The sequence below is a fragment of the Taibaiella soli genome, from assembly GCF_003236175.1.
Taxonomy (GTDB): domain Bacteria; phylum Bacteroidota; class Bacteroidia; order Chitinophagales; family Chitinophagaceae; genus QKTW01.
On record NZ_QKTW01000022.1, the window covers coordinates 247,393 to 305,063 of the forward strand.

A 57,671-nucleotide genomic window follows, 5' to 3' on the forward strand; every position below is an offset into this window, starting at 1 on the left:
TCAGCAGGTCTGAGAACAAAGTTTTGGCTTCGCTCGCATATGGCGACTGCGGATAATCGGTGAGTAACTGGCGCAGACGCATTGTCGCTTCATCCGGGTAACCTTGTTCATAAGCCAGCTTGCCTGCCAGCAGTAACGATGCTTCTCTTTGACCTGCGTTAAAATTCAGGTCCGCACAGGTTGAAAATGCGCTGCGGGCACTTTTCTTATCGCCCGTTTTCAGATAGCAGTCCCCAAGCAGATACATGGCTGTTTGTCCCAGCGAATCTTGTGTGCCCGACAAATCCTTCAGCGAAGTGATGGCGTTTTTATAATTATTCGTCTGGTAGTAACAGTAGGCAATTTCATACAGTTCTTCCTTACGGATTTTCGTGCTGTTGTTATAATAATGCTCGAAATAAGGAAGGGCTTCGGCAAATTTTTCCTGTTCAAACAAACATTGCCCGGCGAGCAAATGAAGCTCGTTGTCGTAATACAGTTTCTCCGGGCGTTTGATCAGGCGGCGTGCTTCATCGAGTGCTTTTTGTTTGTTGCCCATGAAATAATAAATCTCAGCAACATAATAGGGCACTATGTTTTTATAATCGGGCAATTCTGCGATGCGCTGAAAGCTTTTCAATGCGCCTGCATAATCACCTTTATTGTACGCCAGCAAACCGTAATAATAGTTACCTGCATTGGTGTATTTCCCGTCTATTTCCTTAATGGTAGCAAATAATGGTTCCGCTTTATCAAACTGACGACTGTTGAAGTAGCAGTACGCCAGTTCAAATTTTGAGTCCGCGATTTCACGGTTGCTCAGGTTAGCGATCGAGGCAGATTCGTAATAAGGAATGGCCTCAGTCAGTTGCTCGTGGCGGAAATAATATTGCGCCAGCGCAAAAGATACACGTTCCTTATAAGCGGGATTGGCCGTTTGATCAACAAAGCTTTTCGCAGAATCCACACCGTGCGGCGCATTTATTTTCAGCAAAGACAAAGCCAGGTAATACTGTGCTTTATCCTTTTCAGTCATAGAACGCGTACTAACCGGATTGAATTTCGCACCGAGAAACTTCGCTGCCGATTGTGCTGCTACTGCATAGTTGCCTTGCTGATATTGCTCTTCTGCGAGTGTAAGCCACCGCGGATTCACCAGTTCGGGATGGTGTATTTGAGCCGAAGCCTGGCTGCACAACAGTGTCACCACTGTAATACATGCCAGGCTCCGTTTTATGGATAGTCTTTGTCTTAAGTTCATTCTTTAGTTTCCAATATTAAAAATTCCATGTCACGTTGATACTTGGGAATATAGGCAATTGGTAGATACGTGTGTTGTCGAGACGGTTTACATAGAAAATGTTGTTACGGTCGTACACGTTTGTAATAGCGAAAGTAGTTTCCAGATTAGAACGTTTGTTCAGATAGAATCTTCTTTTTGCAGAAATGTCCATACGATGGTACCAGCTCAGACGTCCGCCGTTAATATCATTAGCATAAAGTATGCCAATTGGTCCGTTTTGTGTATTTGTGTTTGTACCAATACCGCCGATAGTAGGGTTGCCGTTCTCGAAGAAGCCCTGTGTCTGCGTGAATGGGAACGGAGAGCCTATGTTGTAACGAATAGACAAATCCCAGTTTTTCTTTTTACCAGCAGTGTAAGCACCAAGTAAGTTGATGTTGATACGGCGGTCGAACGGAGGAGGGTAGTTTTGAATCTGACCATGATCGTCTACAGATTGGTATTGGATGTGCTGATAAGAAACAACGCCCCAAAGGTAAATGCGTTTGTAACTGTATTTAGCAGAGAGATCCACACCATAAGCTTTACCATTTGCACCTGCGAAATCAGGATCTTCAGGAGTGTTTTTATTTCTGTTCAGTTCAATTAAAGTCGTGAAGTCTTTCATCCACGGTTCCAGATTCAGTTCCACTCTGTTGATGTCTACTTCAACACCGCCGAGTACGTGGTAAGCTCTTTCAAGGTTAGATTTCAGTACATCGCCGTCAGGAGTTTTGATTTCCTGATCCGGGCTCAGCAGGAAGCCTGTAAAGAAGTTTACGATATCGCGGTCGTTTTTGGTGCTGATAATATTCTGCGTATAGATACCACCTGCTGCTTTCAGACGAACATTTTTAGAAACGTTGTATTTCAGACCGAGGCGTGGCTCCGGAGAAATTTTAGAAATAGAAGAATAGTACATCAGGCGCAAGCTCGGTTCAATGATGAGTTTATCATTGAAGTTTTTGCGGAATACAGCGTAAAGTGCACCTTGGGTACTACGACGATCGAGGGTGGTGTTGACGTTTGAAGAATTGATATAATCAAGCGAAGTGTGATAACCGCTTACTTCTACACCATATTTGATAAGACTGTAACCTGGCAGGAAGTAAGAGAAGTCGATTGCACCTTCGAAGCCATCGATACCGCTGTTGCGTGTACGGAAGTTAGCTTCGTCGTAGTCTACGTAGTATTTTGAATAAGCAAATTTACCGCTGATCAATGCGTCTGAGTTACCCGGGGATACCACAAAATTCGTACCACCACCAACTGCATTCCAGTGGAAAGCAGCGATTGAAGAGTCGGTATTAGGGTAGAACATTTTTGATTTATCATCAAAGTCAAAACCGAAAAGGTTTAGTTTACTACCGTTTGAACCGCTGAACGTCAGTTTACCGTAAAGATCTGTAAAGCTGTAAGGGAGACCGCTTTTGAAAGGTTCGCCCAATCCGCTGTATAATGCAGTAGAAGTCTGATCGAGGTACGAGTGTTTTACAGAAAGGAGGAATGTAGTAGCACCGCCATCTTGTGATTTTGGTTTCACCAGCGGACCTTCAAGCATAGCGCGCGCCATGATCGGAGATACCGATACTTTACCGGAAAGATTATTTCTGTTACCGTCTTTGGTGCGGATATCGAGGATCGCAGAAGTACGGTTACCATATTCAGCGTTGAAGCCTGCAGTCATTACGTCCACACTGCGGATCGCATCTGTTTCGAAAACAGAATACAGGCCGATAGAGTGGAATGGGTTGTAGATGGTAACACCATCCAGCAGGATACCTGTCTGAGAAGGTGAACCACCACGGATATAAAGCTGACCACCCTGGTCGCCGGTAAACACAACACCCGGAGTTACCTGCAGGAACTGTGCGATATCCGGTTCACCACCGGCGCTCGGCAATAATTTCATTTCGCGCGGCGTGATGGTCATAGAACCTGCCTTGATCTGTGTGATCTGTTCTGTTTTGTGAGCAGAAATCGTTACGTCTTTCAGTTGACGATCCGTATGGCTCACGTACAGTTTTTTGGTTTCAATTTTATCACGAGTGATCGTAATCGTAGCGCGTGCTGTATCGTAGCCAATTACTGTAGTGAAGATGGTATAAGTACCTTCAGGCACCTGACGGATGGAAAAGTAACCGTTCAGATCCGTTTGCACACCGATTTTGGTACCTTCTAAAAATACGTTGGTGTAGATCATGGGTTCACCGGTACTCTTGTCGTAAACGAAACCTTTAATAGTTCCTGTTTGCGCAAAAGCCGCTACAGTAAAAGCAAAGAACAGTATGGCCATTAAGCCAAAACGTTTCAGCATACAGATACGAGTTTTAATGAATTGAGTATAAAACAGTCTTGATCAGGTCGTTTCAACTTTTTCAAGGACGAACAAAGATAGGAATTACAACATAGCAGCAAAACCCCTGCATATAGTTTTTAGTAACGTTGGTTTATTTTACCGTAATATGATATTTGCTACCTTCATGCATGGTTGTGAAACGGTTGGCGCATTTGCTGGTTGAATGCAGCCGTTTTCTATTTCCGGATGTGGATATCTTTTAAGTAAAATGGGTCTTTCCCAAAAATAAATTCTGCGACCAACCGATGAAAATATTTTCTGCAGAACAGATACGCGCCTGCGATGCTTACACCATACATGCGTCAGGCATACGTTCCATCGATCTTATGGAAAGAGCGGCGGTAAAAGCCGTTGAGTGGCTGACTGCACGTTTTGATACCAATACTTTATTTGTCGTATTATGTGGTGCGGGCAACAATGGTGGCGACGGACTGGCCATTACACGTTTGTTGCACCGGCAGGGTTATGGCGCCAAAGCGTTTCTGCTAAAACATGCCGAGCATTTTTCTGCTGACTGCTTTGCCAATCTGCAACGGCTACAGCAAACAGGTACGGATCTGGTAGAATTGCTAAGTCAGGGCATGTTTATTACGGACATTCCGCCACACATAATTATTATAGATGCGATACTCGGTACTGGGTTGAATCGTCCGGTCGAAGGCTGGCTTGCTGATTTTATACGTCATGTAAACCAACTGCCGAATCGTAAAGTCGCAATTGATACACCGAGTGGTTTGCCTGCAGATACTGTTCCCGTAAAAGAAGCGGCTGTGGTACAGGTGAAAGAAACGCTGAGCTTTCAGTTTTATAAAAGGAGTTTTCTGCACCCCGAAGGTGGTCGTTTTGCAGGAGACGTGCATATTCTGGACATCAATTTAGATTCATCTTTTATTTCCTCCACGCATACTAGTTATGAAACTATCGATGATGTCAGGCAATGGTATGAGCCGAGAAATCCATTTGCGCATAAAGGAACATTCGGTAGCGCGCTGATGATTGGCGGCAGTTATGGAATGATTGGAGCAATCGCGTTAGCAACGCATGCCGTGCTGAGGAGTGGTGCGGGGAAAGTGCGCGCACTGATTCCACAATGTGGGTATGAAATTATGCAGACTGCAATCCCTGAAGCAATGTGTGCAACTTCAGGGGAAGGTTGTCTTACAGAAATTGGCGGCTGGGAAGGTATGCAGGCCATTGGTATTGGTCCGGGTATTGGTACCGATCCCACCACAGTGGAAGCATTTACTTCTTTTCTCGAAGCCTGTAAGCAGCCATTGGTCATTGATGCCGATGCTTTAAACATTCTGGCAAAACATGCTGATCTTTTAGGTAAAATTCCCGCAGGTAGTGTACTCACGCCACATCCCAAAGAATTTGAAAGGATGTTTGGCGCTGTACCAGATTCGATGGCGCAGGTGGAACATGCGCGTGCGCAGGCAATGCGTTACAATATTTCTATCGTATTAAAAGGACATCATACCGCTGTAATTACGCCGGAAGGTGCATGTTGGTATAATCTGACAGGAAATGCAGGAATGGCCACCGGTGGTAGTGGAGATGTGCTTTGTGGTCTTATTGCAGGATTAATGGCGCAAGGTTATGAGCCAGATGTCGCTGCAATCATGGGCGTATATGTACATGGTAAAGCAGGTGATCTGGCAGCAGCGGCTTTAAGCCAGGAAGCGATGATTGCAGGAGATATTATTAATTATCTCGGGAATGTTTTTTTGGAAATCGCCGATGGTCGATTTTTATGATGAATGGTCAACCGCCGAAGCCAAAATTTGAGTGATCAGTCTTGAGTGCGCCGCATCTTGGCCTCTTATGCGCCTTCGTGGGAAATGTTCGCAACCTGCGCTACTGTTGAGTGAGAACGCGGTTGCGGGGTTGCTTTCAGTCCTTTCAGTCCAATCATTTTATTTTGCTGACGATCCCAGACTTTCAGTTTCAGACAAGCAACAATATCCGAAGGAGAGAGCGAAGTTGTTTTTGCAGTTTGCAATTCTACGATATTGCGCATTGCTTCAGGCAAGCGGTAAAACGGAATGCGAGCATTCAGGTGATGAATATGGTGGTAGCCGATATTACCGGTAAACCAATTCATCGCAGATCCCATTACCATATAGCTGGAAGATTCCAGTGCAGCCTTTTCGTAAGCCCAGTCTTTATTGGAATAGAATGTGACGCCAGGGAAATTATGTTGCGCATAAAACAGGTATGCACCGATCGCGCATGCAATCGTAAACGGAAGCGCAATGCAAAAGAACCAGGCCTGCCAGCCGAAAAAATAAAATAATGCAACAGACGCTGCGGCATGTAATACCAGTGCAATTAATGAATCAAAATGACGGCGAGGACTACTGATAAAGGAAGCCACACACATGCCCACTACAAACATAGACAAATAGCCAAATGCAATAGTAAGTGGATGACGCACAGCCAGGTAAGCTCGACGTTCTCCTTTCGACATTGACATAAATTTCTCCTTCGTAGCAACCGGATAGGAACCGATGCTGGCGCTGAAGAGTTTTGAATTATGCTTGTGGTGATGATCGTGAGAGCGTTTCCAGATGTTTTTAGGCGCAAGAATGTAGATGCCGAAAATGGTCATCAGTATATTTGCTAACACTGATTTGTTTAGAATAGTATGATGCAGATAATCATGGTAGATGATAAATGCACGTACCATCACAAGTCCGGCTAGTATACTGCCGGCCAGTTTCGCGAAGATATTGGGCACAAAAAAAGTAAATACAAGCAGTCCAGTCAGCAGAACGAACGTTGTGATCAGTTCCCCCCAGCTTCTTTTTCTGTCTTCTTTCGCGAAGGCTTTTGTTGATAAAATGAGTTGTTTGCCTGCTAACATTATTGTGCTACTTGTGCTTGAGTCTGGTTAGTAATTCGTTTGTGTTTCCATCTGCGATGCGACCAAAGCCAGGTTTCAGGCTGGGCGATGATGTCTTTTTCCAAACGTCGGGTATAGCGTTCCGAGATTTCTCCTTCAGCAGTATTTTTTGGTTCCGCTACCAGCATCTCAGCAAAAATTTCATAGTAACCTCTTTTTATTTTCTTCACCTGTGCATACACAACAGGGTAGTTTAGCTTTTTGGCAATTTTCTCTGTACCCAGAAACACTGGTGTATCTTGATTGAGAAAAGTAGTCCAGTAAGCATTATTAGGTTGTGGTGTTTGGTCGGCGATAAATGCGGTAGCATTCAGTTCATTTTTATTCGCCACCATATCTTTATAAGTATCGCGCATTGCAATCAGTTTTGTGCTGAAGCGGGTGCGCATTTTATAAATCAGACCGTTGAATTTTTTATTGGTCAGCGGATGGTAAATAACATAAAGTTGTTGTTTACACTCCAGACTGAATGTATTGCCTGCCCATTCCCAGTTACCCTGATGACCCATCGCCAGAATGATATTCTGCTTGTCCGCTGCCAGCTGATCAAAAAGCGCTTTTGCCTCCGGATTGAATTTACAGTGGCGCAGCATTGCTTTCTTCGAAATCGTCAGCGTTTTGAAAGTTTCCAGGAAAAGATCACAAAGATGTCTGTAGAATTTTTTGCAGATCAATTGTAGCTCTGCTTCCGATTTTTCGGGGAAAGCATTCCGCAAATTGCCGATCACCACTTTTTTACGGTAGCCGAAAACGCGATAAATAAGAAAATAGAAGAAATCAGATTTAATGTACAATAGCCCAAACGGAACTGCCGAAAGCAAGTATATAAAAGGTAGCAGCAAATAATAAAAGAACGCGGACAAACTTTCGTGTTATATGTGAAGGCTAAAGATAATTGACAGCGGTTACTTTTTTTGTCAAAAGATTGTTATATCGATTTCATTCTCAATATATTTTTATTAATAATCTATATAAGCCTGGCCATTTATTTATTTATCCACGTTATTTCAAGCCCGGAATTTAGAGCAAATAAGGCAAATCAGATGTCTGGAATTGAAAACCCGGACATAAAAAAGACCACCTTTTGAGTGGTCTTTTCAATCATATTGCCGGTTACTTAACCGAGATATACTTTCAGTGCATTGCTGTAACGTGCTTTCTGCAAACGCTTGATAGCACGTTCTTTGATCTGGCGGATACGTTCTTTGGTAAGATCATATTTTTCGCCAATTTCTTCGATTGTCGGGCCGTCGTCACCTTCCAGACCGAAATAAGCTGCAAGAATTTCAGCTTCACGGACACTCAGTGATTTCAGTATACGGCGGATTTCAGCGCGAAGTGAATCTTTCATTACGTCTTCGTCTGTATCTGCGCTACCTTCCAACAGATCGCCCATTGCTACGTCTTCCGCTTCGTGTACCGGAGCGTCAAGCGAAGTGTGACGGGTATTGCTGGTAAAGATATTTGTGATTTCAGTTTCACTCATATCCAGGATGTCTGCCAGTTCTTCAGTTGAAGGCTCGCGTTCGTGTTCCTGCTCAAAAGCGATAAATGCTTTATTGGCTTTATTATAAGTACCAATTTTATTCTGTGGCAGACGAACAAGACGACCTTGCTCTGCAAGCGCCTGGAGGATGGATTGGCGGATCCACCACACGGCGTATGAGATAAATTTAAAACCTTTTGTTTCGTCGAAACGTTGTGCCGCTTTAATTAAACCTAAGTTACCCTCATTAATCAAGTCACTCAAAGACAACCCCTGGTGTTGGTACTGTTTTGCTACAGAAACCACAAAACGAAGGTTTGCTTTTACCAGTTTTTCCAAAGCACGCTGGTCATTCATACGAATACGCTGAGCCAGAGTGGTTTCTTCTTCGGGAGTAATCATAGAAATCTTGCTGATTTCCTGAAGGTACTTTTCAACCGCCTGAGAGTCCCTGTTGGTAATCTGGGTGGCAATTTTTAACTGCCTCATAGAATATTAATTTAATTTAAATATAGTTTCTTTCTTTAATAAGACAAAGAACATCGTTAATAAGTTTGATTAATTCTTCATCTTTTGCACTTAATTAACATACTGCAAAAATTATTCCAAAGATTTTGGTAGTATGTGAATTTTTTCTGAAATTTCCGCTCTTTAACGTGAAATCCGCCTCCAGTAGTATTCCCCGGTTCATGCGATTTCTCTATATGGCTATAGAATGGCGTAGTTTTTTGATTTTTTGTCAGTTACTACACAAAGCTATACCGTATATGCCAAAAATGCTACCTTTGCGCACATCTTTTGTCAACCTTTAACATTTTTATGCAGAAAGATCTGTATCAACACCCGGATTATTATTTGCTCGATGAACTTTTGACAGACGAGCACAAATTGATTCGTGACGCTGTTCGTGCTTACGTTAAAAAGGAAATTTCCCCGATTATCGAAGACTACGCTCAAAGAGCAGAATTCCCAAAACAAATTATTAAAGGCTTAGGCGAACTCGGCTGTTTCGGTCCGTTCGTGCCACAGGAATATGGCGGTCCTGGCCTGGATTATATCTCTTACGGTATTATGATGCAGGAACTGGAACGCGGTGACTCCGGTATCCGTTCTACTGCTTCTGTACAAGGTTCTTTGGTTATGTATCCGATCTACACGTACGGTAGTGAAGAGCAGAAAAAGAAATACCTGCCAAAACTGGCTACTGGTGAACTGATGGGCTGTTTCGGCCTGACTGAACCAAACTTTGGTTCTAATCCGGCTGGTATGCTCACTAATTTTAAAGACGCTGGCGACCACGTAATTCTGAACGGTTCTAAAATGTGGATTTCCAACGCGCCTTTCGCTGATATTGCGGTAGTTTGGGCAAAAAACCCAGAAGGCAGAATCCAAGGTCTGATCGTTGAACGTGGTATGGAAGGCTTCACTACGCCTGAAACGCATGGTAAATGGTCACTTCGTGCGTCTGCTACAGGTGAACTGGTATTTGACAACGTAAAAGTTCCGAAAGAAAATATCCTGCCAAACGTAATCGGTCTGAAAGGTCCTTTGGGCTGTCTGTCCAGCGCACGTTTCGGCATTGCTTGGGGTGCTCTTGGTTGTGCGATGGATTGCTACGATACGGCTCTGCGTTATTCTCAGCAACGTATTCAGTTCGATAAACCAATTGGTGCTTTCCAGCTGACACAGAAAAAACTGGCGGAAATGATCACTGAGATCACGAAAGGTCAGTTGCTGGTTTGGCGTTTAGGTGTGCTGCGCAACGAACACCGCGCTACACCTGAACAAATTTCTATGGCAAAACGTAACAGCTGTGAAACGGCGATCACCATTGCACGTGAGGCTCGTCAGATCCTCGGTGGTATGGGTATTACCGGCGAATACAGCATTATGCGCCATATGATGAATCTGGAGTCGGTGATTACTTACGAAGGTACACACGATATTCACCTGCTGATCACTGGTCAGAGCGTGACAGGTTTCAATGCTTTTAAATAGGCTCAAAGCCTAACGCTTAACGGCTAGCCTGCTTGTGTTATCGTTCTGATTTCCTTCTGGCGAAAAAATGCTAACGTTTCTGGGTTCTTGCAAAAGCATAAGAAGCGAAGGCTGTAAGGAGCGGTCTCACTTAATAGAAATAATGAAAAATGGTCCCGACAAGAACGTCGGGACCATTTTTGTTTTTTCAATGGTTTAAAGTAAAACGGTCAGACGACTCAAAGTCGTCCGACCGTTTTGTGGTATATTTTACTCGCGCTGAGATTCCATCCTTTAGGATGGGTTAGGGAGGTGACTATTTTCTTTTCGGAGGAATATTCACGCCGAGACTTAAAATCATTTCATACGTGCCAAAAGCTTGTCTTGCCTTGCCTTCGTAAATTTTCAGGCCGGAGTAGCGGGCGTAGTCCAGCTTGTTAGAATATTCGAGATAAGCATAGCGCCAGAACGTTGCACGGATACAGCCTTCGATGCCGGTATTCCAACCACCTAATTGGAAATGCGGGTCGTTTGGTTTACCGAAGAAACTATTTTCTACGTGCGGTACTACCGGGCCAACACCTACTTTACCCAATGCATCGATTTGAATGCGCTGTTTTTTGTCGGCGTAAAAATGCCAGCGTTTTACCAGGTTGATCAGGAAGAAATTCGCACCATTATTTAAATAATAGTAGAAGCCGTTTTCATTACTGAAACGAACAGTGGTGTCCACTTGTTTATCGCCCAGTTTGCCCTTTACACGTACATCCTGGTCTTCCGCAATGATGTATTTAGTGTGGTCAAAGTTCAGCTCGATGCCCCAGCCTTTTTCATCATCGATCATGTAGCCGATACGATAGTTGTATTGCGGAATAGTGAGCTGTTGGTTGAATACGCCCTGGTCCCAGCCTTTATGGTCATGCGCATTCACTTTTACCATCTGATAGTCATTGTTCAGATCAGGTTGTTTCACCTTCACCGTGCTTTTCGTATACCATTCCGTATTATAACCCCATGAAAAATAAAAGCTGTGTTTTTTCTTTTTAGCGGGGGTAGAAAGGCCTGGAGTAGAAGCCGCTGTAGAAGCCGTTGTTTGCGCTTCAGACTGCAGGGAAAAAGCAGCACAAAGCAAAAGAAGTAAATATTTTTTCATAAAAATGGTTGCTGAAATTGCGGCGCAAAGGTAATGTTTAATGCGATAATGCGACAATTTCAAAATGCTATATGAATGTGGGAATGCGTTTAATGTGGCAAATGCGTTTTTCACATGTTTGATGCTTGGTCATGATGAATCATTTTATAGATTCATCACATTCCCTGTATTTTAAAGGCAGTTTATTTAATCGCACCTTTGCATAAACACATTCATCACATTGCCCACATTAAAAAAGAGCCTTTCGGCTCTTTTTTATATGATTTCTTCAGTAAAGACAATTCCGTGATGTTTCAGTTCATTGAGCACCGGACGGTATACAGCCGGCATGCTTGGAATTAAAACACCTTTCGGCGGATCGATGGTTTTGGCGAGGATCATGCGTGCGAGAATACCCATTGGCAGCCCTACTGTTTTGGCCATCGCCGAGAATTCACGGTCGTCACCTTTAATTACCATGGTGCTCAACAGTGTGGTTTTTTGATTACGGTGTAAATATTCTACCTCGTGCTGCATTACAACCATGTCTTTTTCTGTCGGTCCCATTGCCCATTTGCTTTGCAGCAGATCAAGCATGATATCGGCAGATGAAAACTGTCCCTGCTTTAGTAATGTACCGTCGAAAAGACCCAGCCATTGCAGCATTGAGATGATTTTGTCGGTTGGCTGAATGTTCAATTTTTCAGCGATATATTCAACCAGTGATTGCGCCGAAGTTTTATAACCGGTTTTGTTGCCCAGCCATTGTGCATAGGTTACATCTGTTGTGTCAAATGTATCCGTTTCGCTTGTCAGTCCCAGGTTAATGATCGCCTGCCAACCCTTGCAGAAATCAGGGTAGCGCAGGGTAGCGCGGATAAAAGTTTTGATATCCGGAACATCGTAGAGATCGAGATAGCGCAGCGAATCGCGGTTAGGATAATACGCCAGTGAGCCAAGTCCGTTTACCTTGATTTTTTTATTGTTTTCGAAGATGTGCTCGTATGGCACTTCAACGATTTTATTATTCTGAAGGAACTTCGCTCCGCCGAGGCCGGCGGTAATGATATTGCGGGGATTCCAGCTGAATTTATAATGCCACGGATTATCGTCGTTTTCAGGGGCAACCAGCCCGCCACAGTATGATTTGAACGAGGTGATGGTTGCTGTAACGCGCTGAATGCTGTGGATGATCTGATTAGCCGTCATGTGATCAATACCTGGATCAAGGCCCATTTCACACATAAACATCAGTCCGGCGTCTTTTACCGCCTGGTGCATTTCTTTCATTTCCGGAGAAATATAAGAGGATGTGATCAGGTTCTTTTTAAATTGCAGACAGTCCTTTGCAAGATGAATGTGCAAATGCGGCGGCATCAGAGATACCACAATATCTGCTTCCTCCACCAGTTTCTGGCGTTGCGAGGCATCGGTGATATCAATCACGGCCATTTTCGCGTGTGGGTGCTTCTGTATTTTTTCTGCGATAGCATCCGCATTACCGTCCGCTACTGTAATTTGCCATTTGTTTCGGGAAGCATGAGAAAGCAAGTAATGGATCAGGTAAGTAGACGATTTTCCAGCGCCTGCTACTAAAATTTTAGACATACATTATTTGATCTATGACAATAAGGGGTTATGAATTAATTCATTCATAAGCAACCCAAAAATAGAATAATTATGCAGGATACCAAAAGCGGCTCAAATACAGAAATTATATTATAATATTAATTATGGCTTATATCTGGCACAAACAAAATCTCGAAACGGATTCGCTCAACCTGCTGCGTAAAGGTACGATGGCAGAATGGATGGAGATTTCTTTTTCTGAAGTTGGTGATGATTATTTAAAGGCCACCATGCCTGTTGACGATCGAACACGACAACCATACGGCCTGCTGCACGGCGGCGCGTCTGCCGCCCTGGCCGAAACTATCGGAAGTGTTGCGTCTGCGGCGTGCATAGATCCCGAAAAGCAAATATGTGTTGGTATAGAAATAAACTGCAACCATATTAAAGGGAAAAAAGACGGCGTGGTTACTGCTACCGCAAAAGTGCTTCATCTCGGCGCTACCACGCATGTTTGGGATATTCGTATTACTGATGAGCAGGACCGGCTGGTGTGCATTAGCAGACTGACGGTTGCGGTGCTTGCTCGGAAAGGGAAGGCTTAATGCGATAATGGTAATGTGGCGGATGTGTTTAATGTGGAAAATGTGCCGGTCCGCGTTTGTTATGCATGTTAATGCGATAATGTTAATGTGGTGGATGTGTTTAATGTGAAAAATGTGCCTGTCCGCGTTTGTTATGCATGTTAATGCGATAATGGTAATGTGGTGGATGTGTTTAATGTGAAAAACGTGCTTGTTCGCGTTTGTAATGCAGGCACTGGAAAAATCTTGCTGACACGCGAGTGTTTGATATGGTTTTCTAGATTAATTTGAAAATATAACAATTTGAAGATTTGGAAATGAGTTTAAAAGTCAGATTTGGAAGAGCTGTGCGCCTTGCGCCTTAAGCTTTCAGCTATCCGTTTGGATTTTTGATCTTTTACTTTTGACTTATCCGCATTAACTAATTGTAATCAGCCCGTAAAACGTTATATTTGCAAGTCTTTTTAATGCCCGTTTATGGATCAAAACAACCAGGATTTAACACCTCAGGAATCGTCAAGTGAATCGAACAAGATTATCCAGGTAAATATTGAAGAACAAATGAAAACGGCCTACATCGACTATTCCATGTCGGTGATTGTAGGTCGTGCGTTGCCTGATGTACGGGATGGTCTGAAACCGGTACACCGTCGCGTACTTTTCGCGATGCATGAATTGGGTATCAATTTCAACAAGCCGCATAAAAAATCTGCCCGTATCGTGGGTGAAGTATTGGGTAAATACCACCCGCACGGTGACAGCTCCGTATATGATGCACTCGTACGTATGGCGCAGCCCTGGAGCCTCCGTTATACGATGATCGATGGTCAGGGTAACTTCGGTTCTCAGGATGGTGATGGTCCGGCAGCGATGCGTTATACCGAAGCACGCCTGCAACGTCTGGCAGAGAATATGCTGGAAGACATCGACAAAGAAACAGTTAACTTCTCGCTCAATTTCGATGACTCGCTCGAGGAGCCAACTGTGTTGCCTACCCGTATTCCGCAGTTGCTGGTAAACGGTTCTTCTGGCATCGCAGTAGGTATGGCTACGAACATGATGCCGCACAACCTTACCGAAGTAGTGGATGGTTGTATCGCATATATCGACAACAACGAGATTACGATCGATGAGTTGATGAAGTATGTAAAAGCGCCGGATTTTCCGACAGGTGGCATTATATATGGTATCGAAGGTATCAAAGCCGGTATGCATACCGGTCGTGGCAGGGTAGTAGTTCGTGGTAAAACCACGGTTGAGACCCTCAAAAACGGCAAAGAACAAATCGTTATTACAGAAGTGCCATATCAGGTAAGCCGCGATGCGCTGGCTGAAAAGATTGGTATGTTGGTGAATAATAAAATCATTGATGGTATCACACACGTTGCCAACGAATCCAATAAAGACGGTACCCGCCTCGTTGTGGAGCTTCGTCGCGATACGGTGGCGCAGGTAGTGATCAACCAGCTTTTCAAATACAGTGAACTGCAGACTTCTTTTGGTATCAACAACGTGGCGCTGGTAAATGGTCGTCCACGTACGCTGAATCTGAAAGACATGATCTCCGAATTCGTTGCTTTCCGTCATGAGATCGTTGTTCGCCGTACGCAATTCGAACTGCGTGAAGCGGAAAAACGTGCACATATCCTGGAAGGTTATCTTATTGCACTGGATCATCTGGATGAAGTAATCTCCCTTATTCGCAGCTCCGTAAATCCGGAAGAAGCGAAAACAGGTTTGATGACCAAATTCGGTATGACTGAAATTCAGGCAAAAGCGGTGCTGGAATTGCGTTTGCAACGTCTTACAGGTATGGAGCGTGATAAGATCCGCGAAGAACATGCTGAATTGATGAAGCTGGTAGCACATCTGAAAGAAATTCTCGCTAACGAGGGCATCCGTTTCCAGATCATTAAAGATGAACTGGAAGAAGTGAAGAAGAAATTCGGCGACGAGCGTAAATCAGAAATTCAATATCTCGCGAATGAAATGCGTATCGAAGATCTGATCGAAGAAGAGGACGTAGTTATTACGGTTTCTCACCTCGGTTATATCAAACGTACTTCAGTAGCTGAGTACCGCGCACAACGCCGTGGTGGCCGTGGCGCAATGGGTGGTCGTACCCGTGAGGAAGATTATATCGAACATCTGTTCGTGGCTTCTACACACCATACCTTATTATTCTTTACAGAAAAAGGCCGTTGTTACTGGCTGAAAGTGTATGAAATTCCGGAAACGGATAAAAACGCAAAAGGCCGCGCTATTCAAAATCTTATTCAACTGCCGCCGGATGATAAAATCCGTACGGTGATGGATATATCTAAACTTGATGACAAAGAATACGTGACCAATCACTGGATCATGCTTTGTACGAAGAAAGGTATCATCAAGAAAACATTGCTGGAAGACTTCAGTCGTCCGCGCTCTACAGGCGTCAACGCAATTACTATCCAGGAAGGCGACCAACTGCTGGATGCCTCACTGGTAGGCAAAGACAGCTTTATCATGATGGCTGTGAAATCCGGTCGCGCTATTTGTTTCGAAGAAGGCAAAGTGCGTGAAACAGGTCGTGGTGCAATCGGTGTTTACGGTATTGAGCTAGATGACGACAATGATGAAGTAATCGGTATGATCCGCATTCTGCACGAAGAGAAGAGCAGCAAGCAAATCCTCGTAGTTTCCGAAAAAGGTTTGGGTAAACGCACACCATTCCTTGAGGAGCTCGATGAAACAGCTTCTGACGAAGATAAAGCCAAAGCGATTGTGTTGGCGGACGAAGAAGGTAACGAAAAACGTTACGGACTTTCTTACCGTATTACCAACCGTGGTGGTAAAGGTGTAAAAACAATCAACATTACTGAGAAAACCGGTAGCCTGGTAGGTTTGCTGGCTGCAACAGAAAATGATGATCTGATGATCACTTGTAAGTCAGGTATCACCATCCGTATGAAAGTGGCTGATATCCGTGAGGCTGGTCGTGCGACGCAAGGTGTGAAGCTGATTAACCTCGACGAAGGTGATGAAATTGCTGCAATCGCACGTATCGATGAGCAGGAAGAAGAAACCAGCGAGAACGAAGAAGGCGGTGAAGGAACTGCTGAAAACGGGACAGAAACAACAGAAACAGAATAGTAATCTGGCTGTTAAATTTCAATGACAAGCGTTAAAAACAATGCATAACCAAAAAAAACTCCCATTTTTACAGTGGGAGTTTTTTTGAAAAAGCGAACCTGATAATTAAAATCCGAACTAAAAGATGAAAAAAGTACTTCTTGTTGCTGCCGGTTTAAGCATGAGCTTTATGGGTCTGGCACAAAAGAAAAACGTTACCACAGCTATTCAGGCTATGGGCCAGGGTGATCTCGATGAAGCACAAAAAGCAATCGATGCTGCCGTGCTGGATGAATCAACAAAGAATGACGAAAAAGCATGGATGACCCGCGGTGATGTATACCTGAAACTGATGGAAGCTGGTAAAGTTCCGCAGGACAAAGCGATTCAGGAAGCTGCCAATTCTTACATGAAAGTGGTGCAGATAAAACCTGATTACAAAACAGCGGATATGGATACACGTCTGCTTAATATCGCATCTAGCTATTATAATACTGGTATCACTGCTTATAACAACAAACAATATCCGGAAGCATATAATGCGCTGGAATTACCGGTAAAAATCCACGATCTGGATGGCGGCAAACGTTTCGCAGCTAATAAATCTTTCGATACAGTAGCTACGGAAGCTAACCGAGTAAGAGCTTACAGCGCTTTTTACGATAATAAATATGATGATGCAGCTATTATCCTGAACAAGCTGAAGGATAATCCAATCACTGAAGAACCGAACAATTACCTGATGCTGGCTGAAATCTATTCTAAACAGAATAATAATGCAGCGCTGATCAAAGCAATTGAAGAAGGCCGTAAAAAATATCCAAACGATGCAAATCTGCGTAACCAGGAATTGAACATCTATATTAAATCCGGTAAAACAGATGAGCTGATCAAAAAACTGGAAGATGCAGTTGCTGCTGAAAAAGACGATAAAGTAAAAGCAGAACTGTACTTCAACCTGGGTAATACCTATAATAATATGGCATTCCCTAAAGATGCAGCTGGTAAAGACATGGCAAAACCTGCCAACTATACTGATATGGTAGCAAAAGCAATTGCTGCGTACCAAAATGCGATCAAACTGGAGCCAACTAAAGCTGAATACCAGTATAATGCCGGCGCTGTTTACTTCAACCAGGCTACAGAAGTAAATAATAAAATGAATGCAATCACTGGTAACACAGCTGCAGACAACAAGAAATTTGATGATCTGAAAAAACAGCGTGATGGCTATTTCACGCAAGCACTGCCTTACCTCGAGCAAACATATAACTTGTTGGATGCTAAAGCTTCCAGCCTGAGCCAGGACGATAAATACACTTATCAGGCGTCTATGATGGCACTTCGTGAAATCTATTCACGTACAAGCCAATTAGATAAGGCAAAAGCGATGAAAGCAAAGATGGATGCTGCTAAATAATTAGTTGTGTTTAAATATGTTATAGATAGCCGCAGCGATGCGGCTATTTTTTTGCAGATATACATTGTTGCCAGTTTTTAGACGTACCTTTGCAAAAAATTTATCATTGGCAACGGCTCAAAAAATTAATATCGTAAAGTTTGCTCCTAAAAAGGGAGAAGGCTTTTATGACGTGTTGAAAGACAGGATTAACGCCTACTTTGAAGAGAATAAAGTTCAGACTTATGGAGATAGTTCCATGGTCTGGAAAACAATCATAATGGTTTCTCTATATGTAGCGCCTTATCTCGCGATGATTGCCGGCGTTGGCGCCAACAATCTGCTGGTGTTTTATGGCCTTTGGTTCCTCATGGGTGTTGGCATGGTAGGTATCGGTTGTGGCGTTATGCACGATTCTAACCACGATACTTATTCTGGTAATAAAGGGGTCAACAAATACATGGGTAAAATTATTGCCCTGGTAGGCGGTTATGAGCCAAACTGGCGCATCCAGCACAATATCCTGCACCATACTTACACAAATATCGAAGGTTTGGATCACGATCTGGACGCTGGTGTTTTCCTGCGTTTTTCTCCGCATTCCAAACATTACAAAATGCACCGTTTCCAGCATATTTATGCCTGGGTTCTTTACGGCTTGCTTACTTTGCAATGGGCAACGATTAAAGATTTCCGTCAGGTAATTCAATATGATAAGCTGGATCTCCTGAAAAAGGAAAAGTTGACATTGAGAAAAGCGTTACTTCAAGTAACTCTTTATAAAGTGATTTATTACGGTTACCTGTTCGTTATCCCGATTTTTGTTCTGGGTATGGCATGGCAGCATGTGTTGCTTGGTTTCGTGATCATGCACTTTGTCGGTGGTTTTTCACTGTCTGTGATTTTCCAGCTGGCACACGTAATGGAAGAATGCGAATTTCCGGTGGTAGCAGACGACCGTAAAATGGAAAATACCTGGGCTGTTCACCAGCTTTTAAATACTGCTGACTTCTCTCCGCGCAGTCCGTTTATGAACTGGTTTGTGGGCGGATTGAATCATCAGGTGGAGCACCATTTGTTCCCGCATATCAGCCATATCCATTACCGTAAAATTGCTCCGATTGTAAGACAAACGGCACAAGAATTTGGTTTGCCTTACCTTGTACAGCCAACTTTTTTACATGCGTTGTACTATCATGGCAAGATGTTGAAGAAAATGGGTAAGAAAGAGAATTAGTAAAATATTATTTTTTTATTCAGATGAATTCTTATCTTCGGTTATACGTTTAAAATTTCAATCAAGTGCAAAACGAAAAATTAACCGGAACGATAAAGTTCTTTAACGAAGGTAAAGGCTTTGGTTTCATTAAGCACGACGGCTCTAACACCGAAACATTTGTTCACGTAAGTGGATTGAAGGATCAAGTAAAAGAGAACGACCGTGTAGAATTTGAAATGCAGCAAGGAAGAAAAGGTATGAACGCGGTAAACGTTCGCATCATAAATTAACCTTTATTAAGCATGCCTCATTTTAAGACCGAACATTGTTCGGTCTTTTTTATTTTCAAATTATCCGAATCACAGCATGCCTTGTTGGCATGGATCTAACCTAATTGCCTGAAACGGAAATAAGCGACAATTACTGCCAGCGCCAGAATAGTGCCTAACAACGGAATCATTTTATATTCCTTCTTCATTATGTGATTGACCAGACCTGCAGCCATAATAAGGGCGAAGCCAGTGGCGGCGATGGGTGTTAACACAGGCGCAATGCCTGTAAACCACGGGACGATAATCCCAATACAGCCGAGCCATTCCAGCACACCAAGAATACGGATGGGTAGCAGTGACGCGTCTGGTTTGATATGCCCGTCGGCAATATGCTGTGCTCTGGTGCTAAAGAGCTTTCCGTAGCCTGGCATCACAAATGCTAACGCAAGCAGACTTTGGATGATCCAAAGGGCGGTGTTCATTTTTTGAATAAGTGGAATTTAAACTGGGACAAAAATAATCAGATCATTTCTTTTCGAACGCTACGAATCCTTTACTCACGGCCAATTTCGCTTTCTGTGTTTTTCTGGCGAAAGCGGCAGGAGTGGTGCCGCTGTATCGCTTGAATTCACGACTCAGGTGGGATTGATCAGTATAGCCGAGCTCTTGTGCCAGGCCTGCAATATTGGTTTCCGGATGGTTCCATAATTGATTCCGGACTTGTTCGAAACGTATGAGTCCGGTCACATCTTTTACGGTATGGCCGGAGGATTGCTTGAAATTTCGTTCTAGTGTACGAACAGTTGTATGAGCCGCCGCAGCAATCTCGCTTACGGGTATTGTACCATTTGCAGTCCGCATTGCAACGCCTGCTTTATAGAGCATACTATCGACACCAGCTTGTGCATGCGTTTTCTCGAAATATTGTTTCACTTCTGCAATCGCCTGATTGATGTCTTCCGTTTTTATCGATTGGTTCAGTTTATCGTTCAACTGTGCAATCGGATGCTCAAACACATGCACATTACGTTTGCCGGGTGTTAGTCCGAGCAAATCAAAGACCGTCCAGGGGAAGCATCTGATGGCGATGATTTCAAAACGGTTTTTGGTATAAAACGTGACAGGTTCATTGAGTAGTCCCATCATAAAGGGAGAAGGCAATGGTTGAAGTTCGCCGTTGTAAGAAACACTGCAGCCGCTACCGAAATGAAAAATAATTTCAGCGTAGCCGTCAGGCATTACTTCAAAGCTTGTTTCTTTTTCGCCGAAATCAGTTCTGTCGTACCAAAAACATTTGATGGCATCGCGCAGTTCTTCAGGTGGCTCAAATTCCAGATGCATAAGGCAAGTTAAGTAAGTTGGGAGAAGAATAGCTGGTATGTTTTTCGAGGTTTTCTTATTTTGAACGAAGAGGTGTAGCTAATTTTGGGAGCATTACACGTTACTTCTTTAGAAAAAACAAAGTGATTATTATGAGGGCTGGAGTTATTATTTTTTGTGCGGTGCTTTGCCTGGGTTGTGGGCATAAAACTTATAACAGGATCGTGAAAGGAGAATACGAATTAAAGTGCTTACCGGCTTTGAAAAACGATTCTAGCGATTTAATTATTTCCGGTGTTGTAAAAGGCAAACTAGAAGTAAGACCGATCGAATTCGCATCGGTTTCATTGGCCGGAAAGAGTTCGGAGTTATTTTTTTGGAAATAATGTTTCATTATTTCGTCTACCCAATCTAGCTGCCCCAAATCACCAATGGGAGAAAATTGTCACATATATGGTGTTTAATATCGAGAATTGGAGAACCGTTGATGGCGTTGAGACCTCTTACTGCAACCGAGTCATTTGTCACAGTTAGGATACTACAACGAGAAAGTCCCACTAAGTTTGGTCTGTTTTTATATCCAAGGTGGGAAAATGAATTTAGGCAATCCTCGCCATATTTTTTAGTATTGATTTTCAATATCGATACCACATTGTCCCAGTAATCTTCCTGAATTCTTTTTCTGTCATTTGAGACGAATCCGATTGGCCTAGTTCCATAAATTCCCTTGTGAAAACAAATCACCCCGCCGTACTCTGACAAACGAAATGAAAATTTCGTTTTCTGAGCATTTAAAAACTCCCTTCAGTTCGTAAGTCAATTTTTCAACGACATTTTGAATTTGTTGCTTGTTGTAGCTTTCTCTGCACTGGATAAAAAGTGCAGGGGCAGGTTTATTATTATTATTCCAATCTTGCTTAAAGAACTCATTTTTCTTCGGTTTGTTCCAAAAAATCCAAACATTAGTTTGGGGAATCTCAAGACTATATGACACAATCGCAGCGATTGTCTCCAAAAGTCTTTTATGTTTATTTCTTTCCGGATGAAATATATTGATTATTGGCATCAATTTTTTTTAAGATGGTAATTGAAATTTTAATATGATTAATGAAACCAAGCTGACCCTTTGAATATCCTAATTCGGATAATTGAGCAAGCGAAAGAGTCGAAAGTAGGTCATCAATATATTGAGCATTTTTTTCTCGATTAGTAATTTTACACCAATCGCTAATTGAAATTCCATCTTGCCATTCGAAATAATTAACACTCTTTATATAAGAAAAGCCATGATCTTTTGCAAGTTCAGATATTTCTAAAGCTGTATAACTTTTGATATGTGTTTCGTCATGCAATAACTCGATAGCATGGTTCATTTCGTTAGTTAGATCATTGTCTGATCCTACTAAATCAATAATGAAGAAAATTCCACTTGGAGTTAAGATTCTTTGGACTTCCTTAAACACCCGATTCGGATTCTCAAAATGGTGAAAAGCGAATCTACAGCCAGCAATATTTACGAAACCACTATCTACTGGTAGCGAATGACAATCGCTCAGAATAAAATTAGCGCCACGATCGCTTGTTGTTTTTTTGCATGTGTTAAGCATTTTTTCAGAAGAATCAATGAAAAGTACATCGGCAACTTTGCCCTGAAATAAACGTCCAAGGTTTCCGGTACCACATGCGAGGTCAGCAAATACCCAAGTCTTACGACATGGAATTGTGTCAAAAATTATATCAAGAGACCGACCACTTGAGTGTATTTTGCTGTGCTGAAAGTTTCTTACTGTTTTATCAAAATTATTATTCATCTAATATTATTTTTTTTAATAACAATTCTGGTTGCATTTTCATTTCAGTTAATAACGTGTGTGAACAGGTCTTTATAATTCTAAATTTTTTTGTCCCTCTTGGATTGCAAATGTTTTCTAAGCATATTGGAGCATAGGTTTTGGGTTCTAAAATTGTTGTCACTCCATGACTAATGATTCCGATAATGTCGGCTTCCCCATAGAGGAGAATAACTTCATTGCATTCAACTTTTATTTTCTTGGCCTGGGAAATAAATAGACCAACGCAAATTGCTTTTGAAATTTTTGCGGAATATTTACTCGTGAGAAATTGCATGATTATTTCGGCCCCAACAGATATTCCTAATAAAACAATTCTATCTTGTTCCCTATCTAAATTGGATAATGCATTCTTTAGGTTAGCGACCGCCATTCTCTTAGAATAAACCGATGAGTATGAAGCTGTTCTTCTTCTGGAATAGTTAATAAAAGCTGTTTCATATTTGGAAGGCAATAATTTGGTTAGCCTCTGAAGATATTCTCTTTCGATAGCGCCTTCGGTGTTATCCTCAATAACATTCCCTGACACGAGTATGAACAATTTCGTTCTGTGCACATTATATTTTTTTACATAGATCAAAGTTGAATTTTCCCATTTTGTCATGAATATAAATACTGATTATTTCTTCATGCATTGCTTCCCCTTTATATGTCGGTTTAATCGTTCCTTCAAAAAAATTATATTCTAAAAAATCCTTGTCGATCATTTCTAGTATCGCCCCTTTGTACGGTTCATCAGTTATTAGATCTACACCATAAATGGTTTTGAATCTACTTAGTTTTATTTTTTGATTCGCTTTAAATGCAAAGCCCAATGCTGTTGCAACTGCTTGGGTTCCGCTCAGAACTCTGCCGGACGCTAATGGCGGTGCATCCTCAATATTTTCCATTTTAATTTGATAAACGTTGATGTCTTTTTCATTATGTGTTTGTACTACATCCGCAGACAACCCCGAAAGCCAACCATATGCTCCAGGCCCGTAAGCAATCATAGTGTCATAGTTTTCCCATTTGTTTTTTGAGACTTGGGGGATATTCCCTTCTGCATAGGTGTGTGGTGCATTCCACCAACCGCAAGGTGATGGGACATATCCGTTTGTTATTAACACGTTTACTGCAGCGTCTCTCATTCGATAAGTTTCCCTGAGGCTTGGAAATAAACCTTCATTTATCATTTTTTCTTTTACTTTCGATACATTCCACGCCGCTTTGTTTCCAATTTCCATTTTTTCCCGGTCGGCATTTCGAAGCCGGTATATCGTAATGGTCGGTACTTCTAAATCCGTCAGGAGCTTTATGTCGTTTTCTACTGTTTGGCAGGTTTGATAAGGAAGTCCAAACATCATGTCTACATTAAAAACGGATTTGGCCTCTTTAATTTTTTTAATAGCTGCAAGTGACATCTCTTTATCATGCCCCCTTCCAGCAAAACTATTTACTTCGGATTGAAATGACTGTACTCCAAGACTGAACCTATTAAATCCCGCCAATTTGGCTTCAACCACTTCGTTGCCCAAAAAGTTATCTGGGTTTCCTTCAAGTGTAATTTCACAGTGTTTATCAATTTTGTAATTTTCTTTTACATGGTCTAGAATTGCTTTAAGACGCTTCACCCCGAGGATTGAGGCCGTACCGCCTCCAAAATATAAAGATTGAATCAACGCATTTTTTATCCAACTAAAATTATTTAGATAATAGCTTGATTCTCGCAATAGTAAATTCATCCAATTGTCTAATTCCTCTTCCTTATTCGAAGCTTTCTTTTTTACATAATTACAGAAATGGCATACATATGTGCACAATGGAATGTGGAAGTACAAGTGTGCAGGTAGTCCGTCACCTTTAAATTGTTTATATCGTGTTATAGTTGCTTCGGATCCAATAATTTCGCCGTAATTCGCGGTAACATTAATATTGTACTGATTCACGTCTAAATTCAAATGTGGATTTTCATCGAGGAGAGATTCGATGTTGTATTGGATGTTCATGGTAAGATATTTGATTAATTTATTAAAAGTTTAAGCTTATATCCCTTGTCGTCTTTTTCCTTCCAATACTCAGCGCACCTAAGGATCATTAGTTTTATATAATCACTCGCGCCACAGTAAAAAGGATCACCGTGCAGATTTTGTGAAAGGCCGTAATCTCTAAAATTACAGTGGATACCAGAAACGTTTATCGGACATTTATCACAGCCTTTAAAGTCAGTAAAGCTGTTTTTTCTTAGTTCTTTGAAGGCGTTTGTCCATATGTCAAAGAAGCTTAAATCATATAAAGACCCTCCTATAAAATCTTCATAATCTAGACAAGAACTATCTGGATAAACATCTCCAGAACTGTTGACATATACCATAGTGTTTGCAAGCTTGGGCTTACCGGTAGCAATTTCTAAACGTTCCACCATTTGAATAGTTTTTATTGCATGAATACTTTCGATAGCCGTTCCTTGCAATTCGTCCGCGTTGTCCATGGTGCAGAATTTATCCATGCAAGTTTTGTATACTTCGAAAATTTCTTTAAAATTTTCTTCGGTAGGAAGGATATGTTTGTTTTTTAAAGCCCTGCCCGTCGCAAAGGTTTCCAACCATTGTGGGCGAGGATAATTATTTTTAATTGACCACTCATAGGTTTCGATTATATCTTGAATGTTATACTTGTGAACTGAAATCGCCGTTCGAAACGGGATTTTGAATTTGTTTAAGAGTTCAAATGTTTGTTTAAGTTTTGGATAGTCCATTTTCCCACGCACGGTTTTCACCGGATCTGCGGTATCGAAACTAATTGCTAACCCGATATTGCCAGGAAGACTTGCTACAATCTGTTCCGTAAGCAGAATGCCATTCGTAAAGACTTGGGTAGTAAAGTTCTTCGTAGCTGCGTAATTGATAATTTCAACTGCATCTTTATGGGTGAATATTTCTCCTCCTGTTAGAAAAACCTGCAATACTCCCATCTCGCCAAACTCGTCTAACAATTGAAAAATCATTGAAGTCGACATTTCATTTTTACGTCGATATTGAGAATTTGCATAGCAATGCTTACATTTTAAATTGCATAAATTCGTTATCTCAATAAATGCTATAAGTGGAGCAGGAGTAAAAAGCCTGTCATTTGTAAAAATTATATCTGTAAGAATATATGGCTTATAGTTGATTTCTGATAATAAATGGTCGTTATAACTAATGATATCATCTAATAATTTGATGTCAACGAATTCCACTTCTCCATCGGGAAACAATGCTAGTATTTGGCTGTTTAATATTTGGAATGGAATTTTTTGATCCATAATTCGTAGATAATTAAAAGTGGCCCTCAGGTTCTTCTGAGGGCACCGGTGATAGCACTATTTTTTGCTTTTGGCAATAAGAGATTTCACATGCTGCTCTAACTTAACGGCGGTAGCAAAACCCTTGGAGTTCATGACACTTGCGCCAGTTTTTGATTGCGTCAAGTGGACAATGATAAATTTTTCTTCACTCATTGGGGCGACTGATTTTGTTGCCCTTTTTGTTGTACTGGTTGATTTTTTTGTGATTGCCATAAATAGAAAATTTAGATTGTGCCTACTCTTTCTGAATGGTTTTCGGCATACCCATTTTGATTTTTATTATGTGTAAAATTGTTTATTTATATTGATTTTAAAATAGCAAAAATTTGTATAAATAGAGGGGTAGTTTACACGGTGCGTTTCAGTTTTTTGCTGGCAATTGAAGTGATTTTCAGTAACAATATATTTATTGATGTAAGCATGAAAGAAAAGATGGCCTACTGACAGGTAGTGCTGTCAGGTGGAAGTAGAGGAAACTTCTGTTATTATGACGCCAGTTGAACTTTGTTACAAAATCTCAAGACATGAAGATGACAACAAATGAAAAACTCCGCCGATTTGTTTACCATATCCACACAGTAAAACAGGCGCGTAAATTTCAATGGGAAAAACCGTCCTACTTTTACTATTGGTCGTAATCTCTTTTAGTTCGTATGGCCAAACAAAAAAGTCGCACTCAAATGTACCACGTCAAAGATGGGTTGCATTTTCTGCTAATCCGGTACCGGTTGCACCAGCGCCAATTCCACAAAAGATAGATCACGGAATCGCAATGGTTAATCGTGATTTCGGCATGTACATATTCGCCGACTGTACGCCGGTAGCGCCCTATGATGTGTTGGGGGCGATTAAAGGTCCAGCATTAAGTATGGGATCGGGTCAATATGACGAACTGAAAAAGAAACTGGTTGCTCGTCCAAAGAAGCATTCTCCGGAAGCTGACGGCATTATTTTCGACCGAGGATGGACGTGGTCAGAAATAAAAAGGCCGGACTGAATCCGGCCTTTAATCTGTAGCGAGAACTGGGATCGAACCAGTGACCTTCGGGTTATGAGCCCGACGAGCTACCGCTGCTCTATCTCGCGATGTGGCTGCAAATGTAGATCAATTTTTTGAAACTCAGCTATTTTATTTGTTTTCAGGCAAATATTTTTTTGAAGGTTAGGTAGCCGAAGGCTATAACGCGCCAGTCGCTTCGATTTGACGGAACATTTCGTACCAATATTATTTGTTTTTGCATGGCGGACAGCAAGGCTGCTGAACCCTTTATTTTTTCAGGGATGTTTTTTTGTTTTGTTGTTTTCGCTGCGGATTCTAAGAGCAGAGTGTAAGGGCTTGTAACAGAAGGGTGAATACTGATCTTGAAAGATTCAGAGTTAAAGGTCCTAATATGCGAAATTATTCAGCAGTAGAGACATTCTGGCTAGCAACAATTCACGCCATTTCAAATAAGCAGGATTGGTATCAATTGCATATTTCTCTCAATGATAAAATGCAGTCAGACCGAGCCTCGGGGATGTTTTAATGTCCTTTTGTTGCAATGCATCGAGATAATTTTGTAATCGTCAGTGACAATGGAAATAGAAACAACAAACCAGATTTCCATTCAACATTACCGGCATTGTTCAATCAAAAGTTTAAACCAAATGAGTATCAAAATGTTTAATCTGTTATGGTCAGTTTCGGGCAGTAGTATTTGCGCTAAAGGCACAGATGAAGTGTATACGGAAACCAATCAGGAAGGTTTCGATTTTGTATTAATTATCCGTTAGAAGGTGTTTCAATGGAGAAATAAATTCTTTTTGTCTTAAGTGACACATTGTCAATATAAAATTTAGTATAAAAAAACGTAATAGTTATGTTTTAACCTATTTAAATTTGTGTAATGTTCGTCTGGTGTCGGCAGATGAATTTTTAAGTAAGAATAATAAGTTAGAGATCAGATCCGATGGTAAAGTATACTCCTTTGAAACGTTAGCATCTTAAAGTGAAAACAAAGCAAAAAACAAGCAATGAATCACAGCATTTTTCGAAGTTTCCGGGACTGGAAATTTATAAGTCGTTTTAACGGATAACTTATCTGCTTTATGTTAGAGATCGAATATTCGATGACAACGAGTCTGGATTTTTTGAACACCATCGTTGAAAGTTATACGAACGCCAGCGGAGAAAGAGTGTATGTTCAGGAAAATTCATTGGTTTTTCCACCGGGAATAGCGGAGGGTAAGTTCTCCTTTTACGAAATTGAGCCGGGCTTAAGTATTTGCTGTCTGGACTGCACTTTCATAAAAGGGGTTAGATTTAAACGGTCCGATACCAAGGCCAACGATATTAAAGTACTGCATGTAAATCTTAGTACGATGCCGTTTTGGCTCAATCAACAAGGAAAGAACAGTATTGACGTCGGTACAGGTTGGAAAAATGCGGTATTCTACGGACAGTCACATTTTGCCAGCGAATTTGTTGCGGAAGCAGGAACTGTTGCAAAGGTGATTAATATATACTTTACCAAAGACTGGTGGGTTACAAGTAACGAAGTGGCTGCACGGCAGTATCCATCTTTGATAAGTACGTTGCTGGATGAAAATGTTCAGCGGACAATAGACTTGGATCTTGGAATGTTGCTGGCAGCGCAGGAGATTATTGGTGCTGCGCCGCCGATACACGCGCTGAATCTTTATTACGAAGGTTGTGCCAGGAAAATAATTGCTTTATTTATCAATCGGCTTACTACTTCTTTAACCAGCGAAGAAGAGCTTGATTTTAGTGAAGTTTCCAGAGTTATTGCTGCGAAAGACAAAATATTAAATGAGCTGGATCAGCCTGTACCTACATTGGAACAGGTAGCGGAACAGTGCAATGTGAGTAAGTCCAAGTTTTCCTATTTGTTCCGTGCTGTTTTTAATAAAGCCTATTCAGATTTTTTTTTAGAAGCGAAAATGCAGAAAGCCGCAGATTTATTGCTGGAAGGCTATTCTATAGCGGAAGTGGGAAATGCGCTCAACTATAAGAATCTGGGACATTTCGCAGGATCGTTTTATAGCTACTATCACACGACACCTAAATTTTACAAGAGGTCCATCTTTAATAAAGGAAAATGAAAAACGTAATTGAAGTCGAATATTATCATACAACCAGTAAAAAATGGTTTTTTGATTTTGCGCAGTCTTTAAGTGCGGCCTGTGGAGAGTTAGTTACTGTAGGTAATAATAGTCTGAAATTGCCGCCATCTGTTGGTGAAGGAAGGTTTGAGTTTTATGAACTGACCGACGGATTTTCCCTTCAGATTGTCGATTGTACTTTCTTTAAAAATCTGCATCTTTCGAGAAAGTCGAACACAGGAAATGAGATTTATAAAGTCGTATACAATTTGAGTATTACGCCCGTGATCGTCAGTAAAAAAAGCGGCAGGGTTAAAAATATCAGCGATGGGCTAGCCGATGCAGTTTTGTTGAGTTCAGAATCGACGCAACTGGCCAGCACTTTCGAGGCAAATCAGCCAACGAGGATGGTGATTCTGTTTTTTAGCAGGCAATGGTTTATCCGGCATATAGGCAGGCATAGCTATCCGATAAGGGTAAGCAGAATGCAGGATTTTATTGCATCCAATCCTATTCAGTTTACGACCAATATGGATCTTCGCAGCCGGCAACTTGTGGAAGAGATTTTTCAACTAAACCTTCCAGATCTGGTGCTGCAACAATACCTGGCCGGATGTGGCAAACAGCTTTGCGCTTATTTCTTTAATCAGCTGATTGAAGAAGAAGTTACAGAGGAACGGATTCAATCTGGAGAAGCCATGCGGATTATCCGGGCGAAAGAGGATATCGAAAAACGTATGGATCAGCCGATACCCAAAATTGAAGATGTTGCCGAATTGTGTTTTATGAGCCGGACTAAATTTATGACGATGTTCCGATCGATTTTTAACGAGGGGTACAGCACTTATTTTATGAAGCTGAAGCGGGACAAAGCGAAAGACTTGCTATTGCAGGGCTTTACCGTAGAAGACGTTGCAAAAAGTATCGGCTATAAAGACACTGCTTATTTCACAAAAATGTTTTTGAAGAAAACCGGCGTTACGCCCACCGATTATCAGCACAGAGGTCAGTAAATCAAATAATAAAAACGTGCAAAATTTGAAATGGACAGCGGTGAATCAATATTGATCAGCCTCTGTAGGGGAATTTTTTGCCGTCATCATTGAAAAAGGTTAGCGCAAACTAATGTATAATCCCCCCTTATTAATCCCCAATCATGTACATGGAATGCCTCCTTTTTCTTTATCAAATGCTTTTGTAATAATACAACAATCGAAATAATGGTCGTTCATAAACAGGGTTAAATGCTTTGGTATTATTAAGTGCCCGTCGGCCGAAGTGGCTGGCGGTTTTACCCTGATCTGAACGGCGTTTTTTGAGTTGATTGAGATTCGATCTTCATCTGCCCCCTTTTGTTTTCATGGTGTGCCGACCTTTCAAGGTCGGCTTTTTTCTTTTTTAATGCAGCTTTTTCTGTAACGAAATCTACTTTTTTAATACGCGGGAAAATCCGAGTCAATGGTCGTCATTTTTTTAAGGGATATTTTTTTGTTCGCTTGTTTTCTGCTCCATCAGTATACCTGTTTCTGTAAGGGCGAGTCATGTGCTAATTAGCTGACGGACATATTGAAAATATAGTGTGGAAGCGGTTTTTGAGGGATGTTTTCCTGTCCTTTTGTTGGGATACTGCTTAATAATTTTGTATTCGTTAGTTAGAAAACAGAAATAAAAAACGAAGCTTAAAAGTGTCTTCAGGATATAAGGTCATTCGTAGCATTTTTTCCATCATTACGGCTACTTACTTCTTTAAATCGCATTACCACCCAACAACGGGTAGTTAGTATAAATTGAAATTGAAAATGAAAAAGATTTTTTTGTTGCTTCTTTCTTTAGCAGCAGTAATTGGTAAAACAAACGGACAATGTCCTGCGACTATTCAGTTGAATGTGCGCAGCAACACACCAGCAAATTGCCCTTCGAGCGGCAGCGTTATAATCGGTTCTAATGCCAGCGTAGGGTCTTTACAGTACACAATTACAGCCGGGCCTGCAGGCGCTCCGCTTAATACACCACAGGGGGACAGCACATTTAGTGCGCTTCCTGCAGGATCGTATACGGTAAAAGCAAATTGTGCTTCTAATCCTTCCAAGTCAAATACGATCAATTTTACAATAACAGATGGCTATACGCCGATGACGAATATTGCAACGACGATTACTTCACATTGTGGTAGTGGCGGCGCTGGCGGTACCGTTGTTGCCAACAGTGTTACCGGTGGCAGCAAGCCACTGCAGTATTCTCTGGTGCAGAATAATGATCCGAATTATCCTGATAACCTCAGCGTATATGGTGCAACAACAACATTTAACCCTACTGCATATGGCGTCTATCAATTGCGTGTAAAAGATGCTTGCGGTCAATTATATACCAAAACGGTGCAGATCGCTCAGAACCTGCCACCAGTTGCGATTGGCATTAATATGTACAATGACAATCCCTGCAATAGCACTACCTGGGATGCATGGTTCTGGCTGGAAGATCCAACAAGCGGAATGTCGATAGATGCCACTCCTTATTTTAACGCAGGTGGTGTAACGATTAAAATCTACCAGGCTACGGGGACAGGTTCTGCCTGCGCGAAGGGAACACTCCTCGGAACATTGACCAATGTGACAAATCAGGCCATTCAATTACCGAAGTCATCAAACGGTTTATACTATTACGAAGTAACAACTCCTTGTGGAGTTACAACTTCATTGTGCCAGGATGCGACAGGACAGACGGCGGAAACTGTAACGCTCGCTACAAACACAACAGGTTGCGGTACAACATCGCCAGCTGCAACGATGAACATTTTTTCGACGGACATGAATTTTATTCACTATCCGCTGACTGTGACGGTAACGCCTAAACCGAGCGGTACACCGACTACTTACACTATTAACGATGGCGATATTTCTATTACCGGGCTGGCGCTGAAAAACTATAGCGTAGTGATTAAAGATGCCTGTGGTCAAACGGTACTTTCGCAAACGATCAATAATCCGGTAAATGCCGGTGTTCCGAGCACCTGGTTTGTGATTCCGGGTGAAGGTGATCTGGACTGTCTCAACGGCCGGCTTACCAGTCAGGAGGGTACAGTTCGCGTAGGTATCGGCATTCAGGGTTTTCTGGCAGATCTCGCTGATGCGGTTGCAACCATAACGGCAGGACCAAGTAACGTTGGTGTAAGTGCAACACAACAACCTGCGGGTTCGGGCGTGTTCTTCTGGCAGAACATGCTGCCGGGCAGTTATACGGTAAGCGTAGTAACAGCTTGTGGTACCACAAACTTCAACTTTACAGTAGCGTTGCCATCATGGAATGAAACGCTGGCGCAGCATATCCAGGTTGTTGCTACTTCATTTTGCGGCGGAAGCGGCACGGTGCAGATAGATCCGAACAACACCGAATATAATGGATACGGTACTGTTGCTTATGTATTGAAAAATGCTGCTACTCACGCTGGCATCGATAGTAACGCAACGGGCGTGTTCACCAATCTGTCTGCCGGCAATTACTACATTGACATGAGTATTGATGATTATTGTGACGACCCAAATCCAACGTACAATGTTTCGAGTAACACTGTTACGATCAATTCTGCAGGTACTCCGGCGAGTGTTGCTAAAAAACTGGGTGTTATTTGTGAAGATGGTAGTGGCAATCTGCTTAATACCGGTAGTGCTTATCTGCAGCTGGCCGGAGCTCCGCCAATGATACTCGAATACAAATTATCGACAAGCAGTACCTGGAATACATACAGCACCAATGCACCTTCATCCGTGACCATCGGCAACCTTGTGCCATATGCGGTATACGATGTGCGTGTTACGTCTTGCGGTATCAGCAGCGTAACACAGGTATCAATCGGTAAGCTGGATTTAGTGAAAGTTTCCAACACGCAAAATCCATGCATCAATGTACCTTATACATTGGCAGTGCCTGAAATGCCCGGCGCTACTTACTCCTGGAGCAATCCGGCGAATGTTATTGTTTCCAGCAGCTATAACTACAGTATCCCGAATTACAACGCATCATACGATGGCATATACACTTGTACCGTTTCATTTGGCGGTTGTGTGACACGCACAATGCATGTGACGCTAAATTCTCAACTCTGTGCGCAGCCGTTACCGATCAGGCTTACATCTTTTACTGCTGTAAATCACAACTGTGAGCCAGAGCTGGTATGGAGCGCGATTTATCACAATACCGACAAAAGCTTCATTGTGCAACGCAGCAGCGACGGACATAATTATGCAGATGTTGCTGAAATTTCAGCAAAGCAGGGTAGTGGTGATTATACTTACATGGATGGTGCAGCTGATCTTAATGCAGGGAATCTGTACTACCGATTGAAAATGGTTGACCTTGATAATACCGTTACCTATTCAAGTACGGAAGTGATTAAAGGCTGCCATAACAATCTGTATAGCGAAAATAGTTTTTATATCGTGCCTAATCCGGTAACCGGCGGACAGAACGTAACGCTGACTTATAACGGAGCTGCTGTAAATGCAAGCGTAAACATCGTAAGCGCTTCCGGACAATTGGTTCAGCACAATGAAAAAATCTCCTTGGGCGGACAGGCAGGCAACACCATAAACATATCGCTGCACGATCTTACTGCGGGTATTTACATAGTGACACTGACAACTGATGATGGCAATGTGGTCGGCCATGAAAAGCTGATCGTTTATTAGATGAAAATTAGAATTAAATGAAGTGGTAATAATACGTGGCCGTCAGCCGAAAGTGCTGACGGTTTTACTCCTGATCTGAATGGTGTTTTATGAGTTAAGATTGAGATTCGCTCTTCAAATGCAGAGGGATTCTTTGGATGCCTTTTGTAGCGTTAAGTTCTGTTGGATGGAACGTTATGTTGGGCGGTTTTTACCCCCTTTTCATTTTCAAAGTGCCGGCCTTTCCAGGTCGGCTTTTTTCTTTTTAAAACTGTTTCTGAATGTAGTTTTTCCTGTAGCAGAATTCATTTTTTTATACGTGGGAAATGAACGTTAACGGTCAATACTTTTTTAGGGATATTTTTTTGTTCGCTTGTTTTCCGTTCCTGTTGTGTGGACGTTTTATTTAGGATAAATCACACTGTAACAAGCTGATTGGTACGTCTGAAACCTAATGTGGAGCAGTTTTTTGAGGGATGTTTTCTAGTCCTTTTGTTGGAATACTGCTTAATAATTTTGTATTCGTTACTTAGAAAACAGAATAAGCGGAATTGAAAAACGAAGTTTAGGAAGTGCCTCAGGATATAAGGTCATTAATAGTCTTCCTCCCATCACTATGACTACTTCCTTCTTTAAATCACATAATCCCCGATAAAGGGTAGTTAGTATAAATTGAAATTGAAAATGAAAAAGACTTTTTTATTGCTCCTTTCTTTAGTAGCAGTATTTAGTAAAACAAACGGACAATGCCTTGCGCCAACAAATGCAACTGTTTCACTCACCAATATTACCTGTGCAGGCTCCGGTGCAGTCTCCGTGAATTCCGTAACCGGCAGTTCAGGAAGTATTGATTTGGCGAATTGCCTTTTTTCTCTTTATGATGCTGCCAATACAACGGTAGTAAAACCAATTCAAAGCAGTTCGGTACTTTCCGGCCTTAGCGGAGGTACTTATGTATTGCATATTCAGCAGGTATGCCAGCCTTCTGGTGTAAGCCCCGATTATATTCAAACGGTTGCCATCACAGGTACTTACAATCAGCCTGTATTAAGTACGCCGAGTATTACACAGCCTATTTGTGGTAATGATGGTTCATTTACAACAAGCGCTACACAAGGTTATGGTACGTATCAATACTGTCTGGTAGATTCGCTCAATGCGCCGGCAGCGCCTACACATTATGTGTCCGGATTGCAGTCTTCCGGCACTTTTTCTGGATTAGCCAGTGGTAATTATTATGTACGGGTGTACGATGGGTGCAATGGTTTTGTGACACGGCAGGTAACTGTACCTGCAGCGGTAGTTACGCCGGGTAATCCTATGGGCAACATCTACTATAATTTTGGTTGTCCTGATTTCAACCTTCGTATTCCGATGGCTTACATGCCGTCTTCTTTACCAGTTAACAATAATTTCTGGGTGATTTATCCGGATGGTAGTGTAGATAGTTTTAAGGCATACGGTGGTAGTCCGATTTTGTCGCTGAACGGTGGAAAGTTCACATCGTACCCCGCTACCATTACCGCTTATTTTAAAAACCAGTGTGGTACTGTCTGGAGTAAGCCGTTCACTTTCAATAAGCCAAAATACACGCTCAAACAAAGTTATAATGCCAGTCAGTATAACTGCAGTTTTGGTTCTTTTACCAATAGCAGCGTTAGTATTAATGATCTGAACAACTCAATGATGAATAACGGATATGCTGTCAACAACATCTGGGATCAATACAGTGTAGATGGTGGCTTTACCTGGATTGCGTATAATCCAAGCGATACTTTGTTGGTTCCGAAAGGTGGTTCCAGAACTGTGCTGTATCGCAATAATTGTGCAAATATCATTGATACTGTTACACTCAATATGGCGGGTCAGCAACCGCTCGTCTTCACCTTGAGTTCTGGCCCGCTTCACTGTACAGACAGAGGGACGATTGTTTACAACGTAAGTTCTTACAATGGCTCCATCACCTCTATTTTGGTGCACGTAGTTTCAAAACCTGCCGCACAGTCTGCAATTCCAGATTTTTATTATACCGGAGGAAGTCTTACGACCAATATAAATCTGGTTAATCTGATTCCGGGTACTTATACGATTCAGATGACCGATATGTGTGGTGCTACCGCTACGCAATCGATCAATCTCACTGCAAGCAATCCTGTAAATTATTCTGCACAGCCGATATTTACCTGCGGATCAAATACGATTGCAATCAGAATAGATGGATTTCCGACTATCAGCACCTGGGGATGGGCAATCGGTGCAAAGGTCTATAACAGCGCCGGTACCCTTGTCGCAAATACCAACTGGATGTATTACATCGGAAATTCGTGGAATACAACCTACCAAAACCTCGCGCCGGGTATCTACACCGTTAAACTGTTTCAAACAAATCAGGGTCAGGACAATTTTATATCGATGGATACAGTTTGCGCAACTACGCTCACGGTTGACGCGCGTCTGCCGCAGGCACTAGCATTAAACCAATCGACCTTTGCAAAATGTACAAACGATCTTACAACGGGTGCTGTGGTAGCATTACCGCAAGGTGGACTTACACCGTACACTTATACTTTGTACAAGGGTAGCGTTGCAACGGGTAATATTGTAGGGACTCCGCAAAGCACCAACGTATTTAGCGGCCTCGACGTAAACGCAACTTATATTATCACCGCTACAGATCAATGTGGCGCAGGCGCTTCTTATACCAATGTGTTTGCCAACGTACAGCCAACTGTATCTTCCTCTACTCCTTATGTGCCATGTGTTGGTGATTCTATTAAGTTGTCGGTGACGAAAAATCCAGGACTGTTTTATCAATGGACTAAAAATGGTGTAAACATCACAGGAGCCACAGATACTTCATACCAGATCAAACCGATGACCATGGCAGACTCTGGCGCTTATATGGTTGCAATCAATGCTAATAGCTGTATCCTGCTTTCTATGCCATCTCAGTTAAACCCGAAAAATTGTGGTGTACCAATTCCTTTGGCTATTAACCTGGTAAGCTTCTCTGGTCGTCTTAATGCACAGAATAATGCAGTGCTCAGCTGGGAAGTGGCACAGCCGGAAACAGGTGCGGAATTTGAAGTGTTGTACAGTACAGACGGCGCACATTTTAGCAATGCAGGTAAAATATATCAGGATGGACATAGTGTTGCATTCACGTTTACACATAATCTGCAGATCACGGGCAATGCATACTACAAGCTGTTGATGACCGAGAACAATAATAAAGAATCCTACAGTACGGTATTAGTACTTCACGGTGGAAATGAGGTTGCCACTGCAACAGCTACTGTTTCACCAGTTCCGTTCACCGAATCCTTTAATGTGCTGTACACCGCTGCACAAAATGGTTTCCTGACGGTACAGCTCACCGATGTAAACGGACGTACACTGAAAACACAGCAATCTGCTTTCATACAAGGGGCAAATAGCATTGCCGTATCAGGACTTACAACTTTGGCCAATGGCATCTATTTTCTGAATCTCGTTACCGACAGGGGAGAGAAGCAAATAATAAAAGTTCAGAAATAGTTGTGTGGTTTAATAAATAGCCGTCGGCCTGAAAAGGCCGGCGGTTTTCATCAGCGGACTGCTTTCTCCGCGTTTAAATAGGATGGTTTTGGACCCTATATTGGGCTGTATAATGCAGCTTTTTTTCGTTTTCAATGTGCCGGCCTTTCCAGGCTGGCTTTTTTGTGTCCGGGTCTGTCGCCGGTTGATGTCTATAGATGTAGCTATTTGCGTCTGTTTTTGTAGCTGACTGTTGCAAAATGCCTTGTATCAGCACACTTGGTATAAAAAGCAGATTTCAAGCTGTACATTTCTCTCCAAAAGAGCAATCAGCGAGAATTCGCTATTAGACTACGTTCTGTGGCGTTTGCTCTATGTGTTTTTGAGGCTGTAAAACCTACCGCCTTTTTATACCCTATAAATTGCTGGTAACGGGAATGGGAAATCCTGAGGACTAGCGCAAATGTTTTTGAGTTTGGAGCGTAAGCCATTTATATACGGAGCCGTTGTGTTTGTTCTCTTGCTGGGTTTGATACAAGTGCCTACCTGGCAGGAGTACCGGATGCAGCAGGAAAAAGAGCACCAGGTATTATTACGTGAATTAAGCAGCACTAAGACACGCTTTCTTGATTTGCTTTATAACGATGTGGCTGCGGCAAACACACTGGCTATTCTCTCAAAAGAATATGATGTAAGCCACGATTTCGACAGCATCGCACGGCAAATACTTTGCCAGAGCAAATACGCGTCCGCTATTCAGATAAACTGGAACGGAATAATCAAAAACGTGTATCCGCTGGCCGGGTATGAGCATACGATCGGTTTAAATACACACCGGGATTCGTTACGACTTTCTGAAGAAAACAGAGCGCTTGAAAAAGGAGATGTGTTTTTTGCAGGTCCGAGAGCTTTGCGAAGCGGTGGTGAGGGCATTCTAGGTAAAGTGCCAATAATTGTAGATGGTAAGCTGAAAGGTATTGTGGTTATTCTTACAGAAATGAATATGGTTCGCAAGGCCCTTGATGTGGACGGCGCGGACAGCGAGTTTACTTACCTTCTATCAAAAAATATAGGCGCTGACACTACTGTTTACTCTTTGTCGGAAGCCAAACCCGGAGCTCGTTTTGAAACAATTTCCGTGCAAATACCGCAGGGCGACTGGACATTGTCAGTGTCTTACAGCAGCCTTCATCATGCTGCCGGATTTCCGTTTGTGTTGTCTTTGTTGGGCGGAATGCTTGCATTTTTGGGCGGATACCTGACGTTCCGAAAAATCAGAGAACCTTATTTGCTTAATAAGATCATTGAGCTAAAAACCAAAACGCTTTCAGAAAGTGAACAGAAATTTCGCAATCTGGTAGAGCGGTCATTGGTTGGCGTGTACATCGCGCAGGGCGAAAAATTTGTTTACGTAAACCCAAGGTTCGCAGAGATTCAGGATACAATACCAGAGGCACTGATTGGCCAAAGCATATATAGCATTCTTCATCCTGAGGATGTAGCGATTGTCGGAAATAGTGTTCGCCAGCGAGCAGAAAACGAATTAGATACCGTTCACTACGAAACAAGGAGCATTACACAGAAGAACCGTGCCATATGGATGGAAATCTATGGTACGACAACGATCTACGATGGAGCGCCGGCAATCATCGGCACTGCTTTAGATATCACCGAACGTAAAGAATTCGTTGAAGCGCTTGAAAGAAGAGAATCTGAATTACAGGCATTCTTCAATAACATCGAAGGGGCTGCCTGCATGCTTGATGACCAGAAAAAGTATGTAATCTTTAATGAACGTTTTATTGCTGATCATAGTCTGTTGACGAATGAGCCGCCTGAAAAGGGCATGGAAGTGTATGATCTTTTTCCCGCGGAAATTATGGAAACGCGTCGCAGCCTGATTGACAGGGTGATCCGTGATGGGAGAAAAGAAACGGTGGAGGCAATGTATCTGAAAGGCGAACGAAAGATTTATTACCGGACTTCGTTTAACCCGATAATCGCCAACGGAAAAGTAACCGGCGTTGCCACTTATTCTTTCGATTTAACGCCGGTAAAAGAAGCGGAGTCAGAAATACTGCGGGTTAATCGGCTCTATCAGTTTATCAGCAGCATCAATGAATCTGTTTTAAAACTTCAAACCCAGGAGGAAATTTTTACCAAAGCTTGTGAGATTGCCGTTGAAGTTGGCAAATTTCAAATGGCGTGGATCGGAACCTATGAAAAATCCAATGATCTGATCGTTCCGGTTGCATGGGCCGGAGCTGAAGACGGTTTTCTAACCGCCATCGGGGCTGAAGCGTATAAGGCGTCCACTTCTTCTATCCCGTCCGCCAGAGCCATTCGCAATAGCAATCATTTTTACTATAATGATATTGCCAATTCACCAGACATTCCGGAAAGGATAAAAAAGGAAATGCTCAGGCGTAATTATCGCTCCGGACTTTCTTTCCCGATTTTCGTGAATTCGGAAATCGTTGGCGCCTTTATTTTGTTGATGTCTGAACCATTCTTTTTTAACGAAGAGGAAGTAAAGCTGCTTCGGGAAGTAACAGATAATATCACCTTCGGGCTAGACCGGCTCAGGATTGTGGAACTCCAGCAAAAAGAAATTGCAGACCGTAAAATGGCTGAAGCTGAGCTGTTGAAATCGCAGGCAAATATGAGATCTATTCTGGGGAATACAGAGGTAGGTTTCTTGCTGTTGGATATAAACTATCATTTAATCGCTACCAATAAGAAGTTTGATGAAGGATTTGCGAAAGCGATGGGAGTGCAATTTAAAGTGAACATCAGCTACCTGGATCAAATTCATGAACAGCGACGGAGTGTTGTTTCACGTTTTTTTGAAACAGTAAAAAATAACCGTAAACCTGCGGAATGGGAAACCGGGGTTGAAGGTCCTGCAGGTGTGTTTTATTTCAGTATTAGTTTAATGCCGGTTATAAGTGAAGATGAAGTGATTGGATTTAACATGTCTGCGACCGACATTACAGCACGAAAAGCGCTGGAAATAGAGCGGGAGCGAATGACCGCTGATCTTGTGCAACGTAATAAAGATCTGGAGCAGTTCGCCTATATAGTCTCTCATAATCTGCGCGCGCCTGTGGCCAATATTTTGGGCATTTCTGCTTTACTGCAGGATGATTCGCTCAGCGCAGAAGAGCAGTCTGAACTGAACGCCGGTTTATATACTTCGGTCAGCAAGCTGGATACCGTAGTCGGCGACCTTAACGCCATTTTGCAGATTCGTCGTGAAATAAGCGAGGTAAAAGAAGACATTGGTTTGGCTGCATTGGTTGCCAGCATAAAGGAAAATCTCAGGCAACTGATTGCACAAAACGTAGCAACAATTGAATGCGATTTTACCGCCGTGGAGTGTTTTTACAGCGTGAAAAGTTATATCCATAGCATTTTTTATCACCTGATTATTAACGGCATTAAATACCGGAAGCAAAATGCACCTTGTGTGATTTTTATTGAAAGCAGAAAAGAAGACAACAAACTGGTTTTATTGTTCAGAGACAATGGGACCGGTATTGATCTTGAAAAACATGGTGACAAGATATTTGGTCTGTACAAGCGATTCCATAACCATATTGAAGGTAAAGGGATGGGACTTTACATCGTGAAAACTCAGGTAGAAACGCTGGGCGGCACTATTTCAATAGATAGCAAAACCGGTTTAGGAACTGAATTTAAAATAAAATTTGAGCTATGAACACCCCTGATAACTTTATAATTGTCGATGACGATCCAATCAGTAATATGATTTGTAAGACCGTTATTAAGAAGGCGATTCCGAAAGCAATGATTACAAGTTTTACTGAGCCGGAGAAAGCGCTCGATTATTTAATGAATGAATTGTCTGGAAATCGTGTGACGTTGTTGCTGGACATCAATATGCCCACAATGACCGGTTGGGATTTCCTGGATTCATTTGTTCATTTGAATGATGCTATAAAAAAGAACATCTCTGTCTGCATACTTTCGTCTTCCGTTGATTCACGTGATAAGGAACGGGCGGCGTCCAATAAACTCATCAAGGGGTTTTTATCTAAACCATTGACTGCAGAAATGATTGTGTCTTTAATGGCGCGGCAGTTATCAGCGTAAGGAAATATTAATGGAGGCTAATCGTCCTTCTGTCGGGGATTTTTACTAGGTTGCCGACCGAATTGAAGCATCATGAAAGCGTTTGTCGAGTCTAAAATCAAAATAAACCTTGCCCGAGATTGCGATTTCGAGCGTATATTTTCAATCTGGCTCGATGGCATTGGCAATTCATTTGATGATCGGGAGCTAAGCATTGAAACGTTAAAGGAACGTTTTTGGACTAATTTCAGTCAACGGAAGGGGATTTTCAATTTTTGGGTGGCTATAGATGAACAGGAGCAGATTCTTGGCTGGCAATCTTTAATCCGGGTATCAAATAATCCATTCCTGTACGATAAACACGCGGAGAGCAGTACTTATATTTCCAGAAGTAACCGTCAGGACGGAATTGGGGAGCGGTTGCTGGATTTTGTGATCAAAGAGGCTGAAAAAAGCGAGCTTGAATATGTAGTTGGTTACATTTCCGTAAAAAACGACTCTGCTCTGAAAATTATAGAAAGAACAGGATGGCAGGTTGTGGGGCAAATGCCGGCTTCTCTGAAAGGCAAGAGCAAAATTGAAAAATATTTCATTGTACGCCCTGTATAACGGTGTTTAGCCATCGCCGATTAGATTACACATTTATTTTAAATTTGGCAGGTATTTTCGTATCTTTGCATCCTCGGCGCCTGCCATTGCTCTCTGATTTGTCTCAGTTTATTCTTATTCTTCTCAGTCTTCGCGTTTCAGTCGCCAGTTGTTTTGGGTGTATTTCTGCTGAACTTTCTTTTGAAGTGTTCTAAATCGTTCAGTAACATCTCATAACAGAGGATATAATAACATTTGCTGCTCATTATGTCCTTGGAAGACAGTTGAAAAACTGTTCCATACCTATTCAGTAACAAGCAACACTTAAAAAGCAAGAAAGCTTTCTAAACAAAACAGTAGTTTAATAATTGCGTGGAGCAGCTGCAATCGTTTGACTACATCTTTTAAACAAAAAATATGGCAGGAACGTTCGCAAAAAAAGAACTAGAACAGAAAAAAGCAAAAGCCCGTAAAGAAAAGGCTGAAAGAAAAGAACAGCGCAAGCTGAACAACAACAAGGGGAAGAGCCTTGATGACATGATGGTTTATCTCGATGAAAATGGCAATTTTACATCGACACCACCAGATCCACGCAGAAAAGTGGAAATTAACCTCGAAGATATCGTGCTGGGTGCCGCGCCGCAAGGCAAGGAATTTGATATCGAAAGAATTGGATTCGTGACTTTCTTTGATGAAACAAAAGGGTACGGATTCATTAGTGACAATCTGAGTAAGGACAATGTATTCGTCCACAGTAGTGCCGCTTCACAACCTTTGAAAAAAGGTAACAAAGTGAGCTACGAAAGAGAACGAGGCCCGAAAGGTTTTGTCGCAGTTAATGTAAAAGTCCTTCGCTAAAAGAATAATTCGCAGATTTTTCGGCGCGCATAAAAACTGCCGGTTGATATGATGATCAACCGGCAGCGAAAAATGCGGCAATCCATTACAAGGCGTCTGCCTCAGGCATTCCTTGTATAGATATGCATCCCGGCGGTGGGTTCCGCTGCTGGATCAGGCATCGTGATGATGGTAACTGCAATTGTAATTGCTATACAAGCGCACCGTAATGCTGTAAAAACCACAGCATCAGTCCCTTCTTCTTTTAATCTATAGTAACAAACATTTCCATTTTATTGGTCGTTCAGGTATAAGCAAAATTTTTGCAGTTGTGCCTGTGACGTATCGTGCATTCAACATTCAGCACGGAAATGTATTTTCTATTATAACGGATGTGCAAATAAAAACTGCGTCCGGCCAAATCAGGCCGGACGCAGTTTTTATTATGAAAGTAAATATGGTTATTTCTTTACAATGTTTCTGGCGATGTTGATACCTGGTGATTGTATCTGCAGGATATACATTCCGGTTGGGAGGTTATCCAGGTTATCGATAGAAACGTTGTTCGCACCAATTTCGAAAGTTTGGCTGGCATTATAAACTGGCTTCCCTTGTACATCGAACAGTCTGATATAACCAGTTTCTCTTTGTGCAGCGTTAACCTGAACGTTGAGCGTAGCATTGAATGGATTTGGACTTGCAACGACAGACTGATAAACATCTGATGTCTGCATGCTCACTTTTACTACAGGGCTATATTGCGTTTTCTGATCATAGTCAACAGTTTTAAGACGGTAGAAGTTTGCGCCATTATTTGGGTTCGCGTCGGTAAAAGAATACTGATATTGTTGATCTGTGTTGTGCTGGCTGGTAACTGTGCCGATAGATTCGAAGTTTTGTCCGTCGTTGCTTCTTTCAATAGAGAAATAGCTAGTGTTTTCCTCTCTGTAAGTAAGCCAGTCGAGTTGCACATCGGTATTTTTTGCAGTTCCGGTAAATGATACGAGTGTCAGCGGTAATGGATTGATGACAGACACCGTAAAGTGTGCCGGTACCTCGCTGTAGAATCCTGCATCAGATACAGTAACGTCAAAAACACGATTGCCTACTGCGGGTGATGTAGCTGTATTGTTGTATTGTATTGCATCGAGCAGTGCTTCTGCCTGTACCATTGGAATAGTAGTGCTGCTGTTTTTGGTGAAAACCAGTGAGCGTTCGCCGCCAGTTACTTTTGCAGCTACTTTGTAGGTAACGCCACCCAGAACTATATTCGGAATGCTTGCTCCGTCTGTAAAATTCAAAGCAATCGGACTTCCGCTGGTTGCGCCGTTAATTTTCAGTTGTTCAGAACCACCATTTAATAACTCTGCAGTGGTTACAGAAATCGTCATATTGTCGAGCGTTGTTCCGGTAGATGGCGTAGTGCTTTGCGGCGGGATATTTGAACCTCCTGTGGTAAACGAAACTGCATTGTTTGAGAAAGTTGCTGTATTATCATAACCGGTTGTGTTTGTATTTAAATCTACAATCGGCGGTGTCAGTGTATTTGGTGTAACAGACCAGTTAGGACCTACAGAAAAGTCGATGAAGAAATAAGCTGCGCCGCTTCCTTCCGCGCCTACAGATACAGTGAAAGTGCTCATGTTATCATAGCTGAGTCTCGCACGTGTATTGTCAGCCGTTGCATTCGTGCTATTGCTGTCAATGGTAGATCTGAAATGAGTCATGCCTGTAGTGCTGTTGTAAGAAGTAGCAATAGTGGTAGTCTTACCCAGCTCTGCTTTTGTGAAGCCTGAAAAGTCGTTGTACTGGTTAGAACCGTTGCCACCGTTACCATCAATATCATACGTGTTTAATATTACGTGCTGCAGGTTAACGAGTGTTCCTGTTTTAGTAGTGGTGCTGTAAGTACCGTGTTTGATGAATTCAAAACTGAATTTCGCAGATCCGCCGCCAGAATTCATATTGAACTGAGGTGAAAAAAAGCGATCGTCATTGTTGGTGTAGCCGGTACCTGTTCCTGTTTTGTCGAAAGTGCTGATTGTGCCGTTGGTCAGAGACAGCGTGTGCACAACTACGTCCATTGCCTGGCCGCTAACTGTGATTACATTCTGGTACAGTACTACGTCTCCAACAGATGTGCCTGTGCCTACTTTGTTGGAGATAGTAACGCCGGTTCCACCCATGCTTACGCGTTGGTAGTTGACGTCATAATTAGTTTGAGCTTTTGCAAAAGTTGAGGTTGCTGCGAGTAATGTGATTGCTCCGAATTTTTTTAAGTTGAGCAGTTTGGTGTTAAGCTTCATTTCTTAAGTGGTTGGTGTAATAATTGAGTAGAAATCTTTCGTTATATATTAAAATGATTAATTGTAGTTATACTACAATCGCTTGTTAAATGCTTTCAGTTACTTTCTTTCGTTTGTGTTAATTGCTTGGTAGCGAGGGCAAAAGTAGATCGCTTTGAAGACCATACACATTTATTTTGAGCACTTAACCATTCATTTACAAACGGTTAACCTTTCAAAGGCAATTTTAACAGAATGTATTTCGAATAAATTTTATGTGTTTTTTTATCATGAATTTGGCCAGAAGCTGAAAAGAGAATCGGAGGCGGCAATAAAAAAAATGGGAAAGACTGAGGTTTATATTATGCTAATCGGAGTGCTGCCGTTAACAAGTGCGACGCAACTCAGGCCTAATCGGAGTGGGATTGCTGGCGGCCACTAGTAATTTATAAACCAAAACTCTTAAATCCGCGCGTGTTTTTTTGAAGGCTTAGTTTGTTTTTAATGTGATTTTTTGCGCCTTAGATTTGAAAGAGACTTGCAGAGAACATACCAATTTGCTTCAAAATCTTATGTTTATTTTGTCGGTAAAGCTGGCTAATGAAAAATAAACTTGCGGTTGTCTTTTGTATGCTGATGTCGCTCAACACGGCGTTTGCTCAGGACGGACAATATATTCTGGTATTATCAAAAGGCGAAAAGAAAATGTGGGTTTTGGATTATGGCTCGCTGGATACTGTACAGAAAGTTCCGGTGGGGGAGGATCCTCATGAAATTATATTGTCTCCGGATCAGCATACTGCTTATGTTTCCAATGCTGTGATTGCCGGAACCGGACATATCATAAATGTCATTGACCTGAAGACTTTCACTCCTGATCATGATATTGATACTAAACCTTTTTTAGTGCCGCACGGCATGGTTTATCGTAACGATACGCTCTGGTATACGGCGCAGGGGGCTAAATGTATCGTGGCTTATGATCTAAAGCTGAATAAGACTGTGCAAGTGTTAGGGACAGGTCAGGATTTTACACATTTGCTGTATCTCACGCCAGACGGAAATACCTTCTATGCTACCAATGTGGAGTCTGGAACAATCAGTGTGTACGAGCGGAAGATGTATCCGCCTTACATGCCACCAACCGGTGTGTTACCAGTTAATGCCAAAGAGCGGCTGGAATGGCGGCAGACATTGATTAATGTGGGCGTCGGTGCTGAAGGTTTTGACGTTACTGCGGATGGAAAAGAGTTGTGGACAGCGCGCCCTGATGGATATATTATTATCGTTGACCTCCAAAAGAAAAAAATCAAAGCAAAAATCAATACAAATATTCAGGGGTTGCATCGTATTAAATTAACACCCGACGGGAAGACGGCCTGCGTGGTAAGTGTGAAAACCGGCGATCTTTTGTATTATAATGTGGCGACACATCAATTGGAACAAAAAATGAATATTGGCCGCGGTGCCGGCATTTATATGGACAAAAAAGCGAACAGGATGTTTATTGCCTGTACACCGGATAACTATGTTTCGGTAATTGATCTTGTCACGAGAAAAGAAATTAAGAAGATCATCGTTAGTCGTCCGGATGGAATAATCGGTGTGAACTAGAACATTGCGCTGTAAGGATAGTTCGTCCAAATAAAAGGTTGTTTCAGGCATCAAACAACCTTTTATTTAGCAATGTTGAAGATCAGCGATCAGCCATTACTGCATATTCCGGGTCTTCTATCAGGTTAACATCGATAACAGATTCTGCATTCTTCAACAGCGTTCTGCAATCAGGACTCAGATGACGGAGGTGTAATTTCTTTCCGGCTTTTTCGTAACGTTCGGTCAGTTTGCTCAATGCTTCGATGGCACTCATATCGGTAACGCGGCTTTCTTTGAAATCAATAATTACTTCGGCAGGATCATTCTGAATATCAAATTTGTCAGTGAATGTCCGCACGGAACCGAAAAATAGCGGACCATAAATTTCGTAGTGTTTCACGCCATTTTCATCAGTATATTTTCTGGCACGAATGCGTTTGGCACTTTCCCAGGCAAAGACCAGCGCAGATATAATCACGCCGATCAGTACCGCCAATGCGAGGTTGTGTAACCAAACGGTAATAGCTGCAACCAGTATGCCCACGATCACATCATGACGCGGCATCTTGTTGACGATGCGCAGACTGATCCATTCGAACGTTCCGATAGCAACCATAATCATCACGCCCGTCAAAGCAGCCATTGGTACTTTTTCGATAATCGGTGCACCGAAGAGAATAATAATAAGAATCATAATGGATGCGATAATGCCAGAGAGTCTTGCTCTGGAACCCGCAGACAGATTGACGAATGACTGTGCAATCATCGCGCAGCCACCCATACCTGTGAAGAAGCCATTGACGATATTGGCGGTTCCCTGTGCCATACATTCTTTATTACCCCGGCCACGAGTGCCGGTTATTTCATCTACCACATTTAATGTAAGCAGACTCTCTACCAGTCCTACGCCGCCCATTACCAGCGAGTAGGGGAAAATGACTTTGAGTGTATCTAAATTAAATGGCACTGAAGGAATATGAAAAGATGGAAATCCACCGCTCACAGATGCAATGTCCTTCACTGTTTTGGTATCAATGCCGAAGCCTAATACGATCAGGAATACGACTATGATTGCTACCAGTGAGGCCGGTATTGCTTTTGTGATTTTGGGAAATACCATTACGATCAATATCGTTAACAGTGTAAGTCCGAGCATTGTCCAGAGTGCGGTGCCGCTCAGCCATTCTGTTCCGCCCGCAGTAGTGATTTTAAATTGCTGAATCTGCGCCATAAAAATGATAATTGCCAGCCCATTTACAAAACCATACATCACTGATTGTGGTACCAAACGAATGAATTTTCCTAATCGGAACACGCCTACCAATATTTGTAGTGCGCCAGCCAAAGCGACTGCAGCAAAAACATATTCTACGCCATGTGATTGCATCAATGCAATAAGCGTCACTACCGTAGCGCCTGCACCACCAGAAACCATGCCGGGTCTGCCGCCTAAAACAGCAGTGATTAAACCCATCATGAATGCAGCATAAAGACCGGTAAGCGGAGAAAGGCCAGCGAGAATTGCGAATGACAGAGATTCGGGAATCATGGTCATCGCGACTGTAAAGCCAGCCAGGACTTCGTTTTTGTAATTGACTTTTTGTTTGAAATCAAAAAAATTAAGATAAGCCTTCATTGTGGGGCAAAGGTAGCTAACTGTTTACAGTGGACAATCGACAGTTGACAATGCCCAAGCCTATTTATGCCGCTTTCTTTTTGGGATAACGATCAATTTACCCATTGATGACAGAATTTCTCTACTGTAATTGTTAGCTTTGTCAAAACATACCAGTTAGTATCTTTTTTATGTCGAAAGGAAATGCCACACGACTGGCAATATTGAATAAAGCATTTGAGCTGATATATAAAAATGGTTATCAGGCTACGAGTATTGATGAAATAATTGCCACGACACATGTAACAAAGGGGGCGTTCTTTTACCATTTTAAGAACAAGGAGGATATGGGGCTGGCTTTGATTAACGAAGTGATGCAACCCGGTATGATTCCTTATATGACGCATGCATTGCAACAATCCGCTGATTTTAAAACGGGTGTTTATGAGATGATGAAGAACTTATTGCTGAAAGCACCATTTTTCAATGTCGATTATGGTTGTCCGGCGGTAAACCTGATCGATGAAATGTCGCCAGTAAATGAGTTGTTTAAAACAGCGTTGATGAATCTGGTGCGTGAATGGCAGTCGGCAATTGAAGCAGCATTTATCAAAGCACAAAGGGCGGGGCAGTTTCAGAAAAAGCATGATCCAAAGCAGGTGGCTTTGTACATCACGGCCAATTATGGTGGCGTGCGTAATATGGGTAAAGTATTTGGCAAGGATGCTTACACGATGTTTTTGAAGCAATTCAAAAATTACCTGGACAGTCTCGAGTAGTTTTTTTTGCTTTCAAAACATACCAATTAGTACTTTTTGCTTTTCTTTTTTTAATCTATAACATACAATGAGAATGATTGTTATTATCGCTGTTATCCTGATTGCGCTGTATGCGGCATACAAAATTTACAGTACCAATAAGGTAGATAAGCAACTGGATGGACTATTGAAACAAAAACATGTAATTCTCGATGTGCGCACTCCCGGCGAGTTTTCTGGTGGTCATATTGAAGGTGCCGTCAATATTCCGTTATCGCAATTGCGAACCGTTGAGATGCCAATGGATAAAAATGCAGTAATTATTACCTGCTGTTCGCATGGATTGCGCAGCGTGAAAGCGGTTGAAATTTTAAAAAACAGAGGTTTCGTCAATGCGCATAATGGTGGAGCATGGAGCGAGTTGGAGAAACATCTTAAATAGATGCCAGAGACAGGAGGAGCGCCGCAAAATTCTTTTCCATAAACAATAGAGCCGTTTGAACAATTCAAACGGCTCTATTGTTTATCATTTATAAATCAATGTTAGCTTCTAGTAATTGCGTCTTTCGCAATCACGGTCCAATCATTTGCGCCGTGACCTTTTTCAATCCAACGGTCCATTTCCGCAGCTACCGACGGAATAACGTTCAGTGGCACATTGCCTTTCTCTGCTTCGGCCATCATCAAACCGGCATCTTTACGTGCCATATTCAATTCCCAGGACGGATTTTCGAAATTGCCGGCGGTCATACGTGCCAGACGGTTCGGCAGCATTGCACCCGGATTCCACGTGTCAAAGAGGTTTTTGATATCATCAACAGAGATATCCAGTGCTTTCGCCAGCGATAAAGTATCTGTGATGCCAGCTGTAAACGTGATCAGGAACAGGTTGCCGATCAATTTGATGCCAGCAGCTTTTCCTTCTGTTGTACCAAAGTTCATTACTTTGCCAGTCATCTTTGCCAGTGCCGGCTCTACTTTAGCAATCACATTCTGGTCGCCTGAAACCAGCATTGTACCTGTACTTTCCAATGCATTCTGCGGACCCATGAATACAGGTGCGTGGAGGTAGGTGAAGCCTTCTGCTTTCCAATCTGCCGTACGCTGAATGGCACCTTCAACAGATGTCGTTGTGTGATCGATGATCATCGCGCCAGGTTTCAGTGCAGATTTTGCAGCTGCCAGGACTTCATTTACAGCTGCGTCATCTTTTACAACAATATGAACGACGTCAGCATCTTTTACCGCGTCGGTAATATTGGCAAATGCTTTGGCACCATATTGTTCCATTGCAGTAGCGCGAGCGGTTGTACGGTTCCATACATTTACCTGCTCGCCTTTATTGATCATTGCTCTGACGAAATTGGAGCCTAACAGGCCCATCCCTAAAAATGCAATCATTGTGTTTCTGTTTTGATAAAGGTAAGTAGAAAGTCAAAAGCGCAATCGTGAATGATCAATCAATGTCGTTTCCTTAAACGCTCTGAAGACAAATATCTTTGATTTGGCGACTGGTTTTTCATTTTGCTGTAGCATCACTCTTCTCCTACTTTTTTTATGCCAAAAAAAGTAGGCAAAAAAGGGCAGCCTAAGCCAGATCACTCCGTGGCTTAGGCGATCGCTCGATTAAGCAGCGCGCTACTGTGCTGCCAAGCTAATAGCCTTGAAAAATAGGCCATGTTTTTAGCGAACATTTTCTTAAGGAAATGACAGTGAATGGTCAATGGTGAAATACAAAGCTGAATTGCGTTTATTCTTTAGAGGATAGGGTATTCCCGCGATTTTTTACCGTTTTAGACGGATTTGTACCATTCGCGAAAGCAGGATCTTGGTAGCTTTGGTATGATATTGTTGCGCAATAACAGAGCGGCCGCCAGAAATTGCTGCGCAGAAACTGCAATTCTTTTTCAGATAAAAACATATTAACATGACTGAGGCAAATCATTATGATGTAATTATTGTTGGTGGCAGTTATGCGGGTCTTTCTGCCGCGATGGCATTGGGGCGTTCGCTTAGAAAAGTGCTGATTATCGACGGGGGTATGCCTTGCAACCGGCAAACGCCGCATTCTCATAATTTTATTACGCAGGACGGAAAAACACCCAAAGAAATTTCTTTGCTGGCACGGGAAGAGGTGCTGCGTTATCCAACGGTAAAGCTTATAAATGATACCGCACTCAGCGGACGTAAGCTGGATAAGGGTTTTGAAATCGTTGTGCAGTCAGGTGAGGCTTTCTCTTCGGATAAATTGATTTTCGCCACCGGTATTAAAGATATTATGCCGGGGATTCCGGGTTTTTCGGAAAGCTGGGGCATCACCGCAGTGCACTGCCCGTATTGTCATGGCTATGAAATCAAGGAACAGCCCACAGCTATACTTGCCAACGGTGGCATTGCATTTGATTATGCCAAGGTGATTTTTAACCTTACTAAAGATCTGACGATCCTGACAAATGGCCCGTCGGTATTCACTGTCGAACAAATAGAAATATTAAAGAGCCGGGGAATTAGAATCAACGAAACGGAAATTGATCGCTTGCAACATACTGATGGCAATATTCAAAAAATCATTTTTAAAGATGGTAATCAACTGGAGATAAAGGCGATTTATCATAAGCCAGCTTTTGAACAGCATTCGGATATCCCGGTGGCGTTGGGATGTGGTGTAACCGAGCATGGGTATATCATTACCGATGAAATGCAGAAAACATGGGTTCCCGGTGTTTTTGCCTGCGGCGATAATACCAGTATGATGCGCTCAGTCGCCAATGCGGTAAATACAGGGCAAATGGCAGGCGCAGTTGCGAATAAAGAGTTGGTCGACGAACGGTTTTAATCAGTTGGCAATTGCCCATTGTAAACCTAGAGCAGGTCCTGCTGGTTGGCAACCATGATTAGTTCAGCTACATTTTTCACTTCGAATTTCTGAATCAGATTTTTTCGATGGGTATCAACTGTGAGCGGACTCAAAAACAATTCATCGGCGATTGTCTGACTGGTTTTGCCTTCGGCAATCAATTGTAAAATTTGTTTTTCTCTGCGCGTGAGTTTGGGTATGCCGCGCAGTTCGCTTGGAGAAGGGTGGCTGATAATCTCGTTCACTTCCTTGCTATAGGCGATTTTTCCCTGCAAGGCCTCATAGATGCAATGGCGCAATTCTTCGAGCGAACTATTCTTTAGCAGATAACCACTCGCACCGTTTTGTATGGATTGCATAATGATACTGCGTTCCGTACGATTGCTGAGCATGAGAATAACGGTACTTACTGATTGTCGTTTAATCAGGCGACATAGTTCCAAGCCATTCATATCAGGTAGACTGATGTCAAGTAATACAAGGTCTACCTGATTTATTTTTAAGTAAGAAAGAATATCTGCGCCGGTGCAAAACCCACCGACCACCTGCAGGTTGGTTTCATTTTGCAGCAGCATTTTTAATCCTTCGATGACAATCGGATGATCGTCTACGAGCGCGGTGATCAGTTTATCCGTTGGCATTTGTATTTAATTCAATGTTGATTGTTGTTCCTTCATTTCTGGTGGATAGAATTTCAAATTTTCCTTTCAGAAACTCAATCCGGTTTTTGAGATTATCAAGTCCCATTCCTTTTTTATCCGTTAGAGTGGCAATATCAAAACCGACACCGTCATCTTCTACCGTGATAAAAAACTGACCATTGTTTTGACTGCATTGTAATACAATATTCGCGGCTCCGGAATGCTTGATGGCATTGGAAAGCAGCTCTTGAACAATGCGGTAGATATTTAACTGAACTGATAATGCAATTCCGGGTTCAATGCTGAAGGGTTGGAATTCGATGTACAAATCATCGCGGTTATAAAAAGCGCAGAGATCTTTCAATGCCACTTCCAGTCCAAATTTGAGCAATGTTTCCGGCATCATGTTCCTGGCAATTCTGCGCAGTTCTCCAACCGAACTGTCGAGTTGACGAATGATGCGGTTGAGATCGCCATCATGCATGATATCAGTGTTGTTATTTGCCCAGCCAGATAACCCCATTTTTACCCCAGCCAGCATGCCGCCGAGACCGTCGTGCAGATCGCGGGCCACACGTTCACGTTCCTGTTCTTCGCCGTCCAGCATAGCTTTCGTGATCTTGAGCTGATGTTTTTGTTCCAGATCTTTCAACTCCTGCTGATAATTGATTTCTTTCTGCGTTGCCAGTTTTTTATTGTTGCGGGCACTTACCGCAATGGCGCCGGAAATAATGAGCAACGTGAGGCAACCCAATCCCAGCGCCCATTTATACAGTTGATCATTTTTAGATTTTAATGCGGCTTCGTTATTCTGAGATTGCAGAATGTCGATCTTGTGTTGTTTTTCAGACGCATTATACCTGGCTTCCAGTTCACTGATTTTTACTTTCGTCTGATTATTTTGAATACTATCCGTTGCGGCGCGGTATTTGCTGAGCCAGCTGTAGGCCTCTTTATAATCGTGCAGCGCTTCATTCGTTTTTGCCATCTCCGAATAGATCGTTGCGCGGTCGTTGATATTCGCCATCAGCTGTCCTTCATTGATAACTGCGTTCAGTACTTCTTTAGCTTTTGCATATTGCTCGCTGATCGAATAAATATTGTACTTGCGAAAATAAAATTGCTGGTAGATCTGCGTCTGATTGTACTTTTTCGCCAATACAGTCCCTTTGTCAACTGCAGTAAGTGCTTTGTCGAAATCTTGTTTTCCTGTGTAGTAAAGCGCTTCGTTGTAATAATAGAGCGGATAGTTGGCAGACTCCGGAAACGGCTCCAGTAATGCTTTTGCTTTGTCGAGCAATATTTTTGCCGGATCAGATTTTGCCTGATACATATAAATGCTCACACCGCCGAGATACGCAAACAGCAGAGTTGAGGACGTAGAATGCGTATTTTCCAGCAGCGAAATCGCTTTGTTGTTGTATTCTTCTGCTTTTGCAAATTGGTAATTGCTCATAAAAAGCGTTGCCAGCTGCGAGTAATAGTGTGCCAGCATTGCGCTATCGCCCGATGCGGTAACGATCGGTAAGGAACGGTTCAGAATTATGTCAACGACAAATTCATAGCCCTTCTCATTTTTATTCATCAGCGCGTAGTCAAACCAGGAAGAGGCTCGCGCCGAAGCTGCTGCTTTATCATGAAAGGAGGAGAGCAGTTCAGCGGCTTTCAGGAAAGACACTGAAGCCTTTGCTGTATTCCAGTTGTAATAATATTGACCTTCATAAAAATGATATAGCGCTTTTAAATAGGGATAATTTTGAGACAGCTGTTGCCCTTGCGTCAAATAGGTTTTGCTTTTCGCCGTGTCCTTAAACTTATAGTATTCCGACAGCAGATAATTTGCCATTGCTTTACTGCTGTCCGATGTTTTACTTTGAAGTATGTTGCCTAAGCTGTCGGTAAAATGCTGTTCATCGAGCGGTAATTGTTGCTGTGAAAATCCTTTGCACGAAAATAAAATATACAAGAGCGTTAATAATAAATAGCTCATGTATGTTGGACGTCCTTTATGTAATAGTTTGTTTGGAAAGCTCATGTATGGCTGGTCTTCAGTGATTGCGTCTGCGAATATCAGATGAAAAATCTACACAAAATGCAGGGGTGTTTCCACCATTTAAAAAATACCTAGAAATCAGTAAAAATAAAGCGCAGATGTTCGGTATTTATTGTTTTTCGGGGCGCAGGTAGTTTTGTGGCGGAAATAAAACATTCGATTATGAAAACGTCCGTTATTAAATTTTTCACCGGCAGAACATTTTTTGCATTTTTAGGTATTCTGTTTGTTACGAGTTTTGCAGCTTGTAAAAAAAGTGATAATAATAGTCCTGCTACACCTTCTGGCAAAAGCGCGAAGTTTACATTTACCGTTAGCGGCATTACCAACTCCGATTATGTTTCGTTTGTGGCTGCGGGTAGTACGGGTACTTTAAATTCCAACACGGCATGGAAAGTAAATGGTGTGACGAGAAGCAATGAGGAAGCAATCAGTTTTGGAAACAATGATTTTGCAAACGGTACAGCAACTTATGTGATTGAAACCGCTACGCCATTGTTGGCAATGAGTATCGGCATTCAGTGTCTGGCAACGAGCACGCACAGTTACACAATCAGCTACAAGGCGGAGGTGAACGGCGAAGTAAAACAAAACGAACAGAACGTTACGGTTAGTAATACACAAGACTACACGAGGAATTTCTCGTACTAGAGAATTCACGCAATGAAAACTGGAATGAAAAACGCAAGCGTGAGCGCTTGCGTTTTTTATATTTTGGTAGCCGGCTTCGCAACTCCGGTGGGACCTGAGTTGCGTCGCATTACGTTCATCAGCAGTGCTACTATTAAAGTCGTTTATTGCTTGGCAGACTAAATGTATTGGCCCCATCGATATTTCATCTTTCACTTTTCTCACTGTTGAGCGAAGTCTCTGACTTCGTTCCAGTGGCCCCGGTTTCATGACCGGTGAAAAAAATGAATATACTGCGGTCCGGAGACCGCATCCGGTTGAACGAAGTCAGAGACTCCGCTCGGCAGTGTTGCGTAGCATTACGTTCATCGGTGGTGCTACTATGAAGCAAATAGCCTTTTGATACGAAGAAATCAGCAATCAGGAAATCAGACATCAGCGATTCTTTGTCAATACACCGTAAAGATTGCCTGTCCTATTCTTCCGCTACCATTCGTCATTACAAAGAAATAAACCCCTGTATTCAATTGATCTATATTCAGCGAAATGGTGTTTGTACCCGCATTTAGCAACTGAGTTTGCAGCATCACTTCGTGCCCCGACGCATCGTATATTTTTATAGTAGCGGTGGCTGCGGCATCAAGATTTATACTTGTGTTGATCGTATGCATCGCCGGATTCGGGTAGAGCAGCAGTTTTTCGGTATGCGCAAATAGTGGCTGATTTACAGCGGTTGGTGGTGGAGTTGTGCCAATAGTTTTCTTAATCCAGATAGGTGAAGTCCAGATAATATCACCATCCGTTTGTGTGATTTTTGCGAAATAATAAAACGAATCGGCAACGTTGATACTATGGGTATAGCTAAGCGTATTGCTGCCTGTTGTTGTGGTTAGTATAGTAGGTACTGCACCTGAACGTGCCTTGCCATAGTACAGTTCAATCTTCTGCGTCGGATCTGATCCGCCCGAAGCATTGCCGGGATCGCTAATAGAAACGCTGATTTGCGGATTGGCGTTGATCGTATCGATGGTGCCCATCAGACGATTATTAACCGTAAATGTTACCTCTGCATCCCAATCGTCAGACGCATAAAAATGACGATCGCGATACGCTTTCATAATGCTGTCGCGGTTTAGCGCCTGTGCTATAATTACAGTGCGGGAACAGTTGGTGCGGCCGAATGTGGTGTTGTGATTGTCATGGTCGATCGTTGGGCCGAGATGAAATCCTTTTGATAATGCCAGGAAATACTTGCTTTGGTAAAGAGTTGCCGGCGCATCGGAATAATTCGTTGTGGTAGAAAAAGCGCTGCCGCTTCTGATTGCACAACCCACCACCGCGCTATCAGCACTTATATTATAATTGTGTTCCAGCAGGCTGTCGTAGTCGGTACTCTGCGGATGCGCGAGTGTGGCAAATGCGCCCGCATGCTGGTTGATCAGCGTCCAGAGTGTCTGGTAGTTGTACTCACTGTTGTAAAACGTATAATTGTTGCCTGTTCCCCAGCCGCCACTGCCTGATTCCCAGCCTATCAGACCCGGCATTCCGTATATGATCACGTGACCGCCGTTGTTAATAACGCCGTATTCCATGCCAAACATGCTGACGAAAGTTCCGTTGTGGTTGGCCGTGTCGGCCTGATAAGACCCATTGGCATAATCGGCCACATGCATCCCCGGATTATGGGTTGATGTAAAATGGTTGTGCTCTGCCACACCCAGAAAATCCATGTGGTAGGACTGTTTGGCGTATTGGTAAGCGGTTGCCGGTGTGGCATTCAGATTATCTTGCGTTCCGTCTGAGTAAGCTGTATGTGAATGAATGTTACCGAAGTAAAAATGATATTGAGCAGTCGCCGTCATCGACAGGAGGCATGCAATGAGAAAGGAAAAGAGCGTTTTGTTCACGCTGCAAAGCTAAAACGCCCTTCTATGGCCAATATTAAGCTTGTGATAAGTAATTGTTATCTCTGAAGTCCGGTCCTTAAAGTTGACATCTTGCTCATGATGTTTTACGATTTGGCTTCAGAACTGAGGATCTTGAAATTTGAACTTATTTTCTAAACGGAAAGAAGTTTTGCCTTTTCAATTTAAAAAATCACTGATCAATATCGCTGCTGCCTCTGGCGAACGTCCGTAACTACCTGTAGTGCATGCCTCGCCAATAAAAGCACCGTGCACACCGGGCAATACTACAAATGTGGAGCCAGCAATAAGACGGTGTAGATTCAGCAGATGATCTACTTTTACCACGTCCTGATCTGCGGCCATAATCAGTGCTTTTGCTTTGATAGATGAAATTTCGGCGTCGTCCATGTCTTTGAAATTTACCATGCGGTCGCGGTCTTTTTCAAACATCGTTTGCAATCCGGTCTGACTTGGCGTTACATCAAGGTATCCTTGTTGAAGAGGGGCGGGCATGTCTTTAATGGTGGCGTATTTCATGCCTTCCAGCATGCCGTCGGGCATGCCATCACGTCGGTAGTTGGCCGACATTACAACGATTTTATTTACAAGCTCAGGATGATGAATCGCAATATGAAGGGTAGTAGTGCCGCCGTTACTGAATCCGCAGAAATCCGCTTTTTCGACACCGAGATATTTCAGCAAGCCTACTACATCAGCCATGTCCTGCATAAACGATTCCGGCGCATCACGATCGT

The 57,671-nt window shown here is 42.4% G+C and carries 44 protein-coding genes and 1 tRNA gene (1 of these 45 running past the window's edge); 21 read left to right on the forward strand and 24 right to left on the reverse strand.

All coding sequences use genetic code 11. From position 1 onward, the window contains the following. Both DN068_RS16910 and DN068_RS16915 read right to left on the reverse strand, forming a co-directional pair. A partial coding sequence (locus tag DN068_RS16910; protein ID WP_123985389.1) for a tetratricopeptide repeat protein occupies nucleotides 1–1,240 on the reverse strand: 1,240 nt, incomplete at its 3' end. A gap of 16 nt (nucleotides 1,241–1,256) precedes the next feature. After that, complete coding sequence (locus DN068_RS16915; RefSeq protein WP_111000116.1) at nucleotides 1,257–3,578, reverse strand: TonB-dependent receptor; 2,322 nt, start codon at nucleotides 3,576–3,578, stop codon at nucleotides 1,257–1,259. 287 nt (nucleotides 3,579–3,865) lie between these two features. On the opposite strand from DN068_RS16915, the gene DN068_RS16920 reads away from it, so the two are divergent. Beyond that, on the forward strand, nucleotides 3,866–5,377 hold the full coding sequence (locus DN068_RS16920) for an NAD(P)H-hydrate dehydratase (RefSeq protein ID WP_111000117.1): 1,512 nt from the start codon (nucleotides 3,866–3,868) through the stop codon (nucleotides 5,375–5,377). 65 nt (nucleotides 5,378–5,442) lie between these two features. Here the strand turns inward: DN068_RS16920 and DN068_RS16925 are convergent, their stop codons facing one another. The 3 genes from DN068_RS16925 to DN068_RS16935 all read right to left on the reverse strand — a co-directional run bounded on the left by DN068_RS16925 (nucleotide 5,443) and on the right by DN068_RS16935 (nucleotide 8,500). Next, the gene (locus DN068_RS16925) at nucleotides 5,443–6,486 is read right to left on the reverse strand and encodes a fatty acid desaturase family protein (RefSeq protein WP_111000118.1); all 1,044 of its coding nucleotides are present in this window, start codon (nucleotides 6,484–6,486) and stop codon (nucleotides 5,443–5,445) included. After that, entirely contained in the window at nucleotides 6,486–7,388 is a 903-nt protein-coding gene (locus tag DN068_RS16930) for a lysophospholipid acyltransferase family protein (protein WP_111000119.1), read from the reverse strand. Before DN068_RS16930 ends, DN068_RS16925 begins: the two co-directional genes overlap by 1 nt. A gap of 254 nt (nucleotides 7,389–7,642) precedes the next feature. Beyond that, the gene (locus DN068_RS16935; protein ID WP_111000120.1) at nucleotides 7,643–8,500 is read right to left on the reverse strand and encodes a sigma-70 family RNA polymerase sigma factor; all 858 of its coding nucleotides are present in this window, start codon (nucleotides 8,498–8,500) and stop codon (nucleotides 7,643–7,645) included. 330 nt (nucleotides 8,501–8,830) lie between these two features. Between DN068_RS16935 and DN068_RS16940 the strand changes: the two genes are divergently transcribed. Next, nucleotides 8,831–10,009: an acyl-CoA dehydrogenase family protein gene (locus DN068_RS16940; RefSeq protein WP_111000121.1), complete on the forward strand. Its 1,179-nt coding sequence runs from the start codon at nucleotides 8,831–8,833 to the stop codon at nucleotides 10,007–10,009. Nucleotides 10,010–10,304: 295 nt separating this feature from the next. Here the strand turns inward: DN068_RS16940 and DN068_RS16945 are convergent, their stop codons facing one another. Beyond that, nucleotides 10,305–11,141: a hypothetical protein gene (locus DN068_RS16945; protein WP_111000122.1), complete on the reverse strand. Its 837-nt coding sequence runs from the start codon at nucleotides 11,139–11,141 to the stop codon at nucleotides 10,305–10,307. 255 nt (nucleotides 11,142–11,396) lie between these two features. After that, a complete protein-coding gene (locus DN068_RS16950) occupies nucleotides 11,397–12,728 on the reverse strand; it encodes a saccharopine dehydrogenase family protein (protein WP_111000123.1) in 1,332 nt (443 codons plus the stop codon). 125 nt (nucleotides 12,729–12,853) lie between these two features. On the opposite strand from DN068_RS16950, the gene DN068_RS16955 reads away from it, so the two are divergent. From DN068_RS16955 to DN068_RS16975, 5 genes are all read left to right on the forward strand, one after another. Further along, a complete protein-coding gene (locus tag DN068_RS16955) occupies nucleotides 12,854–13,294 on the forward strand; it encodes a hotdog fold thioesterase (RefSeq protein WP_111000124.1) in 441 nt (146 codons plus the stop codon). A 456-nt stretch (nucleotides 13,295–13,750) separates the two neighbouring features. Then, nucleotides 13,751–16,405: a DNA gyrase subunit A gene (gyrA, locus tag DN068_RS16960; RefSeq protein ID WP_111000125.1), complete on the forward strand. Its 2,655-nt coding sequence runs from the start codon at nucleotides 13,751–13,753 to the stop codon at nucleotides 16,403–16,405. 124 nt (nucleotides 16,406–16,529) lie between these two features. Beyond that, nucleotides 16,530–17,804: a tetratricopeptide repeat protein gene (locus DN068_RS16965; protein ID WP_111000126.1), complete on the forward strand. Its 1,275-nt coding sequence runs from the start codon at nucleotides 16,530–16,532 to the stop codon at nucleotides 17,802–17,804. A 106-nt stretch (nucleotides 17,805–17,910) separates the two neighbouring features. Then, entirely contained in the window at nucleotides 17,911–19,020 is a 1,110-nt protein-coding gene (locus DN068_RS16970; RefSeq protein ID WP_207798996.1) for a fatty acid desaturase family protein, read from the forward strand. Between the two features lie 65 nt (nucleotides 19,021–19,085). Then, the gene (locus DN068_RS16975) at nucleotides 19,086–19,292 is read left to right on the forward strand and encodes a cold-shock protein (protein WP_111000127.1); all 207 of its coding nucleotides are present in this window, start codon (nucleotides 19,086–19,088) and stop codon (nucleotides 19,290–19,292) included. Between the two features lie 95 nt (nucleotides 19,293–19,387). Here the strand turns inward: DN068_RS16975 and DN068_RS16980 are convergent, their stop codons facing one another. From DN068_RS16980 to DN068_RS17020, 9 genes are all read right to left on the reverse strand, one after another. Next, complete coding sequence (locus DN068_RS16980) at nucleotides 19,388–19,756, reverse strand: DoxX family protein (RefSeq protein ID WP_111000128.1); 369 nt, start codon at nucleotides 19,754–19,756, stop codon at nucleotides 19,388–19,390. 43 nt (nucleotides 19,757–19,799) lie between these two features. Continuing rightward, entirely contained in the window at nucleotides 19,800–20,615 is an 816-nt protein-coding gene (locus DN068_RS16985; RefSeq protein WP_111000129.1) for a helix-turn-helix domain-containing protein, read from the reverse strand. Nucleotides 20,616–21,005: 390 nt separating this feature from the next. After that, nucleotides 21,006–21,338 carry a TrmO family methyltransferase domain-containing protein gene (locus DN068_RS22535; RefSeq protein ID WP_394342337.1) on the reverse strand — a complete coding sequence of 111 codons (333 nt, stop codon included), beginning with the start codon at nucleotides 21,336–21,338 and terminating at the stop codon, nucleotides 21,006–21,008. Further along, nucleotides 21,304–21,660, reverse strand: coding sequence for a hypothetical protein (locus DN068_RS22170; protein WP_207799020.1), 357 nt, complete (start codon nucleotides 21,658–21,660; stop codon nucleotides 21,304–21,306). Before DN068_RS22170 ends, DN068_RS22535 begins: the two co-directional genes overlap by 35 nt. Next, nucleotides 21,623–22,405 carry a class I SAM-dependent methyltransferase gene (locus DN068_RS17000; RefSeq protein WP_111000132.1) on the reverse strand — a complete coding sequence of 261 codons (783 nt, stop codon included), beginning with the start codon at nucleotides 22,403–22,405 and terminating at the stop codon, nucleotides 21,623–21,625. The genes DN068_RS22170 and DN068_RS17000 overlap by 38 nt, the downstream gene beginning before the upstream one ends. Continuing rightward, nucleotides 22,398–23,048 carry a hypothetical protein gene (locus DN068_RS17005; protein ID WP_111000133.1) on the reverse strand — a complete coding sequence of 217 codons (651 nt, stop codon included), beginning with the start codon at nucleotides 23,046–23,048 and terminating at the stop codon, nucleotides 22,398–22,400. Before DN068_RS17005 ends, DN068_RS17000 begins: the two co-directional genes overlap by 8 nt. Beyond that, complete coding sequence (locus DN068_RS17010) at nucleotides 23,002–24,432, reverse strand: radical SAM protein (protein WP_111000134.1); 1,431 nt, start codon at nucleotides 24,430–24,432, stop codon at nucleotides 23,002–23,004. The genes DN068_RS17005 and DN068_RS17010 overlap by 47 nt, the downstream gene beginning before the upstream one ends. 14 nt (nucleotides 24,433–24,446) lie before the next feature. Further along, the gene (locus DN068_RS17015) at nucleotides 24,447–25,730 is read right to left on the reverse strand and encodes a radical SAM protein (RefSeq protein WP_111000135.1); all 1,284 of its coding nucleotides are present in this window, start codon (nucleotides 25,728–25,730) and stop codon (nucleotides 24,447–24,449) included. A 57-nt stretch (nucleotides 25,731–25,787) separates the two neighbouring features. Then, entirely contained in the window at nucleotides 25,788–25,985 is a 198-nt protein-coding gene (locus DN068_RS17020) for a hypothetical protein (protein ID WP_111000136.1), read from the reverse strand. A gap of 388 nt (nucleotides 25,986–26,373) precedes the next feature. On the opposite strand from DN068_RS17020, the gene DN068_RS17025 reads away from it, so the two are divergent. Continuing rightward, nucleotides 26,374–26,769 (forward strand): hypothetical protein, encoded by a 396-nt coding sequence (locus DN068_RS17025; RefSeq protein WP_111000137.1) that lies wholly within the window; start codon nucleotides 26,374–26,376, stop codon nucleotides 26,767–26,769. Nucleotides 26,770–26,786: 17 nt separating this feature from the next. On the opposite strand, the gene DN068_RS17030 is transcribed toward DN068_RS17025, so the two are convergent. Then, nucleotides 26,787–26,858, reverse strand: a tRNA-Met gene (locus tag DN068_RS17030). A 1,002-nt stretch (nucleotides 26,859–27,860) separates the two neighbouring features. On the opposite strand from DN068_RS17030, the gene DN068_RS17040 reads away from it, so the two are divergent. From DN068_RS17040 to DN068_RS17080, 8 genes are all read left to right on the forward strand, one after another. Next, nucleotides 27,861–28,874, forward strand: coding sequence for a helix-turn-helix domain-containing protein (locus tag DN068_RS17040; protein ID WP_111000139.1), 1,014 nt, complete (start codon nucleotides 27,861–27,863; stop codon nucleotides 28,872–28,874). Continuing rightward, nucleotides 28,871–29,887: a helix-turn-helix domain-containing protein gene (locus tag DN068_RS17045; protein ID WP_111000140.1), complete on the forward strand. Its 1,017-nt coding sequence runs from the start codon at nucleotides 28,871–28,873 to the stop codon at nucleotides 29,885–29,887. Before DN068_RS17040 ends, DN068_RS17045 begins: the two co-directional genes overlap by 4 nt. A 786-nt stretch (nucleotides 29,888–30,673) precedes the next feature. After that, nucleotides 30,674–33,559, forward strand: a complete 2,886-nt coding sequence (locus DN068_RS17050) for a T9SS type A sorting domain-containing protein (RefSeq protein ID WP_111000141.1) — start codon at nucleotides 30,674–30,676, stop codon at nucleotides 33,557–33,559. Nucleotides 33,560–34,222: 663 nt separating this feature from the next. Then, entirely contained in the window at nucleotides 34,223–37,075 is a 2,853-nt protein-coding gene (locus tag DN068_RS17055; protein ID WP_111000142.1) for a T9SS type A sorting domain-containing protein, read from the forward strand. A 487-nt stretch (nucleotides 37,076–37,562) separates the two neighbouring features. Beyond that, nucleotides 37,563–40,775 carry a PAS domain S-box protein gene (locus DN068_RS17065; protein ID WP_165836434.1) on the forward strand — a complete coding sequence of 1,071 codons (3,213 nt, stop codon included), beginning with the start codon at nucleotides 37,563–37,565 and terminating at the stop codon, nucleotides 40,773–40,775. Beyond that, the gene (locus DN068_RS17070) at nucleotides 40,772–41,170 is read left to right on the forward strand and encodes a response regulator (protein ID WP_111000145.1); all 399 of its coding nucleotides are present in this window, start codon (nucleotides 40,772–40,774) and stop codon (nucleotides 41,168–41,170) included. Before DN068_RS17065 ends, DN068_RS17070 begins: the two co-directional genes overlap by 4 nt. Before the next feature lie 72 nt (nucleotides 41,171–41,242). Further along, nucleotides 41,243–41,758 (forward strand): GNAT family N-acetyltransferase, encoded by a 516-nt coding sequence (locus DN068_RS17075; protein WP_111000146.1) that lies wholly within the window; start codon nucleotides 41,243–41,245, stop codon nucleotides 41,756–41,758. A 396-nt stretch (nucleotides 41,759–42,154) separates the two neighbouring features. Continuing rightward, nucleotides 42,155–42,595 carry a cold-shock protein gene (locus tag DN068_RS17080; RefSeq protein WP_111000147.1) on the forward strand — a complete coding sequence of 147 codons (441 nt, stop codon included), beginning with the start codon at nucleotides 42,155–42,157 and terminating at the stop codon, nucleotides 42,593–42,595. 440 nt (nucleotides 42,596–43,035) lie between these two features. Here DN068_RS17080 and DN068_RS17085 read toward each other — a convergent pair whose 3' ends face one another. Next, the gene (locus DN068_RS17085; protein ID WP_111000148.1) at nucleotides 43,036–44,880 is read right to left on the reverse strand and encodes a T9SS type A sorting domain-containing protein; all 1,845 of its coding nucleotides are present in this window, start codon (nucleotides 44,878–44,880) and stop codon (nucleotides 43,036–43,038) included. A gap of 579 nt (nucleotides 44,881–45,459) precedes the next feature. Here DN068_RS17085 and DN068_RS17095 point away from each other — a divergent pair. Continuing rightward, nucleotides 45,460–46,473, forward strand: a complete 1,014-nt coding sequence (locus tag DN068_RS17095) for a YncE family protein (protein WP_111000150.1) — start codon at nucleotides 45,460–45,462, stop codon at nucleotides 46,471–46,473. 82 nt (nucleotides 46,474–46,555) lie between these two features. Here DN068_RS17095 and DN068_RS17100 read toward each other — a convergent pair whose 3' ends face one another. Continuing rightward, entirely contained in the window at nucleotides 46,556–48,091 is a 1,536-nt protein-coding gene (locus DN068_RS17100; protein ID WP_111000151.1) for a SulP family inorganic anion transporter, read from the reverse strand. A gap of 170 nt (nucleotides 48,092–48,261) precedes the next feature. Between DN068_RS17100 and DN068_RS17105 the strand changes: the two genes are divergently transcribed. Together DN068_RS17105 and DN068_RS17110 are read left to right on the forward strand one after the other, a co-directional pair. Beyond that, on the forward strand, nucleotides 48,262–48,849 hold the full coding sequence (locus DN068_RS17105) for a TetR/AcrR family transcriptional regulator (protein WP_111000152.1): 588 nt from the start codon (nucleotides 48,262–48,264) through the stop codon (nucleotides 48,847–48,849). 73 nt (nucleotides 48,850–48,922) lie between these two features. Then, nucleotides 48,923–49,270: a rhodanese-like domain-containing protein gene (locus tag DN068_RS17110; RefSeq protein ID WP_207798998.1), complete on the forward strand. Its 348-nt coding sequence runs from the start codon at nucleotides 48,923–48,925 to the stop codon at nucleotides 49,268–49,270. Between the two features lie 101 nt (nucleotides 49,271–49,371). Here the strand turns inward: DN068_RS17110 and DN068_RS17115 are convergent, their stop codons facing one another. Continuing rightward, nucleotides 49,372–50,229: an NAD(P)-dependent oxidoreductase gene (locus tag DN068_RS17115; protein WP_111000154.1), complete on the reverse strand. Its 858-nt coding sequence runs from the start codon at nucleotides 50,227–50,229 to the stop codon at nucleotides 49,372–49,374. A gap of 526 nt (nucleotides 50,230–50,755) precedes the next feature. On the opposite strand from DN068_RS17115, the gene DN068_RS17120 reads away from it, so the two are divergent. Next, nucleotides 50,756–51,664, forward strand: a complete 909-nt coding sequence (locus DN068_RS17120) for an NAD(P)/FAD-dependent oxidoreductase (RefSeq protein ID WP_111000155.1) — start codon at nucleotides 50,756–50,758, stop codon at nucleotides 51,662–51,664. 26 nt (nucleotides 51,665–51,690) lie between these two features. Here DN068_RS17120 and DN068_RS17125 read toward each other — a convergent pair whose 3' ends face one another. Continuing rightward, entirely contained in the window at nucleotides 51,691–52,326 is a 636-nt protein-coding gene (locus DN068_RS17125; RefSeq protein ID WP_111000156.1) for a response regulator, read from the reverse strand. Beyond that, the gene (locus tag DN068_RS17130; protein ID WP_207799000.1) at nucleotides 52,313–54,316 is read right to left on the reverse strand and encodes a tetratricopeptide repeat-containing sensor histidine kinase; all 2,004 of its coding nucleotides are present in this window, start codon (nucleotides 54,314–54,316) and stop codon (nucleotides 52,313–52,315) included. The genes DN068_RS17125 and DN068_RS17130 overlap by 14 nt, the downstream gene beginning before the upstream one ends. A gap of 225 nt (nucleotides 54,317–54,541) precedes the next feature. On the opposite strand from DN068_RS17130, the gene DN068_RS17135 reads away from it, so the two are divergent. After that, entirely contained in the window at nucleotides 54,542–55,030 is a 489-nt protein-coding gene (locus DN068_RS17135) for a hypothetical protein (RefSeq protein ID WP_111000158.1), read from the forward strand. A 428-nt stretch (nucleotides 55,031–55,458) separates the two neighbouring features. Here DN068_RS17135 and DN068_RS17145 read toward each other — a convergent pair whose 3' ends face one another. After that, nucleotides 55,459–56,916, reverse strand: coding sequence for a T9SS type A sorting domain-containing protein (locus DN068_RS17145; protein ID WP_123985390.1), 1,458 nt, complete (start codon nucleotides 56,914–56,916; stop codon nucleotides 55,459–55,461). Nucleotides 56,917–57,093: 177 nt separating this feature from the next. Beyond that, a protein-coding gene (locus tag DN068_RS17150) for an alpha/beta fold hydrolase (RefSeq protein WP_111000161.1) crosses the window boundary here: on the reverse strand, nucleotides 57,094–57,671 show its 3' portion. It continues 190 nt past the right edge of the window; only the last 578 of its 768 coding nucleotides appear in the window; the start codon falls outside the window, past its right edge; it ends in the stop codon at nucleotides 57,094–57,096.

Excerpts from the sequence above, each read along its gene's own strand:
- DN068_RS16945 (WP_111000122.1), bottom strand. The coding sequence starts at position 11,141 with ATGAAAAAATATTTACTTCTTTTGCTTTGTGCTGCTTTTTCCCTGCAG.
- DN068_RS17080 (WP_111000147.1), top strand. The coding sequence starts at position 42,155 with ATGGCAGGAACGTTCGCAAAAAAAGAACTAGAACAGAAAAAAGCAAAA.
- DN068_RS16915 (WP_111000116.1), bottom strand. The coding sequence starts at position 3,578 with ATGCTGAAACGTTTTGGCTTAATGGCCATACTGTTCTTTGCTTTTACT.
- DN068_RS16925 (WP_111000118.1), bottom strand. The coding sequence starts at position 6,486 with ATGTTAGCAGGCAAACAACTCATTTTATCAACAAAAGCCTTCGCGAAA.
- DN068_RS17055 (WP_111000142.1), top strand. The coding sequence starts at position 34,223 with ATGAAAAAGACTTTTTTATTGCTCCTTTCTTTAGTAGCAGTATTTAGT.
- DN068_RS17000 (WP_111000132.1), bottom strand. The coding sequence starts at position 22,405 with ATGAATAATAATTTTGATAAAACAGTAAGAAACTTTCAGCACAGCAAA.
- DN068_RS17025 (WP_111000137.1), top strand. The coding sequence starts at position 26,374 with ATGGGAAAAACCGTCCTACTTTTACTATTGGTCGTAATCTCTTTTAGT.
- gyrA (WP_111000125.1), top strand. The coding sequence starts at position 13,751 with ATGGATCAAAACAACCAGGATTTAACACCTCAGGAATCGTCAAGTGAA.
- DN068_RS17005 (WP_111000133.1), bottom strand. The coding sequence starts at position 23,048 with ATGACAAAATGGGAAAATTCAACTTTGATCTATGTAAAAAAATATAAT.
- DN068_RS17130 (WP_207799000.1), bottom strand. The coding sequence starts at position 54,316 with ATGAGCTATTTATTATTAACGCTCTTGTATATTTTATTTTCGTGCAAA.
- DN068_RS16950 (WP_111000123.1), bottom strand. The coding sequence starts at position 12,728 with ATGTCTAAAATTTTAGTAGCAGGCGCTGGAAAATCGTCTACTTACCTG.
- DN068_RS16955 (WP_111000124.1), top strand. The coding sequence starts at position 12,854 with ATGGCTTATATCTGGCACAAACAAAATCTCGAAACGGATTCGCTCAAC.
- DN068_RS16940 (WP_111000121.1), top strand. The coding sequence starts at position 8,831 with ATGCAGAAAGATCTGTATCAACACCCGGATTATTATTTGCTCGATGAA.
- DN068_RS16980 (WP_111000128.1), bottom strand. The coding sequence starts at position 19,756 with ATGAACACCGCCCTTTGGATCATCCAAAGTCTGCTTGCGTTAGCATTT.
- DN068_RS17120 (WP_111000155.1), top strand. The coding sequence starts at position 50,756 with ATGACTGAGGCAAATCATTATGATGTAATTATTGTTGGTGGCAGTTAT.
- DN068_RS17050 (WP_111000141.1), top strand. The coding sequence starts at position 30,674 with ATGAAAAAGATTTTTTTGTTGCTTCTTTCTTTAGCAGCAGTAATTGGT.
- DN068_RS17100 (WP_111000151.1), bottom strand. The coding sequence starts at position 48,091 with ATGAAGGCTTATCTTAATTTTTTTGATTTCAAACAAAAAGTCAATTAC.
- DN068_RS22170 (WP_207799020.1), bottom strand. The coding sequence starts at position 21,660 with ATGCCAATAATCAATATATTTCATCCGGAAAGAAATAAACATAAAAGA.
- DN068_RS16985 (WP_111000129.1), bottom strand. The coding sequence starts at position 20,615 with ATGCATCTGGAATTTGAGCCACCTGAAGAACTGCGCGATGCCATCAAA.
- DN068_RS17115 (WP_111000154.1), bottom strand. The coding sequence starts at position 50,229 with ATGATTGCATTTTTAGGGATGGGCCTGTTAGGCTCCAATTTCGTCAGA.
- DN068_RS17095 (WP_111000150.1), top strand. The coding sequence starts at position 45,460 with ATGAAAAATAAACTTGCGGTTGTCTTTTGTATGCTGATGTCGCTCAAC.
- DN068_RS17015 (WP_111000135.1), bottom strand. The coding sequence starts at position 25,730 with ATGGATCAAAAAATTCCATTCCAAATATTAAACAGCCAAATACTAGCA.
- DN068_RS16935 (WP_111000120.1), bottom strand. The coding sequence starts at position 8,500 with ATGAGGCAGTTAAAAATTGCCACCCAGATTACCAACAGGGACTCTCAG.
- DN068_RS17075 (WP_111000146.1), top strand. The coding sequence starts at position 41,243 with ATGAAAGCGTTTGTCGAGTCTAAAATCAAAATAAACCTTGCCCGAGAT.
- DN068_RS17135 (WP_111000158.1), top strand. The coding sequence starts at position 54,542 with ATGAAAACGTCCGTTATTAAATTTTTCACCGGCAGAACATTTTTTGCA.
- DN068_RS17085 (WP_111000148.1), bottom strand. The coding sequence starts at position 44,880 with ATGAAGCTTAACACCAAACTGCTCAACTTAAAAAAATTCGGAGCAATC.
- DN068_RS17040 (WP_111000139.1), top strand. The coding sequence starts at position 27,861 with ATGTTAGAGATCGAATATTCGATGACAACGAGTCTGGATTTTTTGAAC.
- DN068_RS16965 (WP_111000126.1), top strand. The coding sequence starts at position 16,530 with ATGAAAAAAGTACTTCTTGTTGCTGCCGGTTTAAGCATGAGCTTTATG.
- DN068_RS17125 (WP_111000156.1), bottom strand. The coding sequence starts at position 52,326 with ATGCCAACGGATAAACTGATCACCGCGCTCGTAGACGATCATCCGATT.
- DN068_RS17045 (WP_111000140.1), top strand. The coding sequence starts at position 28,871 with ATGAAAAACGTAATTGAAGTCGAATATTATCATACAACCAGTAAAAAA.
- DN068_RS16920 (WP_111000117.1), top strand. The coding sequence starts at position 3,866 with ATGAAAATATTTTCTGCAGAACAGATACGCGCCTGCGATGCTTACACC.
- DN068_RS17070 (WP_111000145.1), top strand. The coding sequence starts at position 40,772 with ATGAACACCCCTGATAACTTTATAATTGTCGATGACGATCCAATCAGT.
- DN068_RS17110 (WP_207798998.1), top strand. The coding sequence starts at position 48,923 with ATGATTGTTATTATCGCTGTTATCCTGATTGCGCTGTATGCGGCATAC.
- DN068_RS17020 (WP_111000136.1), bottom strand. The coding sequence starts at position 25,985 with ATGGCAATCACAAAAAAATCAACCAGTACAACAAAAAGGGCAACAAAA.
- DN068_RS17105 (WP_111000152.1), top strand. The coding sequence starts at position 48,262 with ATGTCGAAAGGAAATGCCACACGACTGGCAATATTGAATAAAGCATTT.
- DN068_RS17010 (WP_111000134.1), bottom strand. The coding sequence starts at position 24,432 with ATGAACATCCAATACAACATCGAATCTCTCCTCGATGAAAATCCACAT.